The following is a 57,671-nucleotide window of genomic DNA, read 5'->3' as shown; positions in this document are numbered from 1 at the left end:
TCTCACCTGCGGTCGGCCCCAAAGGCCTTGCATCGTTACTATCTCAACGACGCTTAGACTAAGACAAACACTGCCTAGAGCAGAAACATTGTGCTCAAAATGGGGAAGGCGATTAACAGCGCTAGTCGTATTAAGTCAGACACTACAAAAGGCGTCACGCCCTTGAAAATCTCCCCCAGCCCCACATGCGGCGCCATCGCTTTAATCACGAACACATTCATCCCCACCGGCGGGGTCATCAGCCCCAGCTCTACCGTCAGCACAGTCAAAATACCGAACCATACCGGGTCGATGCCCATGGCCTGAATAATGGGGTAAACCACCGGTACGGTGATCACCAGCATGGCGATGGAGTCCATAAACATGCCCAGCACAAAGTAGAGCGCCAGGATGCACAGCACCACCACAATAGGTGTGAGATCCATGCCGTAGAGCAGGTCAGCGATAGAGAACGAAATGCGCGACACCGAGATGAAATACCCCAGCGTTTCAGCCCCTACCAGCATAAAGAACACCACCGCAGAGAGCGCCAATGTCTCTTGTACGCTGTGCCATAGCTGGGCACCGCGCATGCCTTTTACCAGGGCGTAAAGCAGCGTGGCGAACGCGCCGACACTGGCCCCCTCGGTGGGTGTAAAGGCACCAAAATAGATACCTAAAATCATCACCAGGAAAACGCCAAAGAAGGGTATTAAGCCGGTCAGCGAGGATAGCTTCTCTTTCCAGGCAGTGGGTTGGCCCGCTACCGCCAGCGAGGGTCGCAGGTACATCACTACTGAAATGGTCAGTGAATACATCACTAGCCCTAGCAGGCCGGGAATCAGCCCCGCCATAAACATATCGCCAACGGACTGCTCGGTAAGAATGGCGTAAATCAGCAGCGCGATGCTGGGCGGAATCATAATGCCCAGCGTGCCGCCAGCAGCCAGCGCGCCGGTGGCTAAACCACGGTTATAGCCATAGCGCTCCATTTCCGGCAGCGCCACCCGGGTCATGGTGCTCGCCGTCGCCAGCGATGAACCGGAAATTGCGGAGAAAATACCGCAAGAGCCCACCGCAGCAATCGCCAAACCACCCTTCCAGCCGCCGCAAATAATGCGCGTTGAGTCAAATAGCTTCCCCGCCATCCCCGAATGGGCAGCAAGTACGCCCATTAAAATAAACATGGGCACGGCGCTGAAGCTGTAGTTAGAGAGCACCTCAACCGGGACGGTTTTTAGCTGCGCAACGGCTGCATCCCAGCTTATGACTTGGGCAAACCCCACGACCCCGACAATCAGCATGGTCAAGGCAACCGGCACACGCAGAATCATCAGTACCAATAAAAGCCCTAGCCCAATGGCACCAATCGCTTCACTCCCCATGAGTCACCTCCTCACCCGCCGCATAAATGACGCCTAGCAAGGCATGAATAAAGCTACGTATTCCCAATAGCAAACTGAGCACCGCTGCCAATTGGTAAATCGGCCCCATGGGCAGTCGCAGGTCTTGGGTTATTTCCCCATGTCGCGTAGCGGCAGCAGCAGAATCCAGTAAGCCCACAAACAGGATCAGCCCCAGCGCCATAAAACCGAGCAAAAAGAAGCCCTGCACGCGATTTTTGATTGCTTGTGGTAAGCGATGTGAGAACGCTTCCACCACCACTTGGCTTTTTTCGACATTTGCCGCCATCGCCGCCAGTAGCGCGAACAGCATCAAATAGCTAACCAGTTCCACACTCCCCGATACGCGCAGCGCAATCGCGCCTTCCGTCAACCGGGAAAGGTAGCGTGTGCTGACATCAGCAATGGTAACCGCCAGCAGGCCAATCAAAGCGACCCCGGCCACCAAGCGACAAATAAGGGCCAGCCAATGGCTGGCCCGGTAAAGAGTAGATTGCATGACACATTACCCCTATTGGGTGCTGCAAGACTCACTGGCTGCCAACGCCGCCTGATAGACATCGCGCGCTTGATCCAAACCGCGCTCTTCCAGCTGCGTCAGGTAGTTTTCGATGCCTGTTTCAAGCGGCTCCTGCCAGTCAGGATGCTCCAGCGGATTTTCGATTTCACGAATAGTATGGCCAGCGTCAACAGCCTCTTGCTTGCCTTCCACATCGAGTCGATCAAACACCGCACCGGCGTTTTCAGCCCATTTCATACCGGAGTTATTGTCGATCACCGCCTGCTGCTCTGGGGTCAGGCTGTCATAGCTACGCTGATTCATGGTGGCCACAAAGATCAGCGTGTAGAACGGTACTTCGGTGTGATAGTTGACGAGTTCGTTGATACGGAAGCCTTTCAGACCTTCCCAGGGGAAACTCAGTCCCTCAATAACGCCGCGCTGCATAGAGGTATAGATATCCGGAGCAGGCATACCCACTGGGCTGGCGCCCATATTTTCCAGCATTTCGCCCGCCACCGCCGTCGGGCGACGAATGCGCATGCCTTCTAGATCAGCAGGTGTTTGCACATCGGTATCGATGGTGTGGATACCGCCAGGCCCTGTGGTGAACATGAATAACGGACGCGTATCTTCGTATTCGCTGTCCAAGTGACCGTCGTCATAGAGCGTCTGTAGCACGCACGCCCCTTGTGTCGCGGTGCTGGCTACACCCGGTAGCTCAACAATTTGCGACAGCGGGAAACGGCCAGCCGTATAGCCCTGGGCGGTGGCGCCAATATCAGCAATACCGTTGGCTGCGGCTTCATAGATGGAGTCCGGTTTGGCTAAGGTACCGGCGGGAAACATTTGAATGGTTAGATCGCCATTGGACTCTTCGGCAATGGTATCGGCCCACGCTTGCAGAACATCTTGATTGACACCGGAAGGGCCAGGCCAAAAGTGAGCCATACGTAGCGTGGTTTCTGCCTGGGCCGAGCTAACGGCCAGGCCAGCAATTGCCGCTGCCAAAATGCATCGGGATAAGGACATTTTCATGGGAGCCTCCGGGACTTTCTTGGATTATTTCAAGTTCGCATAGCGAATACTAGTTCGCTTTAAGCCATCACATTAGTCCACTACGAGGCGTAGAGCTAATCGACATTCGTCTATGCTCAGGTATAGCAACGCGTCGTTCTAGCCGAGTGCTTAGAGTCTCCAGTGATGCTGGCTAGAGGGCTTGCTATAAAAGGTACAATGGCATTATATAATTGGACTTTTCCAACATTCACTCGCCACTATGGTCGAAGTAGCGACCAGTAGCGCACTTAACGATCGCCTGAAGTACCAAAAAAAAAGCCACCTTCAAACACACCAAGGTGGCTTCAGTGTGAAAAATACGATTACCTTGTCAGCTCGGTATACTTCCCTACCGAGCAAGTCGCCCCACCATAAGGATTTCTTATTGACGTCGCTTTCTTACCAGCCATCCTGCTTACACTAGCTAAATGGGGTAATGGCGCGGCCCCAGCTGCATGGTCATCCAGCGCAGGTCGGTGAACTCCTCGATCCCTGCCTTACCGCCAAAGCGTCCATAGCCGCTCGATTTAACACCGCCAAAGGGCATTTGTGGCTCGTCGTGCACGGTGGGGGCGTTGATATGGCATATACCCGACTCAATGCGCTGGGCAAACTGCATTGCGCGGGCGGTGTCGCGGCTGAAAACGGCGGCCGAAAGGCCATATTCGCTATCGTTTGCCACGCGCAGGGCTTCCTCTTCATCCTTGACGCGCATCATCGCGACTACCGGGCCGAACGACTCTTCGCCATACAGACGCATCGCCTGGGTAACCCCATCGACCACGGTGGGCTGCATAATGACGCCTTCGGCCTTGCCGCCACAGGCTAGGCGAGCACCATGCTGCTGGGCGTCGTCAAGCAGGGTGTTAAGCTTCTCGCCCGATTCGCGATTGATCAGCGTGCCCAGCGCATTGCCTTCGCCTCTAGGATCACCCGCGCGTAGCGTTTGTGCCTTGCGGGCCAGTTTTTCGACGAAGGCGTCGGCGACCGCATCCACTACGATCAGTCGCTCGGTGGACATACAGATCTGGCCCTGGTTGAAGAAGGCACCAAAGGCGGCGGCCTCAACGGCGGCGTCCAGGTCGGCATCGTCAAGCACCACGAATGGCGCCTTGCCGCCCAGCTCCAGCAAGACCGGCTTAAGATGACGCGCCGCTTTTTCGGCAATGATGCGCCCCACTTGGGTAGAGCCGGTGAAGTTGATACGCCGTACGGCTTGATGCTCGATCAGCGCCTCGACGACCTCGGCGGCCTGGGGCGGCGCATTGGTCACCACGTTCACGATGCCATCGCCAAGGCCAGCCTCAATCAGCACCTCCCCGATCAGGTGGTGCGTCGCGGGGCACTGTTCCGAGGCCTTAAGAATCACCGTGTTGCCGCACGCCAGCGGTGTCGCAATGGCACGGGTGCCCAGAATAATCGGCGCGTTCCAGGGGGCGATCCCCACCACCACGCCGCAGGGTACCCGCACCCCCATCGCCAAACTGCCGGGCACGTTAGAGGGTATTACCTCGCCGCCTACCTGGGTGGTCAGCGACGCCGCTTCGCGCAGAATGCTGGCGGCGACCATGACATTGAAGCCTGCCCAGCTTGGCGTAGCGCCGGTCTCATCGACCATGCGTTCGATAAAGTCAGCTTGCCGCGCCTCCATGACCTCTGCCGCTTTGAGCAGCTTGGCGCGTTTTTCGCCGGGGCCAGTTGCAGACCAAGCCGGAAAGGCACGGGCTGCAGCCTCGGCGGCGGCCCGAGCATCGCTAGCAGTTGCGGCCGCTGTACAGGTGATAGTTTCTCCGCTCAGCGGGTTGGTGTGCTCGAAGGTGGCGGACTCAAGAGCTGAGCGTGGATGGCCGCCTATAAGCAGATCGAGAGTGTTCATGGCGTATTCCTATAATGTAAATGGTAAGGCTGACTACCGTTGCGCCAATACTTATTTTTCACACTGATCGCGTAACGTCAGAGCTTTCTCGTAGACAGAACGAGCGCTATCCAAGCCCCTTTGCTCAAGACGCTCAAGGTAGTTCTCAGTGCCTTGCTTAAGAGGGGGAGCCCAGGCGGGGTCATTGAGTGGATCTTCCACTGCATAGATGGTATCACCTTGAGCCATAGCCTCTTCACGCCCAGTTTTATCAATACCATCAAATACTTGACCGGCCTTACTAGCCCATGCCATACCACTATTATTATCAATCACTGCTTTTAGTTCGGGAGAGAGGCGATCATAAGAGGCTTTATTCATAGTGGCTACGAACGTGCCTGTATAATATGGCAACTCCAAGTGATGATTCACTAACTCATTGATACGAAACACCGTCATGGCTTCCCAGGGGAAACTTAATCCATCTATCACGCCACGCTGCAGTGACGTATAAATATCTGGTGCAGGAATACCCACTGGGTGCGCGCCCATACTTGTGAGCATTTCTCCTGCTACCTCGCTGGGGTGCCGCATCCTAAGACCTTCTAAATCAGCAGGCGTTTTAATTTCGGAATCTTGTGTATGTAAATAGGCTGGCCCGGTGGTGAATAAAAATAGCGTATGGGCATCTTCATACTCCTCCGCTATGTCACCTTCATCATAGAGCGTTTGTAAAATACAGGCCCCTTGCGATGCGCTAGTGGATACGCCAGGAAGTTGCACGATCTCGGAGAGAGGGAAGCGACCGGAGGTATAGCCTTGTACAGCGATGGCAATGTCAGCCACGCCATTAACCGCCGATTCGTAAGCTTGGTCAGCCTTGCTCAAAGTCTGGGAAGGATAGATTTCTACTTTTAACTGGCCGTCAGACTCCTGCTCTACTTTTTGTGCCCAGGCTTGATAAACTTCCTTGTTAACCGTCGAGCCAGCAGGCCACAGGTGAGACATGCGTAGTGTTGTATCAGCATTAACCGAAGCACAAAGACCTACAGTTGATAGGCTGAGTAACAGTGGCGATATTGTTTTTTTCATGAGGGTTCTCTCTGTCATTGTTATTGCCTTCATTATTTGGCGTGATCACCACGCCCTCTGGGTGTAGCTTCGTATCAAGGTTCTATCGTTGTTGTCGGCACCTCCAGTAATATCGGGCGGGAAGCATCCAGCGCCCGGCGTAGCGCGTCCTCGAAGGACTCAAGCGTCTCAGTACGAACCGCCTCAACACCGTACCCCTGAGCCAATTCACAAAAATCCAGCCCTGGCACGTCGAGCCCTGGAGCGTCTTCTGCATCCAGCAGCCGCGAGAACCAGCGTAGCGCTCCATAGGTGTCGTTCTTGAGAATGATAAATACCACCGGAACGTTGTACTGAGCGGCGCTCCACAAAGCGCTGATAGCATAGTTCGCTGAACCGTCACCAATGACTGCAATCACCTGCCGATCGGGTTGAGCTAGTTGCACGCCCACTGCAGCAGGCAAGCCAAACCCGAGCCCCCCTGCCGCCGGGAAGAAGTAGCTTCCAGGGTGGCGCATTTCAACGCGTTGCCAGAAAGCAGTCACTGTCGACGTCGACTCTTTAACGTAGATCGCATCCTCTGGCGCTAGGGCATTAAGGGAGTCAAAGACACTCTCCGGGGCTAGACGTCCAGAGGAAACCGCCTGAGGTGGTGGCAAAGGAAGGGGGTTGGGCAGAACACGGTCACTTTGTGCCAATAGTGGCAGCAGAGCCTCAAGAGTGGCATGAATGTCGCCAACCAGAGCATCGCCCACCGGGGCGCGTGCGGCCTCCTGCACGTCGCCGGTCAAGTGCAACAGTTTCGCGCCTTGGGGTAAGTAACGGCCCGGCGAATATTGGTGATAGCGAAACACCGGGGCACCGATCACCAGTATCAAATCATGACCATCCAGCTTATCCGAAATTCCCGAAATGGCCGCTGGTAACACTCCGCGGAAACAGGCATGGCGTGTCGGAAACGGGCAGCGCGAAGCAGACGGTGCCACCCACACCGGCATACAGAGTCGTTCGCTCAGTTCCACGGCCAGTGAATTGGCACGCACAGCATCAACCTCAGGCCCTAATACCAACACAGGGCTGTGAGCTTGATTGAGATTTTCAGCCAAAGCTTCCAGTTGGGCGGCTGAAGGTAAACCGGCATGGCTAACGTCGCGCTCAACGACTTGGGCTGCGTCACCTTCCAGTTCATGATCCCAGTCGTCATAAGGAATCGAGACATAGACCGGTCCACGGGCTGGTAGATTAGCCATATGAATCGCCTGGCTCAACGTACGCGGCACATCCTCTGCACAGGCCGGCTCGTAACTCCACTTAACCAATGGGCGTGGTAGTGACGATGCATCAACATTAGCCAGCATCGCCTCAACACCGATTAACGAACGCGCCTGTTGGCCTGCCGTAATGACCAGCGGTGAATGAGAGTACCAAGCATTGGTCAGTGCTCCCATCGCATTGCCGGTACCCGCGGCTGCATGTAAGTTGACCAGCACCGGCTGGCCGGTGGCCAGGGAGTAACCGTCAGCCATGCCAACGACTACACCTTCATGAAGGCCAAGGACATAACGGAAATCTTCAGGAAAGCGCTTGAGGAACGGCAGTTCATTGGAGCCGGGGTTACCGAAAACAGTGTTGAGTCCCTGTCGGCGGAGAAGCTGGTAAGTAATAGAGTGTACGGTTGGCATGCTTGGCTCTAGTGTGAAGACGTTTGTTTCACACTAATTGGCCTTTAAACATCTATCAAATAAATATATGCTCTATAAAATATAAATGGTATCTATAATATGTCCGCTATTGATCTTAATCTAGTCCGGGTATTTGTCACTCTCTTTGATGCCCGTAGCGTAACGGTGGCAGCGGATCGTTTGAACGTCACTCAGCCGTCAGTGAGCTACGCGCTATCGAGATTGCGCGACCTGTTTGACGACCGCCTTTTCGTACGTTCTCGCGACGGCATGGAGCCGACCTTCACAGCGATTCAGCTCTACCCAACGCTGCGCGACTCGCTAGCCCAGATCGACAGTACGCTGGAGGAAAATCGCGATTTTGTCCCGCGCTCTTCACACAGACGATTTCGACTAGCCCTTACTGACCTCGGCGAGCTGGCACTATTGCCACGCATTCTCTCTCATATGCATACCGAAGCGCCAAATGTTGAGCTTGAAGTCATTGCTCTGGAAATCGATAAGGTCGAAGAGTGGTTGGCAGCAGGGAAGGTTAATGCGGTCATCTGTAGCAGGCCTATTACTGCCTCTGGCGTGGAGCGCCAAATCATTCTCAAGGAGCGATACGTTTGCCTGTTGAATCGTCATCATCCAAGTATTGATGACCACCTCAGCTTGGAGCAATTTATGGATGCTAAGCATGCTGTGGTTGCTGCTTCGTCAGGGCATGGCCTGGCTGAAGATGTGCTGGCAAGGCTAGGGTTGAAGCGCAAGGTTAGCCTCGTGGTGCCCCATTTCTCTATTTTACCGAGAGTCCTGCAAAAGAGCGATTTGGTGGTAATTTTGCCTCAGCAAATTGCTTCTGCCTTTGTGAATGAAGCACCACTAAAAGCACTTGAATTACCATTCGAAGTGCCTCCATTCGATGTAACACTTTACTGGCAGGCACACACTTCGCGTTCGCCCGCTCAACGTTGGTTTTGTAAAAGCATCATTAACGCTATTACCGCAGGAAATTGATTTTTTAGCAGGCTAGTTTGATATAAATCGTGTGGAAATAAAGCCAACTCTCGAACATTCAGCTGTAAGTGGCACCGCTGCCCGACCATCTCGCATAGAGAAATTTCTCTCTTATAATCAACAACTTCAACACATCATCATTGATATATTAATTTTTGCGCATTTTATAGCTTAGCTTTGTGGCATGGCCCATAGATGATGATGAGCAATTAATATAGATATTATTTATGAACAATCTATAATTTATTTATTTGATTTATGGGAAAGCAATCCAGTATAAGTAATGAATCAGAAACGTGCATTTGGGGAAATATTAGCACGGTTTTCACCACCTAATATGTTCGATCACCTTTTAAAAAACTCAGCCAAATTAAACGGTATCGATTTTCAAGAGCAGAATTTTTAAGAGGATAAAATAGTGAATAATCAAACCAGGCAAAAACCTAGTATCGCTATCCTTGGTGCAGGAGCAATGGGTGGACTAATAGGAGGGAGCCTTTCCGAAGGCGGCGCGGACGTTACTCTGATTGACGTTAATGCGGAGCATGTTGATGCTTTGCGCCAGAATGGTCTCAAGCTCAAGACAGATAAAGGTGAGCGGTACATCCCTATCCCGGTGCTTTTTCCTTGGGAAGTGAGTAAAACTTATGACCTTATTATAGTTTTCACTAAAACAATGCACACCACGTCGGCAATAGCAGCAATACGTTCAGCAATAGACGCTAATACTGTCCTCTTAAGCCTACAAAATGGACTCGATAACAAACTTTCTCTTATGGAGTTCGTAGATCACAAGAATATTATGGTGGGTATTACCACTTATCCTGCTGACATGAAGGGGCCGGGGTGTGTGGAATCTCATGGCGAAGGAATTGTCAGGCTAGCCTCCGCCTCGACTGCACCACCCCTACTTGATTATATGCCTGAACTCTTCGCACGTGGTGATATAAAAGCGATTATTGATCCACAGGTAGAGGTGGCAATCTGGGAAAAAGTGATATTTAACGCGGCTTTAAATGGCCTTTGCGCAGTCACCAGATCAACCGTAGGCCAAATAGGCGCTCATGCGGATACTAGAGAGCTAGCATTTCAAATTATCGGAGAGCTTTGTGCTACCGCGCATGCCTGCGGGTTTGCTGTTCAGGGCGAGCGTATAGAGAAAACCGTGAGCGAAGCATTGGAACAACACACTTCTCATAAACCCTCGATGCTCCAGGACGTGCTTGCAGAAAGGCCTACCGAAATTGAAGCCATTTGTGGTGCTGCGGTACGTCGTGCGGAAGAACACAACATCCCAGTGCCTGTTACCCGCACTATTCTAGGGCTTGTCAGGCATATTGACTGGCACTTATAAATCACGACACCAGTTGATTTGTATAATTAAGGCTTTTCTGTACTGATAAAAGATAAAATTCTTGGTGAGTGCGGCTTAAGTATAGAAGTAAAGCCGCCTTCTAGCGGTAAGCCGGAAGGCGGTTTTTTGCTATTGGTAAGCATAGTATGACCTTGTCGACCTATACTCCCCCCAAGTTACCTTACTATTGCATTAACTAAATCAGATAGTTATCCGCTGTGAGGCTGAGCCCCCGCTATGCTTTGGCAAATTGGATAGTGCAGGCCGGGATAAGATCTACTTTGTCTGCTCGGTATACTTCTCTACCAATCGAGTCGCCTCATCATAAAGCAGCTGGCCATCAAAGCCCCGGCTCTCCATGTCGGCTATCCACTGAGCCGTAGCCGTCTCGGCAGCTGCCTGCCAGGGTTGCAGTGAATCCTGGGCGATATAGAACATTTCTCCTTCGCCACTCGCTTCAATGGCTTCAATCGCCTTCTCTTCCGCTTGATCCATGACCTGACCGATACGCTGCGCTTCTTGAAGCCCGGCATTGTCGTCAATCACCTGTTTCAGTTCCGGCGAGAGTGCGTCATAGCTGGCTTGGTTTAAGCCCAGCACCATCATCGCCGTATATAAACCCTGCTCACCCTCGAAAAAGGTGTGGTTCTGGGCGATATCCAGCACACCCAATGCCGCCGCACTCTCGAAGGGCAGCGTCAGGCCATTGATCACCCCACGGGAAATCGCTTCTGGAATTTGCGGCATCGGCATACCCACCGCTTGAGCACCAAGCAGGCCAAGGTAGCGATTCATGGTTTTTGAGGGCGCACGCATGGCTAATCCTTTCAGATCGTCAGCACTCTCAACAGACGTATCTCTGGTATGGATTTTACCCGGCGTATGCGCGAATACGGCGATGGGGTAAACGCCCTCAAAGGCGTCCTGCATATGCGTTGTCGCAAACTCATGGGCAGCCATGCTGGTGGCTTCCCCCGTTGTGGGCAGGAAGGGTTGATCGAATGCCTCGGACTCCGGGAAGCGATTAGGCGTATAGCTGAGCAGTGTCCAACTGATATCCACCACCCCATCTTTGGCTTGATCATAGAGCGATGGCGCTGAGCCCCCCAGCTGCATGGCAGGGAATATTTCCACCTTGATGGCTCCCTCGGACTGCTCTTCGAGTCGCTTAGCCCAAGGCTCCAGATACTCGGTCTGCACTGGCGTGGCCGGGGCAGCAAAGTGGTGCAAACGCAGGGTCACCGTATCTTGGGCATAGCCATTAGCACTGAGCAACAAGCCGCTTAACAATACGAGGCTGGCGAGTGTCGGTTTTATTGTCATTGTAATGAACTCCTTTATAGCCTTATTAAAAGAAATGATGTCGCGCGCTTATCTAAATGGGGTAATGGCGCGGGCCAAGCTGCATGGTCATCCAGCGCAGATCGGTGAACTCCTCTATCCCGGCCTTACCGCCAAAGCGTCCATAGCCGCTCGATTTAACGCCGCCAAACGGCATCTGTGGCTCGTCGTGCACGGTGGGGGCGTTGATATGGCATATACCCGACTCAATGCGCTGGGCAAACTGCATCGCTCGGGCGGTGTCACGGCTGAATACGGCGGCCGAAAGGCCATATTCGCTATCATTCGCCACGCGCAGGGCTTCTTCTTCATCCTTAACGCGCATCATTGCGACTACCGGGCCGAACGACTCTTCGCTATACAGACGCACCGCCTTGGTAACCCCATCCACCACGGTGGGCTGCATAATGACGCCTTCGGCCTTGCCGCCACAGGCTAGGCGAGCGCCATGCTGCTGGGCGTCGTCAAGCAGGGCGTTAAGCTTCTCGCCCGATTCGCGATTGATCAGCGTGCCCAGCGCATTGCCTTCGCCGCGGGGATCACCCGCGCGCAGCGTTTGCGCCTTGCGGGCCAGCTTTTCGACGAAGGCGTCGGCGACCGCATCCACTACGATCAGTCGCTCGGTGGACATACAGATCTGGCCCTGGTTGAAGAAGGCGCCAAAGGCGGCGGCCTCTACGGCGGCGTCCAGGTCCGCATCTTCAAGCACCACGAATGGCGCCTTGCCGCCCAGCTCCAGCAAGACCGGCTTAAGATGACGCGCCGCTTTCTCGGCAATAATGCGCCCCACCTGGGTAGAGCCGGTGAAATTGATGCGCCGTACGGCTTGATGCTCAATCAGTGCCTCAACCACCTCTGCAGCCTGCACCGGCGCATTGGTCACCACGTTCACGATGCCATCGCCCAGGCCAGCTTCAATCAGCACTTCACCAATCAAATGGTGCGTCGCAGGGCACTGTTCAGAGGCCTTGAGAATCACCGTATTGCCACACGCCAGCGGTGTCGCGATGGCACGGGTACCCAGAATAATCGGCGCGTTCCAGGGAGCAATCCCCACCACTACGCCACAGGGAACCCGCACACCCATCGCCAAGCTGCCGGGCACATTAGAGGGAATTACCTCGCCACCTACCTGGGTGGTCAGCGACGCCGCTTCGCGCAGGATGCTGGCGGCGACCATGACGTTAAAGCCTGCCCAGCCTGGCGTAGCGCCGGTTTCATCTACCATGCGTTCGATAAAGTCGGCTTGCCGCGCTTCCATGACCTCTGCTGCCTTGAGCAGCTTGGCGCGTTTTTCGCCGGGGCCGGTTGCAGACCAAACGGGAAACGCCTTTGCCGCTGCCTCGACTGCCCGAGCCGCATCGGCAGCAGATGCCGCCGCTGCCTGGGTAACGACATCACCGGTAAGCGGGTTGTATCGCGTAAAGGTCGCGTCTTGATGAGCGGCACAGCGCTCACTGCCAATTAACAGATTGATATCCATGACTGCCTCTCGTTCAAAGGGTGGCGATTATTGTTATGCGGCACCTATCGCTGGTAGCTCTCCAGCCCCGGTTTGATGCTCTTGTCGTCGAGGAACTGTTTGAGCCCCTGGGCACGGCCCTGCTCGGGGTCAAGCTGCTGCGCCTGATCGAGCTTGGCGTAGAGGTACTCTTCGTTCTGCTCCCAGGTCAGTTCGCGGCACATTTTGAAGCCGATCTTGGCAGCACGCAGCACAACAGGGTTCTTGTCGCGCAGCGTAGCGGCCAGCTCGAGAGTGGCTTCGCGTAGCTCGGTCAGCGGTACACTTTTGTTAACCAGCCCCATCTTGGCTGCCTGGGGGCCAGTAAATGTTTCCCCGGTCATGATGTAGTAGAGCGCTTCCCGGTGGCCCACGGTATCGGCCATGGCTTTGCTGACCAGGTTGCCGGGGGGAATACCCCAGTTGATTTCGGAGAGGCCGAAAACCGACTCGTCGGCGGCAATCGCCAAATCGCAGGCCACCAGCGGCGAGAAAGCCCCGCCAAAGCACCAGCCATTGACCATGGCGATGGTAGGCTTGGCGTAGTGGCGCAGTAGCTTCCACTGCCAAGTAGAGGCGTCGCGGCGCACCTTGACCTGAACGATCTCGGGGCTGGCGTCGATCTCGCGGAAGTACTCTTTAAGATCCATACCGGCGGAAAAGGATTCGCCCTCGCCGGTCAAGACCAGTACGTGGGCCTCTTGATCCAGCTCGATGGTTTCCAGCACATCGATCATTTCACGGTTGAGCGTCGGGCTCATGGCGTTGCGCTTTTCAGGGCGGTTCAACGTCACCCAGGCGATGCCCTCTTCGACGTTAACCTTGACGGTTTGCCAGCGATCTTGGTATTTGCTCATCTCTTACTCCTTGGGTTTTATCAAACGACTTATAAAGCTATTTATTCAAAAGCTATTTATTAAGAAACTACTGATTGGAAAGCGGCTGTTTAGCAACTTACTCAGCGGTGAACTTTTCGATTAACTGCCTGGCATCGTTATATAGCGCTTCGCCATCGAGTCCCTTCTCTTCGGCATCGGCGATCCACTCGTCAGCCACTTCCTGGCCCACGGCTTGCCACCGGGCAGTCTCCTCACTATCAAGCTGGGTAATGGTGCCGGGCTGCTCGCCATTTTGAATGGCCTGGATCTGTACCTGGTCGGCATCATCCATGATCTGACCTATTTTGCGGGCCTCTTGGATGCCGGAGTGAGCATCGATAATCGCTTGCAGATCGGCGGGCAGCGCATCGTATTTATGCTGGTTCATCGCCACGATCATCATCGTGGTATAGAGCGCATTGTCACCGCTGAAGACGGTATGTTCGGTAGTAATATCGGCTAACCCCATGGCGGTAATCGCTTCAAAGGGGATCACCGTTCCATCGAGAACACCCCGTGATAATGCTTCCAGCGCCTGAGCGACCGGCATACCAATGGGCTCAGCGCCCAGCTTGGCAAGGTAACGGTTCACCAGCCGGCTGGGGCCACGCATTTTTAGCCCCTCTATATCGTCGAGTGATTCAATCCGCGTCTCTTTGGTGTGCAGTGCGCCAGGGCTGTGAGTATGGACAGCAATCGGGTATACGCCCGCTAACTCATCCTGCATGTACGTCATTGCATACTCATGAGCTGCCTGGCTGGTCGCAGCGCCTGTGGTCGGTATAAACGGTAAGTCGAAGACCTCTGCCCTAGGGAAGCGACCGGCGTTATAGCCCAATACAGTCCAGATAATATCAACCTGGCCGTCTTTCGCCTGATCATAGAGCGAGGGAGGCGTGCCGCCCAGCTGCATTGAAGGGTAGAGTTCAACCTCCAAACGCCCGTCAGACTCTTCCTCGATGGCCTCTTTCCAGGGAATAAAGTACTCCTGGTGAACGGGCGCCGAAGACGGGAAGAAATGATGCAGCCTAAGCGTGTACTCGGCCTCCTGGGCGCTGGCCTGCCCAACGCTCAAGACAAGAGGTATGGAGATGGCAAGTGCGAGTAAACGCCGGTGTAGCCTTGGGGTTGCCTGCTGTGTCATAAAAAGTACCTCGTTGTGTTTGTTATGTTGGCTGTGGTCAATGGTTAAGCGACTGAGCACGGCGCTTTAATTCACCGCGAATAAATCAATCAAAACGTTCTCCCGGGTACGCTCGGCAGCGCCGATAAAGATCGTGCGAGTTAGCCAGGCATATCCCGGGCTGGAGGTGTAAAAGCGCGGCGTGGTCAGAAAGTAATACTCCTCTGGGGCAACGGGCTCCCCGCGCTGAAGGCGCTGCATGACTTCAGTCGAGCCGTGCCGAAACCCGATGTTTTCGACTTCGATGCGCTCGCCACTATCGGTTTCTAGAAAGTAGCGGGCATGCAGTTCGGCTACCCCATCGGTACGCAGGGTCTGCCAGTCCCCACCACCAGGCAGAACCACGCCGTTCAACCGCTCACCACGCACCTGACCGCCGGTGATCGCAATGAAGCGACGCTTGCCCTGAGGGTTTTCACCGAGCTCCAGCGGGGTAGCGACGTCGACCGTTAAGCGCGCGATAAAAGTTGCTGTCGGCATTCGTTGGGATGCATCACGAGACATGTCGAACTCCCTTGGTCAATTGATTAAGTAGACGAAGCCAAGCGAGATGGCGGGGAAGAGCACCAGCAAAATAATGCGAATAAGGTCGGCCGCTAAAAAAGGCAGGATGCCTTTAAAGGTATCGGTTAAGGGAATACGCGGGGCCATGGAGTGGATAATGAAGATGTTCAGCCCCACCGGCGGCGTGATCATGCCGACCTCGACCACCACCAGCGCTAAAATGCCGAACCATATCGCCACATCGGTTGCGGGCATACCGAAGTCCATTCCGGTGACGATGGGCAGAAAGATAGGCACGGTGAGCAGGATCATCGAGAGGCTGTCCATAAAGCAGCCAAGTACCAAATAGCAGAACAGAATGCCCGCCAGAACCACCCAGGGACTGATCTCAAGCCCCACAATCCAGCCAGCGGTGATTTGCGGCAGTTGAGTCAGGGCAAGGAAGCTATTGAAAACACTGGCACCGAGCACGATAAAGAAGATCATCGCCGAGGTCACCGCGGTTTCAAGAACGCAGTCCCGCAGGCCGCTCCAACGCAGGCCGCCTCGTGTTATTGCCAAGGCACCGGTGGCGACCGCACCCACGGCGGCAGCCTCGGTCGGCGTAAAGACGCCGGTATAGATGCCCCCAATCACCACGATAAAGATCGCCGCGCCGGGCCACACCTCCAGCAGTGAGCGCCAACGCTCGCCGCGAGAAGCTTTTGCCTTACTCGGCGCACTGTCAGGAAAAAATCGCACGTACAGCGAGATGGCGAGCATATAACTGAACACCGCTAACAACCCCGGCACCAGCGCGGCGGCAAACATTTCGTTAATGTTCTGCTCGGCCAGGATCGCGTAGATAACCAGCACCACCGAGGGGGGAATCAAAATACCCAGGGTGCCGCCAGCTGCCAATGCACCGGTCGCCAGGCTGCCGCGATAGCCCTGGCGTTCCATCTCGGGAAGCGCCACCTGGGTCATGGTGGCGGCGGTCGCCAGCGAAGAGCCGCAAATGGCCCCAAACGCACCACAAGCGCCAATCGTGGACATCGCCAGTCCACCACGACGGTGGCCCAGCCAGTCGTTGGCCGCCTGGAACATGGCTCGGGAAAGGCCGGCTCTCGCCGCAAACTGCCCCATAAGCAGGAACAGCGGAATGATGGATAGCGTATGGCTGGAAAAGTGTTCGTAGGGAAGTGACTTTAAGCCATTTAAAATGCCCATTGGGCCGGTGATCAGCATCATGCCTACGGCACCGACCACCAGCATGGCCAGGCCGATGGGGATACGTGCCGCCATCATGAATAGCAGAACTACAAAGCCGCTAGCGCCCAACGTGAGAGGTGTCATCACAGGTCTCCTTGGGCGGAATTTTCTTTAACTTGAGCTTGAGTCGAATCGGGCTGTTGCGGGCTGTAAGTAAACGCATCGCAGGTGCGATACAGGCAGACCAGCGTCAACAGCGCGAAACCCACCAGCCCACCGACATACCCCCACCAGAGCGGTATATCCAGCAGCATGCTGGTTTCCATATAGCGACGTTTATCGAGCAAGCCGTGATAGAGGCGCCAGGTTATTAACCCAGCGACCACCAGAAAGAGCGTTTCGGCGACAACGGCGAGCAGGCGCTGAACCATGGGCGGCGCATGCATGACCAAGAGATCCACCGTGACATGCCCGCCGCTAAGGTGGCAGTAAGGTAAAAACAGAAAAACGGCAATGGCAGTGCCCATTTCCACCAGCTCGTAATCCCCAGTGATGGGCCCCACCCACGCCAGCATGGTTATATCGCTTAACACTGGCGCACTGGCCACCCATCGGCCAAGAATGCTAACGACAGTGATGACAGCGAGTGCTGCGATCAATAAGCCGCCGCTTATCGCGGTAACCCTACAGGGTAACTCAAGGCTACGGCGCATCAATGCAGTCCCGATTGTCGGTACCGTCGCTAAGCTGCTCATCGTTTCGTCTCTTGTTTTTGGAGTTCGCTGTATGGCTGAAACCCACCTTGCGCTATACACCGCGAGAGCGTCACAACCAAACTAGTTACTTAATATAAGTAATTGTCTTTGAGAGAGCATGCAAGCGTTGCCGACAAAAATACGCCTAAAGTTTTATTCCTCGCTGGTTTCCGGTGCGTATATTTTCACTAGAAGAGACAGCAGCTGACGTCGCTCAATCTCACTAAGTGATTGAGTTGCATCGATATCGCTCTGTTCAGCCAGCTCTTTTAGCTGTTCGGTCAAGGCTTCGCCTTTTTTGCTAAGAAAAATCCCGTGGGAGCGCTTATCTCGCTTACAGCGCACCCGTAAAGCCAGCCCTCTCTCTTCCAAATTATTAATAAGGCTAACTATTCTGGGCGGATCAATGTCTAGCACCTTGGCTAAATTGGTTTGGGTGATACCAGGATACCCTTCAATCACCACAAGCGAAGAGAACTGGGCAGGGCGTATTTCATGCTCCTGCATGGCCTCATTAAAATGTTTAAAAACAGCAAGCTGCGCCCTTCTCAAGGCGTAACCAAGGCGATTTTCAAGCACCAGACCGGCGACAGAAGTAGGCTCTTTTTCGTCGGGCTCAACCTGCTGAATAGAAGCGCTCTTTTTAGATATGGCCATGCGTTAATTCCTATCTCATTTAAATAATTACAACTATGGTCTTAAATCAGCATCCTAGCCAATCATCTAGTTAACAACTATAACTATATTCGCCAAGATGACAGCAAACAACAAATCCAAGATTTTTTACCATGGAGCTATTCATGTCACTCCCCCCTCCGCTGACTAACACCTTACAAGCGTTCCGACTACACGGAGGCGATGTTCCCTCGTACCCACACAGCATGACCCAGCGGCTTGCCCATTGGGCAAACACAACACCCCTGAATACCTTTTTAGCCGAGCGCGAAGAAGGTCGGCACAGATGGCGAACGCTAACCTTCGATGAAGCAATGCCACAAGTAATCCGCCTGGCACAAGCACTGATTGATCATGGCCTGTCGACGGAGCGTCCGCTAATGGTGCTATCGGGAAATGGCATCGAGCATGCTCTGCTTGCCTGTGCTGCCATGCATGTGGGCATTCCCTACGTGCCGGTGTCGCCCTCCTACGCGCTTCTATCCGAAGATTTCGTCAAGCTGCGACATGTGGTGGAACTGGTGACCCCGGGGATGCTATTTGTCGATGAGGAGGCGCGCTTTAGCCGGGCACTGGCGGCCGTTTGCGATAGTGGCGTCACCTGTGTGGCCAAGGTGCCCGCTCAGCGAGCCATGGCCTTTGATTCCCTCGCCGCGACGCCAGTGACTATCGCTGTGGAGAATGCCCATGCCCGTGTAACGCCTGACAGTATCGCCAAATTACTGTTTACCTCCGGGTCGACAGGCATGCCTAAGGCGGTGATCAATACCCATCGCATGCTATGTAGTAATCAAGCCATGCTAGCGAAACGGCTGAGCTTTCTAGAGCGGCACACCCCGGTGTTAGTAGACTGGCTACCCTGGCACCACACCTTCGGCGGCAATACGATTTTGGGGATGGCGATCCACAACGGGGGCTCTTTATATATTGATGATGGCAACCCCACCGCTCAGGGGGTTCAGCGCACCATCGAGAACCTGCGCGAGGTGTCGCCGACATTTTACTGCAATGTCCCCAAGGGGTTCGAAGCGCTGGTCGAGCATTTGCGCAACGATGACTCCCTGCGTGAGGCCTTTTTCCGCGACCTGGAAATGCTGCACTTCGGGGGCGCCGTGCTACCCGCCCATGTGCGCACCGCTCTGGAAACATTAGGCAAACAGACTCGCGGAGCCCCCGTTCCCATGTTGACGGGCCTCGGCTCCACCGAAGCATGCCTGGCCTTTTGCACTGAAGAGCCCAGCGATATACCGGGATTGATCGGAAAGCCTGTACCGGGCATGACGCTGAAACTGGTGGCGACGGACGATAAGTGGGAGGCGCGCCTTAAGGGCCTCAACATCACCCCAGGTTACTGGCGCGATGCACAGCGAACCAGCGAGGCGTTTGACCACGAAGGCTACTACCGCACCGGGGATGCCATGCGCCCAATTGACCCCGACTACCCCGAGCGCGGGCTCATCTTTGATGGACGGCTAAGCGAGAACTTTAAACTGGTGACCGGCACCTGGGTCAATGTGGGCACCCTGCGCCTGCACCTTGTGGAACACTTCGCCCCGCTGGTACAGGACATCGTGGTGGTCGGCGAAGGGCGCGACTACCTGACAGGCATCGTCGTATTGAACCTGCCTGCCTGTGAGCACCAGCTTGGCAAAGTGGGCACCCCTCTTGACGCTCTGGCCACAGACGCCAACCTGCATCAGTGGTTCGCCCAGCGCCTGGCAACCCACAGCCGCGGCCAGTCAAGCTCTATGCGGCTGGAGCGCCTGCTACTGCTCAACCAACCGCTCTCCGTTGACCGTGGCGAACTGACCGATAAAGGCTCGGTGAACCAACGGTTAGTGCGCGAGCGCTACTCGGATCTCGTGACATGCCTCTACGCTGAGCCACCCCAGGATCCACGCATTATCCTGCCAGCACCTTCATAAGCCTGAATCAATGCCAGGATGGCTAAGTGACACCTCTAAGAACCTGCTTTACAGACAGGCATCCTAGAAGCGCCTTTATTATACGATTCCGCTATACCCGCATCAAAAAGGCTGGCGAAATGCCAGCCTAAAGCTTGGTCGAAACAGTCGTCAGTCACCTACATCACCAATACCTCTATCTCGCTAGAATTGGAAGGTAGCACTTGCCTGAAGGCGACTCGCATCATTGGAGACCCCATTCCCCTGCTCGATATCAGCATGCTGGTACTCAAGACCTACTGACATGCGGTCGGTAACATCCCAAATCACATTGGCAAACCCGTAGTCGAGCGTTTCGAAATGACTGCCATAGGCTGCGGGTAAGTCTTGCTCAAGCCGCGAAACACCCACAGAGCTGAACCAGCTATCCGTCCAGTAGTGGTTAAGCGAGAGACCAAACGCCCGGGTTTCAATAGTTTCTAGGTTGTTACCCTGCACATAGACGTCAGGTGCGTTGCGGTGCCCTACATTGCCAGGGTTGCCCATATAGTTACCAATTCCCTCACCGTAGGTGGCACTGCCGCGCAAGCTGGTTGACGCATTAAAGGGCAAATTGAACTGCGCCTGCACCCCGTAGCCAGTGACTTCATCATCAATGGTATTGGTGATGTTATTGGTCGAAAGTTGACGCGCTATCCCGGAGAGCGCAAATAAACGCTTATATTCATAGCGCAGCGTCAAATCGGGAAGCTGGCTCTCCCCATCGGCCACTGAAGCATCATTGCGGGCAATGACCGTGGTGGGATTCTCCAAGGCAACAGAGAAACTGCCTTCCCCGACAGGCTGGGTATAGCGCAGCTGTGCCTGCCGCTCAAAGGCGTAGCCCTTAGGATCCCCGAGAGCCAAGGTGCGTGTCCCGCCCACGAAACTCATGAAATTTGACCATGTTTGCCCGGCGAGAAAACCGTTCAGCTCACCATACGCATGGCGCAACCCAAATTTACCATCGGGCACAAAATGCCCTTCGAAGTAAGTGGTTAAACGCCCATAGTCAGTCGCGGTGTGGGTACGGAAATTCAGGCGGGATTCATAGGCCGTAAAGCTGGTTCGACCATCGGTTCGATTGCCAGGGTTCATAACGGCGTAAGGATCCGTTGATGTGCCCAGGTCGTAGTCGAAGTCGTAAAACGCATCGAGCTTAACGTACCCCCCAAAGGCGATATCGGTTTTGGTGCCTGGAATATTAATCGTTGATCGATGATTCCAGGGTGGGCCTACACGGCTTGGCTCACCGGTCACGATAGGCTGTCCGGCTTCTACCACATCAAACGCATGGGCCTGAACAGCAAGCGCACAGGGAGCGAGAAGGGCGCATGCAACAAAGTGGTTAATTTTCATTGTCTGTCTCTGCTTTTGGTCGTGATGGTTAGTTGTAATTGTTCTCAATGCGAACTCTGATCCGCATTACGTACCAAAGCTGCGAAAAAAACCTCCATCTGTCAATTAAAATAGAGGCTATGCATCTTTAAATTTACATAAGATATTGAATATTAATAATTTTGTATTATTAATACTTTTGTTTAATTATACATTGTAACTAAATAAGTCGCCTTTTTATTCAGAATCGGCCAGTAGCTCAGGGTAACGCAGCCCGATCAGCGCATGCTCGCGCATTAGCATTTCTGCCCTAGCCCCCTCTCCCCGCTTAAGTGACTGAAATATAAGCTCATGATGAAACTGTGCTAACTGCAACTTTTTAAACTCTCGCTCCAGGTCATCGCTATCAATGATGATCGAGTCGGCCGCAGCGAAAGGTAAGTGATTATTTCGTGCAATGGCATCTGCCACGACACCGCTACCGATAGAGTGAATGATAATGCCGTGGAAATGAGCATTAAGCTCACTCCATTGATTGATATCGGATTCTACAAGGTATCCTTTGGCGATTAGCTTTTTTCCTTTTTGGATCCAAAAACTCAACTCTTTATCGACGTCAGGCGGCAGCCCCTGCTCAGCCAAATGCCGAGCGGCCAGGCCCTCCAGCACCCCGCGAACTTCAACGGCACAGTGCACATCTGCTTGGGTAAACTCGCGCACCATAAACCCGCGTTTGCCCGCCTGCTGCAGCAACCCCTCTTGCTCCAATGTGCGAAAAGCCAGCCTTACCGGCGTTCTCGAAACACCAAGTTGCTCCGCAACCGCCACTTCACCAAGGCGCTCGCCAGGAGCATACGCCCCCTCACTGATCAATTTACGCAGTCGGCTGACGACACTTTTATCGTTGTTACTCATTTAATTTTTCTCTCATATCAACACTGTTTAGCCATTCACTCGCGGACTCTACGAAAGTATAGGTTGACTGCAAAAACCTTCCTAGCCTTTACTTTGGATCCAATAACCATAATTACAACACTAAATCAAAAGGAGTTAACCGTGACTCAACAAGCCCCCTTTCCTTTAAATACCTGGTACGTTGCCTGCACTCCAGAAGAGCTCACAGAGAAACCGCTTGGTCGTACTATTTGCAATAGACAACTAGTTTTCTTCCGCGGTGACGAGAATCGCGTGGCCGCCGTAGAGGACTTTTGCCCCCACCGTGGCGCGCCGCTCTCCTTGGGCTTCGTGCGTGATGGCAAGCTGGTGTGCGGCTACCACGGCCTTGAAATGAACTGCAGCGGCAAATGCGACAGCATGCCCCGCCAGCGGGTTCGAGGCTTTCCAAGCAATCGCGCCTACCCCGTTGAAGAGCGCCACGGCTTCATCTGGATCTGGCCGGGGGATCCGGATAAGGCCGACGCCGCACTGATCCCCGAGCTGCACTGGGCCAACAACCCCGACTGGGCGTATGGCGGCGGCCTCTACCATATTCAGTGTGAATATCGCCTGATGATCGACAATCTTATGGATCTTACCCATGAGACCTATGTGCACGCTTCCAGCATCGGCCAGCCGGAGATAGAGGAAGCCGCCCCAGAAACGACGGTTAACGGCAGCGAAGTGATCACCAGCCGCGAGATGGAGAATATCCCCGCGCCGCCTTTCTGGCAGGCCGCTCTGCGTGGCAACGGACTTGCTGATGACGTCCCCGTAGACCGCTGGCAAATTTGCCGCTTTACGCCTCCCAGCCACGTATTAATCGAAGTCGGCGTGGCCCACGCGGGCAATGGCGGCGCTAAAGCACCGGCGGATGTGAGAGCGTCCAGTATCGTGGTCGACTTTATCACTCCTGAGAGCGATACCTCTATCTGGTACTTCTGGGGCATGGCCCGCAACTTCAAGCCGGAAGACCAAGAACTCACCGACAAGATTCGCGAGGGCCAGGGCAAGATCTTCGAAGAAGATCTTGAGATGCTCGAAGCCCAACAACGCAACCTGCTGCGCTACCCCGAGCGCCAACTGCTGAAACTCAATATTGACGGCGGGGGCGTACAGGCGCGCCGCATTATTGATCGAATCTTAAAAGAGGAGCAGGCTGAGCAACCCCAGGAGGCAACGGCATGAGCCACCCCTCTCTATCGCTTATTGTTGAGGTAAAGGCTCGCCATGAGGAGGCGCTAGGCATTGCCACCTTCGAGCTTGCCGACCCGCACGGCCGACCGCTCCCCCCCTTCAGCGCAGGCGCCCATATTGACGTGCAGGTGAAAGAGGGGGTGATCCGGCAATACTCGCTGTGCAATCACTCTGAGGAGCGGGATCGCTACTTGATCGGCGTATTGCGAGATGAAGCCTCCAGAGGAGGCTCCATCGCCATGCACGATGAGATTAAAGTGGGCAGCCTGCTACTCATCAGCGCCCCTAAAAATCACTTCCCGCTTAAGCCAGCTAAACGAACTTATCTGCTGGCGGGCGGGATCGGCATCACGCCATTGCTGTGTATGGCAGAGCGTTTAGCGCGCACCGATGCAGATTTTGAACTGCACTACTGCGCCCGCTCCGCTGAACGCATGGCCTTCCGTGAGCGTATCAAAACGTCAAGCTTCGCCGATAGAACATACTTCTACCTGGACGATGACACCGCGTCTTCAACCCTAGACCTGGAAAAGCTGCTGAGTGAGCCGGAGGCTGATGCCCAGGTCTACGTCTGCGGCCCTAGCGGGTTTATTAACGCCGTCCTATCAACAGGTAAACAGTGCGGCTGGCCAGCCGACCAACTGCACACGGAGTACTTTGCAGGCGCTGATACAGTCACCGAAGACGATGGCAGTTTCGAAGTACGCATCGCCAGCAGCGGCGCGGCCTTTACCGTGCCCGCCGACAAAACCGTCTACCAAGTGCTGGCTGAAAATGGCATCGACATCATGGTCTCCTGCGAGCAGGGAGTATGCGGCACCTGCCTCACCCGAGTGCTCGAAGGCGAACCCGACCACCGGGATTTATACCTGGATGACGACGAGCACGCGGCCAACGATCAATTCACGCCCTGCTGCTCCAGAGCCAAGAGCAAAACCCTGGTATTGGATCTTTAAACCGTCTCAAACACCGTTTCAAAAACAGCTTCAAAAACAGTTTCAAAAACAATCATAAAAACGTGCCCCATCGACTAGCAATCAGGATAACGACAATGAAAAAACTACCCACCCACCTAGCCAAGGCAACCCTGTTTGGCGTGTTCGCCGTTTCATTCGTGGCCCCCGCCGTGGAAGCCAGTACCACACTTCGCGTGGCGCACGTCTGGCCCGGTGGTTCCATGATAGACCGTGAACTGTTTCAAGCCTGGGCTGAAAGCGTCGAAGAAGCATCAAATGGGGAGCTGACAGTAGAAGTATTCCCCAGCCAAACACTGGCGAAATCGGCTCAAACCTACGAAAGCGCGGTGATGGGCATCGCCGACATAGGCGCTTCTGCCCAGGGCTATACCGCTGGCCGCTTTCCGCTCACACAAGTCGTCGAGCTGCCGGGGATATCAGCAAGCGCCCGTCAAGGGGCCTGCATTCTCCAGTCGCTTTACGATCAGGGACATTTTGAACAGGAGTACGCCGACACACACCCGCTGTTCTTGTTTACCACCGGCCCAGGTTACATCCACACCAAAGATCAGCTTATTGAAACACCGACTGATCTCGAGGGGCTTCGCCTGCGCCGTCCTACGCCAGTGGTGGGTGATATGTTCGAGCGACTCGGCGCCCAAGCCGTGGGCATGCCGGCGCCGGATGTGTTTACCTCCATGCAGCGTGGCGTCGTCGACGGCCTCAGTTTCAACTGGGAAGGCATGAAGACTTTCCGGCTGAACGAACTGGCGCAGTACCACACCGAAGTGCCCCTGTATGACCTTTCCCTGTTCGCCACCATGAGTCAGCGCAGTTACGACAGCCTGCCAGCCGATTTACAGCAAGTAATTGATGACCACAGCGGCTTAGAGTGGTCGCTGCGCGCGGCGGAGGTTTACGACGATATGATACGCCAAGGCCGTGAAGAGGCCGTTGAAGCGGGGCATGAGTTTGTCGTCATCGAAGACGCCCTCGAAGACCCTGAATGGGGCCCAGTGTTACAGCAGACCATTGATGATTACTTGGATGATATTGGCGGCTCCGCCGATGAAATCTACGAAGCTGCGATGGATTTACAGCAAAGCTGTCAGGCCTAGATTAGGGTTAATCATCATTCTAGCCATCGCGTAAGGGCAGCCAATTGGCTGCCCTTATCTTTTAGTAATGCCCGCATGCATAAATTCAAAAATCAAAAAAAACCGTCTCGCCCTCGCCCTGCAAACGGATATTCAAACGATAACGCACCTTGCCATCCATCTCTTCGCGCTTGGCTATCAGGGTTTGGCGGCGCGCCGGTGATTCGATGCGCGATAAGACCGGGCACTGGGCGTTCGCTTCTGCTTCATCGTCAAAATAGAGCCGCGTTTGCAGGTGGATGTTCACACCCCGGGCAAACAGCGTCAGATTAATGTGCGGGGCCATTAGTTGGCCGCTGGGGTGCTTCACCGCGCCGGGTTTGATGGTAGTTAATGACCACTCGCTGCCGTGATCGAAGGTGGTAGCGGTGCGGCCAAAGCTATTAAACGGCTTTTTTAGATCGTAATCGGCTTGGTAGTCGCCATTAGCATCGGCTTGCCACGCTTCAACGAAAGCATCGCGCACCAGGTCGCCGTTGCCATCGATAACGGTACCCACCACTTCGATATGCTCGCCCTCGGCGTCGGGCTTGGCCATCTGGTTCCAGATCTCTTCGTCCCGCACCGGATTGCCCGCTGCCGCAAGGGCAAGGCCAATATGTACGTAGGGGCCAGCGGTTTGCGAGGCGGTTTCACGCAGCATCAATTCGCTGGTCGGCTGGCTGTTAGGCTGATTCATGAGTTATCCCCCGCCCTTATTGGTTTTCGGCTATTGATTTTCAAAATAGGTTTGCAACTCGCCGCGCACAACAACATCGAACCGATAGGCCAAGCAGTCCATCGGCTTGCTATGGGCCATATCGAGCCGCCCAATCATCGTCTCAACGGCGAGAGGGTCTTTCAGCGTATGCACGATAGGACAGAGGGGAATCAGCGGGTCGCCTTCAAAGTACATCTGGGTGATCAGCCGGGTAGAGATCGAAGGGCCGGTGACTGAGACGTGAATATGCGCCGGGCGCCAGCTGTTCATATCGTTGGGCCACGGGTAAGGGCCGGGCTTGATGGTGCGAAAACGGTACATACCCTGTTCATCGGTCAAACAACGGCCCACACCGCCGAAGTTAGGATCCAGCGGCGCCAGGTACTTATCGTTTTTATGCCGGTAGCGGCCACCTGCATTGGCCTGCCACATTTCTACCAGCGTATGCGGTATCGGCTTGCCGAACTGATCGACCACCCGGCCAAACATGATAATCCGCTCGCCTTGGGGTAGCCCGTCCTGGCTCGCATCCTGGCGAAAGTTCATCAGCAGGTCGTTATCGTGGGGGCCCATACGCAGGTGGCTAAAATCCGGGCCGGTCAGTTCAGACACGGTCGGTTGCTGCATACTCACCAGCGCCTGCTGGGGCGAGCGCGCTACCGAGGTTTTATAGCCCGGCGCGTAGGCGGGCGGATGCCAGTTACGGTCACGGGCCACAAAGCGTTTGTTATCGTGGGTCATCACCCTTACCTCTCATCGATTATTTTGACTCGCTACTCGCCCCAGCCCAGCTCTTTAGCGAGGGCGAAGGCGTGATTGGCTGCCGGAACGCCGCCGTAAATCGCTACATGCATCAGCACCTGACGCAGTTCGGCCTCAGACAGCCCAATCCGTTTAGCGGTTTTTAAATGCAGCGTTAGCTCTTCGCGGCCAAGCGCGGCGAGAATCCCGGTGGTGATCATGCTGCGTTCGCGACGAGTTAGATCGTCGTTGCTCCACAGCTCGCCCCAGGCCAGGCGGGTAATCATCTGTTGGAAGGGGGTGTCCAAGCTGTTGGCGTTGGCGGTGGAGCGCGCCACGTGCTCTTCGCCCAATACCTGCTTACGGGTCTCAAGGCCGGTGGCGTAGGCCACGCCTTGGTTGGCCACGTCACCTAAATCAGTCGCCAAAACCGCGAGCAATTTCTCGGCAAATAGCGACGGGGCTTCAACTGAAGGCACATGGCCAACGCCGTTAAATACCTCTAGCGGTGCGCCATCGAGTTCCGCTGCCAGGGCTTCCAGCGTGGCGGACGGTGTGGCCATATCTTCGCTGCCGCCAAACAGCTGCACTCTCGTGTTCTTACCTGATAGCTTGCCAGTAAAAGTATCGCGACCAAGCATTTCACACAGTTGTGCGTAGGACTCATCGTCACCACGGCCCATCTGTGTGCACCAGCCCGCTTTCAGGGCGGGGCTTGCCTCAAATGTCGCCGGGGCAAACCAGCGCGGCACGATCTCTTGGGACATCGCCACCAGGCCTTCCTGGCGTACTCGACCCGCGCGGGTATTCCAGAGATCCGGGTTGCCGATGACCGCGCCGGTGTTGGTCAGCGTAACGGAGAGCAGGCGTTCGCTATGCGCGGCAATCAGCTGTTGGCCGACAACGCCACCAATGGAAGTCCCGGCAAAGTGAAAGCGCTTAGCGCCCGCCAGCTCCACCAGCGCGAGGGCCTCTGCAGCTAAGTCGGCGGGGGTGATTTGCTCACCGCTGGCTGCCTGACTGGCACCGTGGCCGGGGAGATCCCAGGTCAGCACCCGGTAGCGGGGCAGCAGCGCAGGAATCACGTCATCCCATACCGCTTGGCTCATGCCCAAAGGGTGCGCCAGCACGACCAGTGGGTTTACTTGTGCACCGAGCAGCCGATACGCCACGCTGCGACCGTTGATGGTATGAAATGCCATGATTACCTCCGTTAAACCCGTTCAATCAGCGTGGCGATGCCTTGCCCAACGCCCACACACATGGTGCACAGCGCATAACGTTTGCCGCTGTTTTGCAACTCATGGGCAGCGGTCATTAACAGGCGCGCACCGGACATGCCTAACGGGTGACCCAGGGCAATCGCGCCGCCGTTGGGGTTCACCCGTGGGTCGTCGTCTTTAAGGCCAAGATCGCGCATGCAGGCCAGCGCCTGGGCGGCGAACGCCTCGTTAAACTCAAACACATCGATATCGTCCATCGAGATACCGGTGCGCTTGAGCAGTTTCTGTACGGCCGGTACCGGGCCATAGCCCATAATGCGCGGCTCAACGCCCGCCGTGGCCATGCCGATAATCTTCGCCATAGGCGTCAGGCCATGCTGCTTAACCGCCGCTTCGCTGGCCACCAGCATCGCCGCCGCGCCGTCGTTAACGCCAGAGGCGTTGCCGGCGGTCACGCTGCCGCCTTCACGGAAGGGAGTAGGTAAACCTGCCAGCTTATCGAGAGTGGTCTCCCGCAGGTGCTCATCCTGATCAAAGATCAGCGGTTCCTGCTTACGGCGTGGGATCTCAATCGCGGTAATCTCTTGGGCAAAACGCCCGGCCTTTTGAGCAGCAGCGGCTTTCTGCTGGGAGCGTAGCGCAAAGGCGTCCTGATCTTCACGGGAGATGTTGAACTGCTCGGCGACGTTTTCTGCCGTTTCCGGCATGGAGTCTATGCCATAAGCTTTCTTCATCAGCGGGTTGACCAAGCGCCAACCGATAGTGGTGTCTTCAATTTTTTGAGTACGAGCGAAGGCGCTATCGGCCTTGCCCATCACGTAGGGCGCCCGGGACATGGACTCCACGCCACCCGCCAGCGCCAGCTCCATCTCACCGGCTTTAATGGCGCGAAACGCCGTGCCCACTGCGTCCATACCCGAGCCACACAGGCGGTTCATGGTCGTGCCGGGTACCGAAGTAGGAATGCCCGCCAGCAGCGACGACATCCGTGCCACATTGCGGTTATCTTCACCGGCCTGGTTGGCGCAACCCATAAACACTTCTTCGATGGCGGCAGGATCGAGTTCCGGCGCTTCTGCTAATACGGCTTTGAAGATGGTCGCCGCGAAGTCATCCGGGCGCACGCTGGCAAGCGTACCGCCAAATCGGCCCACCGCCGTGCGGCGGGGATGACATAAATAAACGTTACTCATAGCAAACTCCTTTATGCGTCCGCGTGGGCCCGCTCGGTGCGGGCTTTCAGCTCACGCAAAATCATCAGCTCGTTTTCGCTGGGCTCTGGGGTGCTCTCAAGCTGTTCGGCAAAGCGGATTTCCCAACCGGTGGCTTCAATCACGTCCTCGCGGCTTACACCAGGATGTAGCGAAACCACCACCAGCTCTTTGGTCTCCGGGTCAGGCTTCATCACGCACAGGTCGGTAATCACCCGGGTGGGGCCTTTGCCAATATTGGGCACGTTGTTGCGCCCTTTACCGTCGCGGCCAAAGCCAAGGGTGGTGACAAAGTCGACATCTTTTACAAAGGCACGCTTGGAGTGCTTCAGGGTGATAAACACCTCACCGGCGTTGGTGGCAATTTCCGGCGCCCCGCCGCCGCCCGGCAGGCGCACTTTGGGTGCCTTGTAATCGCCGATTAAGGTGGTATTCAAGTTAGCAAAGCGGTCGATTTGCGCGGTGCCTAAAAAGCCTACGTCGACTTTGCCGCCCTGCAGCCAGTAGCGGAACATTTCGGGTACCGCCACGGTGGTCAGCGCCGACTCGCACAGTTCGCCATCGCCGATGGAGAGCGGCAGAATATCGGGCTTGGTTTGCAGGGTGCCGGACTCGTAAATCAGCACTACGTCTGGCGCGTGGGTAAGGCGCGCCAGGTTGGCAGCCTCTGAAGGCAAACCAATGCCCACAAAGCAGGTCATGCCGTTTTCCAGCGCCCGCGCAGCGGTGACCGACATCATTTCAGAAGAGGTATATTCCAGACTCATCAGGCTTGGCCTCCTGCATTAAAGACGTTGTCATCAAGCCACTGCGTGAAGGTGTCGCGATCACGGGCGATGGCATCCCACTCTTTATAGAAGTGGTTGCTGCGGCCATAGTAGCCGTGGGTGTAGGAAGGCAACGCGCCTTTCTCGGCCACCGCAATGGCGCTGACGGCCCAGCTGGGGATCACGCAGGCGTTGGGGTGTGCGTTGAGGTCATCGACGATCTCTTCCACCGTGACGATGCTGTGTTTGGCGGCCAGCACCGCTTCCTTCTGTACGCCGACAATGCCTTCCACCAGCACGTTGCCCTGGCGATCCGCCCGCTGGGCGTGAATGATCGAGACATCCGGGCGCACCGACGGAACAGCGGCCAGGCGCTCCCCGGTAAACGGGCACTCGATGAATTTGATTTGATCGTTGACGCTGGGCAGTTCGCTACCGATGTAGCCGCGAAAAACCGCCATCGGCAGACCGGCAGCACCCGCTTCAAACGCGCAGGCCATGGCCGCGTGGCTATGCTCCAGAATCTCGATCTTGCACGGCCAGCCTTTCTCCACCGCATCACGCAGGCGGTGCAGCGAGCCCACGCCGGGGTTACCGCCCCAGGAGAAGATCACCTTTTTAGCGCAGCCCGCGCCAATCATCTGGTCATAGATGATATCGGGAGTCATACGGATCAGCGTCAGATCACGCTTTTTCTGGCGGATCACTTCGTGACCGGCGGCAAATGGAATCAGGTGGGTGAAGCCTTCCATGGCCACGGTAGCGCCGTCTTGGACGTAGCGCGCTACCGCGTCATGCAAGCTGAGAAACTCGGCCATGATGGGTGCCTCTTAGCGGGTCGTTGGCGTATTTGTTAGTGAGCTGCTGCAATTTGTTCGTTTAGCGAACATAGATCCTCTATACGAACAATCTACTGCTGAACGCTAATGGGGTCAAACCCAATGGCGACCATCTAATGACCCTGCCGATCCCACCACTCTCACCACAAACAAACTTAACGCTTTGTTTTTAAATGCGCTTATTGCGCTTCTAGCCATTTTTTAGCGCGTATGACCTGGGCGGCGCTGCTACCAAGGTATAAAGCAGGGTCGCAGGCATTGCGCAACGCCTCGTCATCAACGTCCCCTTTCACATCAGGGTGGTCGGCAAGCACGGCTGAGTAAGCGCGTGATTCACGACGCGCAACTTCTGCCGCTTCCGCGCTAACCGCTTTGGCTTTCTCCACACCTAGCGTAGGCGCCAGCAAACGTGCGACGGGCTCGGCCATAATGCCGCCGCCGGTAGCTGCCAGATTTCGCCACATGTTGTCGGGGTAGACCTCTAGCCCTTCCAAAAGCACGGCCACTTGCTCCAGCGCCCCCTCTACCAGCAGAGCGCTCTCCATTAACGGCGCCCACTCCGCGTGCCATTCACCCAACCCGCGTTCAAGAGGCTGGGCAGCAGCGTTGATCAACACACTGGTATGACCATGCACTTGCCGCGCCGCGCCACGAATCAGCGCGCTGCGTACCGGGTTACGCTTATGCGGCATGGAGGAGGACTCGCCCATGCCCGGTGCCGAAGGTTCCGCCACTTCGCCGACTTCGGTTTGCGTCAGCAGCGACACATCCAGGGCGATTTTTTCAGTGGCCCCGGCTACCGCATCTAATGCCGTGCCAAGGGCATGGATCGGGTAGCGGTCGGTATGCCAGGGCAGTACCGGCACGGCCAAGCCGAGTCGCTCGGCCAAGGCGTCCATCCACTCAAGCCCCAGCGTGTCCCAGCCCGAGTGCACGCCCACCGCGCCACCAAACTGAACGGGCAGTTCCACCTCACCCAAGCGGCGGCGGCTCTGCTCCAAGCCGATTGCCCAGTGGGCCACCTTAACGCCAAAAGTCATCGGTAGCGCCTGCTGCATTAACGTTCGACCTACCATGGGCGTATCGATATGAGTATCCATAAGCGCTAACGCCGCCGTTCGGCAGCGCATCAGCAATTCATCTAACGCCGCTAAGCGTGGTTTCAGCAGCAGCATCAGCGCGGAGTCGACCACGTCCTGGCTCGTCGCCCCCTGATGCCAGTAGCGCTTGACCTCATCGGCGAGCAGCGCGCGGCTCTGCTTTACAAACGGAATCGCCACATTGCCACCGCTGGCAATACCCGCCGCGACCTCTTCGCTATTGAATTCCGCATTCTCCAACTGTTCGCGCATTTGCTGGCTAACGCCATCAGGCACCGCGCCGCTGGCTTCCTGAACTTCAGCCAAGGCCAACTCAAAGGCCAGCATGGCACGCACCATGGCGTCATCGTCACACTCGGCGATGGCGCGCTGGCTCATAAAGGGGTGTTTTAAAAATGCGGCGGGCATGGGCGTTACGCCTCCTATATAACGTTGTTCAGAACCAGCAAAACAGTCCACAAAGGTACGACTCAGAACAGAAGTGTACAGTTGTTCGCCATTCGAACCATACGCTAAATAGGTCGGTACTTACGACTGCGAGAGCGTGGCATCAGTGACCACGTAGCGCAGTACCATCTCGGTAACATGATCTTCCAGTTTGCGCTGGTTCTCAGGTGAGGCTTGTTGCCAATCAAAAATCCGCGAAAAGGTGTGCTGGTTTGAGACATTGAAAAATGACAGCGCGCTAATCAGCCAGTGCAGCTCCCGTGGATCCAAGCCTTCGCGAAAACAGCCGGCCTCTAGACCGCGAGCATAGACACTGGTGAGCGCATCAATCACCCCGGCATTGAGTGACTGGATCAACTCTGACTGCGCCAAAAAGCGGCCATGATGAATATTTTCGATCATTACCAGGCGAATAAAGTCGGGGTTTTTGGCGTGATGGCAGAAGGTAAACCGCACGAGTCGGCTAAGTGCTTCAAGCGGAGCCAGATGGTCAAGATCCAGCTCGGCCTCCTGGAGTCGCACTTTCTGGTAGGCGGCTTCCAGAGTGTGCAGGTAGAGCGTCTCTTTATCATTAAAGTAGTAGTAAATCATACGCTTGGAGGCGCGGGTTTTCTCGGCGATCTCATCGATCCGGGCCCCAGAGAGGCCTTTTTCGGAGAATTCGCGGGTGGCCACCGCAAGAATATCGGCGCGCACGGATTCGGGGTCATTTTTACGCCGTCGCGGCGCGGCAGGGGGGCTGGCCTTGGTCGAAGAGAGTGTCATAGAGCATGCCTTTTATTGTCGTGGTCGTCTTTGGTCTAGTATGCCACAGCTTGACTGAACGTACCATTTCGTACATTGTTGATTATGACAGGATGGAACGGCTAAACACGCCACTGATTTAGGCTTTTCCAAACCTTATAACAACGACCCAACAAGAGGACAACAACAATGTCTTTGACCCCTGTGTTTACAAAATCTGTGTCTATAAAACCTATGTCTATAAAGAAACGCGCCCTAACGGCGGCCCTTGCTACGGTTACGCTGGTTGCCGCTGCTAGCGCCTCCGCCCAAACGCTGCGCTTTGCCCACGTTGATCCTGATGACTGGACCACCTCGAAAAAAGGTGCGGCCGGTCAAGTGTTCAAAAACCTGGTGGAAGCCGAAACGGATCTCACCGTGGAGCTCTACCCTGCTGGCGCGCTAGGCGGTGAAACCGAACTGATTGAAGGCGCGCAGGATGGCACCATCAGCATTGCGATGGTCTCCGGTGCCTATGCCAACTTCTGCCCGGCGGTCGCCGTGACGGATATCCCTTACACCTTCCCGTCAGCTCCCGTTGCTTGGCAAGTAATGGACGGCGAATTCGGCACTGCATTGGCTGAACACTGCTTGCAGGAAACCGGCCTACGCACACTGGCCTACGGCGAAACCGGCTTTCGCCACTTCACCAACTCCGTGCGCCCGATTCACTCGCCGGAGGATATGCAAGGGCTGAAGTTCCGCGTACAGACCATTCCGCTCTACCTGGAAATGGTCAGCGCTTTGGGTGGCGAACCCCAGGGAATCGCCTGGGGTGAAGTGCCCACGGCGCTTGCTACCGGTGTTGTCGATGGTCAAGAGAACCCTATCTCGGTGATCTATGGCAATAATTTCTATGAGTTTCAGGATTATTTGACCCTGGATCGACACGTTTACGGTGTGGACCATATCTTGATCAACGATGAGATTTTCCAGTCGCTAAGCGAGGAAGAACAGGCCGCTGTGAAGCGCGCCGCGGTGGTCGCTGGCACCACTGGCCGTGCCATCCAGCAGTTCAACTCGGCCGAGGGGATCACCAAACTGGCTGCCGAGGGCATGGAGATCACCCAGCCTACCGCTGAACAGATGGAAGCCTTCCGCGAAGCGGCCCAGCCGCCGGTTCAGGCGTACCTAACCGAAGAGCTTGGCGATGACGCGGAGTGGATCGAGCGTCTCTCTTCCGCCGTGGAAGAAGCATCCGCACGCTTCTAAACCCCGCCTGATCAAAGCGCTTTGCGAGTGGGCCTTGGGTGGCTCACTCGCGACCCTGCGTGCCTGACTATCGATTGAAGGTGCTCTTATGTCTCATCTTCTCGCCCGCCTACACCGCGGCCTGATCCTGTTCAATGGCAGCTTGGCAGGGCTTGCCATGGTGCTGATTTTCCTGCTGGTCGCGGGCAATGCCTTTGCCCGCTACACCTACGGCGGCTCCATTACCTGGGGAGAAGACACCGCCATCTATTTAATGATTTACGGCCTGATGTTCGGCATGTCTTGGGCGTACCTGCAGGACAAGCACATCGGCTTTGACCTTATTCGACGCCTGCTGCCGCCGCGCTGGGTGCGCTGGCAGGCCGTTGCTGTCGATTTGATGGTACTGGTGATCGGCATCGGCTTAATACTGTCGGCGGTTGAGTTTATCGCCGCGCGTGGTGGGCGCACCTCATCAAGCACGGGAATGCCGATGTGGCTGTTTCAAGCCTCCATGCTGATTGGCGGCGGGTTGCTCAGCCTCTCTGCACTGGTGATGGCGGGCCTGCGCCTGAGCACCCAGCAGGGTGAGGAGACGTCAGCATGATTTTTATACTGCTTATCGCCCTTATTCTGCTTGGGGTGCCGTTTGCCTTTGCCATTCTCGGTTCGCTGACAGTGCTGATGAGCACTGGCGATTTGCCCTACCACATCCGTATAGTCTCGCAGCAGTTTTTTGGCGGCATGGAATCCTTCCCGTTGCTGGCCATACCGCTGTTTATTCTGGCGGGCGAGCTGATGAACGAAGCGGGTATTACTCACCGGATTATTAACCTGGCCACCGCCATTGTTGGCCGCCTAAAAGCCGGGCTGGCGCACGTCAATATTTGGGCGTCGGTGATTTTTGCCGGCCTCTCGGGTTCGGCGATTGCCGACACTTCCGCGCTTGGACGGGTGTTTATACCGTCAATGGAAAAAGAGGGCTACCCACGCGACTTCGCCGCTGCACTCACCGCGGCCTCATCGGTCATTGGCCCAATTATTCCCCCGAGTATTCCGGTGATTATCTACGCGCTCACCGTGTCTGGCGTATCGGTACCGGGGCTATTTTTGGCCGGTATCGTGCCGGGTTTTTTGCTGGCGCTGGGGCTTTCCATCTACGTCTACTTTTTCGCCGGAGACCTGGGCGCTACCCAGTCAAGGCAGCAGTCGCGCCGCCATGCGCTCCTCCACGGCCTGCTGCCCGCGCTGATGCCGGTGTTTGTGGTCGGCGCGATTCTCGCCGGTATCGTCACGCCCACCGAAGCGGCGGCTTTTGCTGTGGTCTACGCGCTGATTCTGGGCGTGGTGCTCTACCGCAATATCAAACTGGTGAACCTGCCAGGCATCTTCGCCCGCGCCATGCGCGACAGCGCAGTGATTATGGTCATCATGGGCGCCGTCTCCGCCGCCAACTGGGTGCTGACATTCGAGCGCGTGCCCAACATGCTCACCGAGTGGGCGCTGATGAGTATCGATACCCAGTGGACCTTCCTGATCGCCGTGATTCTGCTACTGCTGGTGGTGGGGCTGTTCCTGGAAGGCATCGCGGCCATTTTGGTGCTGGTGCCGATTCTTCACCCCATTGCCATGGCGCTGGGTATCGACCCGCTGCACTTCGGTATCGTGGTGATTTTCAACCTAATGATGGGGCTAATCACACCGCCCATGGGGCTCTGCCTGTTTGTCGCCGACTCCGTCTCCGGGGTGGGCATGGGGCCGCTTATCCGCCGCATTTTACCGATGCTGGGCGTGCAGTTTTTGATCCTGCTGCTGATTACCTTCGTACCGGCGCTGGTCACCTTCCTGCCGCGTCTGGCGGGTTACTGATATTACACAAAGTAAGGAGCGTGATGCCATGTACTCATCCATTGCCACGGTTTGCCTAAGCGGCTCGCTGGAAGAGAAGGTAGACGCCATCGCCCAAGCGGGTTTTGAAGGGCTTGAGCTGTTTGAAAACGACTTAACCGCGTTCACCGGCACGCCGCGGGAAGCGGGCGAGCTGATTCGCGCCCGCGGACTTAAGCTGGTCACGCTCCAGCCGTTTCGCGATTTCGAAGGCCTGCAGGGGCGCGCCCGGGAACGGGCGTTCGACCGCGCCGAGCACAAGTTTGACCTAATGGAGGAGCTCGGCACGGATCTGCTCATGGCCTGCAGCACCGTTCACCCCGACTCTCTGCCGGGTTTAAGCCGCGCCGCCGATGACTTCTATGAGCTAGGTGAGCGTGCCGCACGGCGCAATCTGCGCGTGGCCTATGAGGCGCTCGCCTGGGGCCGCCATATTCACGACTATCGCGACAGCTGGGAAGTGGTGCGCCGCGCTGCCCACCCCAATGTCGGCCTGGTGCTGGATACCTTCCATATCTTCTCCCGCCAGACGGAGCTGGGCACCATTGGCCGCATTCCGGGGGATCGCATCTTTCTGGTACAAACCGCCGATGCACCGCGCCTCTCCATGGATCATCTGTCGTGGAGCCGTCACTACCGCTGCTTCCCCGGCCAGGGCGAACTGCAGATGGATAAATTCATGGCCATGTTGGACGAGACCCGTTACGACGGCCCGCTCTCCCACGAGATCTTTAACGATGTGTTCCGCATGGGCCACAGCGACCAGACTGCTCGCGACGGGCTGCGTTCCTACCACTTGCTGCGCAGCATGCAGGGCGACAGCGGCATTCCCGCGCCCCAGCCGATCGAGTCGGTCGCCTTTCTGGAGATTGCCGTTGAGCCCGACGATTTAGCACCGCTGCGCGAGCTGCTTAGCGCCCTGGGCATGGCCTGCGTGGGGCGCCACCATACGCTCAACGCCGAACGTTGGGCGGCGGGCGACGTTAACCTGGTGCTCAACACCGAGGCGCACTTCACTGGCCGAGTACCGGGTCGCGATGCTACTGCCATCACCGCCATTGGCCTGCGCGTGGGCAACGCCTATGAAGCGTTCAAGCGCGCGGATAAGCTGGGCTACGATATTGTCGAGCCCGAAGAGGTGGGCGCCAGCCACCGCATGAGCGCACTGCGCAATGTAGACGGCAGTCTCTCCTATATCATTGACGACTCGCAACTTAGCCGTACCTGGGATCGTGAGTTCACTGTGGATGTGCAGCCCGTTCCCCAGAGCGCGCTGGTGGATATCGACCATATCAGCGTGGCGCTCTCCTACCACGACTACCTCTCGCTGATGCTGCAGTACCGCGCTATTTTCCAGTTGGAGCCAACGCCTTCCTTCGATGTCACCGACCCCCGCGGGCTGATCCAGAGCCAGGTGCTGCAAAACTACAACGGTCGCTTCCGCCTGGCGCTTAACGCCAGCGCCTCGCCGGATACCGCCAGCAACCGCTTTGTGCGGCAATACGGCGGCTCGGGCGTTCACCATGTCGCCCTGCGCACCAACGCCATGCGCGACACCAGCGCCGCGCTGCAGCAGGCGGGCACGCCGGTACTGCCGATTCCCGGCAACTACTACCGCGACCTGGCCGCACGCGTTGACCTACCTGCACAAACCCAAGCGTGGATGCAGGCGCACCACATCCTCTTTGACCAAGACAGCCATGGCGACTTCTACCAGCTGTATACCCAGCCCGGCCGTCAGGCGTTCTTCTTTGAGCTGGTGCAGCGTGATGGCTACCAAGGGCTAGGCGCGCCGAATGCCTTTGTGCGCGTCACCGCGCAGCAGCGCCTGGAGGCAGAAATTGATGGCATGGATCAAAAAACGCCAAAGCACCCCACAGGAGGAAGCCAAGCATGATTAAACTCGGTCTGGTAGGAGAAGGCATTGCCAAGTCGCAATCCCCGGATTTACACGAACGCCTGGGCGCTTCGTTGGGCGAGCCGGTACGCTACGATTTAGTCGACAGCCTGGGCGTGTCAGATTTTGACTTTCCCAACGCTATAAAAAAGCTGCGTAGCGAGGGCTACCGGGGAACCAACGTTACGTTCCCTTTCAAAGAAAAAGCCGCCCAGCTGGCTGATATTCGTGGCGAAGGCGTGCGACGGGTAGGCACCGCCAATACGCTGCTGTTTGACGCTGACGGCCTGCGTGCGGAAAACACCGATTACACCGGTTTTATCAGCGCCTACCGCCACTCCTTCGGTAGCCAGCCTGCGGGGGAGGTGCTATTGATTGGCGCCGGTGGCGTGGGCCGCGCAGTGGCATGTGCACTGGGTGAACTCAATGTCAGTTGTCTGCATATTCTTGAACGTGACGCCACGCGGGCAGAAAACCTTAGCCGGGATCTTAACGCCATGGGTATTAGCGCGGCGTGCGTCACCCCGGAACAGGCGCAAAGAGAGCTTCCCAAGTGGCAGGGCGTGGTGAACTGCTCACCCATCGGCCACATCAATCACCCGGGTTGCCCAATTGATACCACCGGGCTTAGCGATCAGCACTGGGTCTTTGATGCGGTCTATATCCCCGCCCACACCGAGCTGTTAAACGCCGCTCAACGGGCGGGCGCCAAAACGCTTTCGGGTGTTGACCTGTTTGTGTTTCAGGGCGTGGATGCGTTTCGCTTTTTCAGCGCGGATTGTATCGCCCCTGAGCAGATCGACCCGCATGTGATACCGCTGCGTACCCACTACATAGAACAGCTCGTCGCGCCGTCAGCTCACTCCGAACCATAAAGTTCGGGCCATAAAGCTGGTCATGAAGTTCTGGTCAAGAGGTTCTGGCCAAGAAGCTCGATCGATGCAGCGCTGGTAGTGAAGCGCTGAAAAAATAACGTACAATTATTCGCTATTCGAACACTACTATTTCCTTTGGGCGCTAAAGAGGCCGCTATGCTTGCCATTCTTGCCATTACCACGCCTATATTTCTGCTGATTGGGGCGGGTTATCTCGCAAGATGGAGCGGCATTATCCAGCGCGAGCAGGTGCAGGGGGTGGGGGTATTCGTGCTCTACTGCGCACTGCCCGCGCTAGTGATTCGTGCGTTAACCCAGCAGCCTCTGGAAGAAATTTTCAAGCTCAACTACCTGGTAGCTTACGGCCTGGGCTCTATCGTCGTGTTCAGTGGGGGGTTACTGCTGTGCTTAAAACGACAGCGCCAGCCCCTTAACGCCAGTGCCATGCAGGCACTCGGTATGGCTGCGGCCAACAGCGGCTTTGTCGGCTACCCAGTGGCAGCCATGGTCATTGGCTCCCCTGCGGCGGTGCTCTTGGCGCTGAATATGGTGATTGAAAACCTGCTCATTATTCCCGCCGCCCTGATTTTAGCTGAGCTGGGCAGCCATCAAGGTTCCAGCGTATGGAAGACGGTCAAACACACAGCGCTTAGCCTAATCAAAAATCCCGTGCTGATTGGCTTACTGGTCGGCATTAGCCTGGCGGTATTCCATATACAAATACCTGGCCCGCTGTTTAAAGCCATTGATATGCTGGCCGATGCAGCAGGGCCAGCGGCACTGTTCGTGATTGGCGGGACGCTGTTTGGCCTGCAGGTAAAAGGCATGGCCAGGGACGTTGGTCAAATAGTGGTCGGCAAACTCCTCATTCACCCGTTGGCTATTTTCATCGCCTTTTATTTTGTCCCCGGTATCGATCCCCTTTATATGGCCGGTGCGCTGCTGTTTGCTGCCGCACCGTTGATCAGCATTTACCCTCTGCTCGGCCAACGCTATGGCTTAGCCGGGGTGAGCGCGGCCGCCCTGCTGGTGGCGACAATCGCTTCGTTCTTTACGCTCAGCCTGATAATTTGGTTGATGACGCTATCGGGGCTCATTACGTTTTAACGTTTGAGTTTATACAAAAACAACGATTGATTACCGCCAAGGATAACAAAAATGTCTCAACACGCTGGTCAAAGCAAAACGTCTCAGCACCATTGCGCCGTCGTTACCGGCGGGGCTAAAAATATCGGTCAAGCCATTGCCCTGCGTCTCCAGCACGAGGGTTACCACGTTATCGTGGTGGATATCGTTGAGCCGGAGGCAGAGTCTTTGCGAGCAGACGCCGTTCTAGTCGACCTTGCCGATGCTGACGCCTCCCACCGGGTGATGGCGGAAATCGCTGCGCGCAATAGGGTGTCCCGGCTGATCAATAACGTGGGCATTGTCGCCCCGGCCCTGCTTGAAGAAACGCAGATTGAAGACTTCGATAGATTAATGCACCTGAACGTACGTTCGGCGCTGATATGCACACAGGCACTGCTGCCTTCAATGAAAGCAGCCGGTATGGGGCGCATCGTCATCAATGCCAGCCGCGTGGTACTCGGCAAGGAAGCGCGCACCATTTACAGCGCCACAAAAGGCGCGCTGCAATCCATGGCTCGCACCTGGGCATTAGAGCTGGCGGAACATGGCATTACGGTGAACTGCGTTGCCCCAGGGCCCATCGCTACCAGTGCCTTCTGGGAGAATAATCCCCCCGATTCTGAGCGCGCCCGTCGCATCATCGATAATATCCCGTTAAAGCGCATGGGCCAGCCCGAAGACGTGGCCCAGGCTGTCAGTTTTTTCTGCGACGAACGTAGCAGTTTCATTACTGGCCAGACGTTGTTTGTCTGCGGCGGAGTGACGGTCGGTTAAGCCGGGCAACTCACGTTTGGTGTGATTCGTCAGTACTATTACGTGTGCCACGTCGGGATGCGGCAAAGCGATAGATTGCCAGACCGATGGAGCCCACCGTCAGCACGATGAAGACCCAGGTGATAGGCCCACGCACAAAAATCGACAAGTCGTTGGAGCCGATGAGCAGAGAACGACGCAGGTTGTCTTCGAACATCGGCCCCAGAATGAAACCGATCAGAAACGGCGCTGCGGGTATGGCGGTACGATTGAAGATGTATCCCAAAACCCCAAAAGCCAACATCAGCCCCACGTCGAAAGTGGCGTTATTGACTGCATAAGCGCCGTAGACACAGAACATCAAGACGATGGGAAAGAGGATTGACTTGGGGATATCAGCAATTAACGAGAAGTACTTGATGGCAACGTTACCCACCACCAACAGGATGACCGAACTGCACATAATACCCAGGAACAGTGCATAGATCAGCGACAGATTTTCCTGGAACATAAGCGGGCCTGGGGTTAAGCCATGCACCATAAAAGCACCCAGGATAATGGCGGTGATGACATCCCCAGGAATCCCTAGCGATAACAGCGGAATTAATGTCGCCCCGGCAACGCCATTGTTACCGGCCTCAGCCGCGGCCACCCCTTCTACCTCGCCCTTGCCGAAATTGGCTCTGTTGGGAGAGCGCCTGCGTGCATCGCTGTAGGAAATGAACGCTGCCGCCGTCGCCCCAGTGCCGGGAATAGCGCCAATAATGACGCCAATTAAGCTGCCCCGCACAATGCTTTTCATGCAACGTTTTAGCTCAGAGAAGGCCAAACCAGCACCATTCGCCTTAGCCTTAATATGAGGAATGGCTTTCTTACGATAAAACTCGATAATCTCTGGAATAGCAAAAAGCCCAATCAACAGGGGAATAAAGGAGATGCTGTCCATTAAGTTGTAGTTGCCGAAGGTCAGCCGCTGTGAACCGAAGACCTCATCCAGCCCTACCATGGATAACAAAATACCTAGCAGCGCTGCCATCAAGCCCTTGATCATAGAACCGCTGGCCAGAGAGATGATAATGGTGAGAGAAAAACAGATCAGCCAGAAAAATTCTGGCGCACCGAAGTTCAGCGCAATTTTGGCCAAGTAGGCGGCAAAAAAGATCAACGCAATGTTGGAGATAAAATCGGCAATGACCGACGAGTAAAGCGCTGCCTTTAGTGCTTTTTTGGCATGCCCCTGCTGGGCCATTGGATAGCCGTCTAGCAAAGTACAGGCCGAAGCGGGTGAGCCCGGGGTTCTGATTAGAATCGCGGTAATCGAGCCGCCGTACATCCCCCCTTTATAGATACCTACTAGCAGCAGGATAGCCGCCACCGGCTGCATAGAGAAGGTAAAGGGGAGTGCCAATGCCACCGCCATGGTGGCGGTTAAACCGGGGATGGAACCAACCACCACGCCGATAACCACGCCTACGGCTATGGCCAGAAAGTTGTCCAGACTAAAGAATATGCCAACGACTTCCGAAAAGTTTTCCATAGGGCACCCAGAAAAATAAGTAGCGAATCAGAAACCGAGCGGCATTATCGGTAGTGGCACGTTCATTACTTCTACGAATAAGAGCGCCACGATAATAGGAAACAGAAATGCCAGGCTATATACCCACCAAGTGCGTACCGGGTGTGCCACGAAAAGAACTAATGTTGCCAAAATGCCACAGAACACGGCGCCCATCGCCTCAAACAAGGCAACATATATCACCAGCGACAGCACCATTAGCACGAAACGCCGCGTGGAGCCTTTCTCAATCGCTCTCTCATCCTCCTCGGTTTTCCCTTCCAAAATGAAGGCCTGAAGAATGAGTAGAATCGAAAACAGCAGGATCAGCCAGCCGATGATCGCTGGCAGCCAGCGCGGCGACATCATTGGGTTTTGTAGGATCGGCGGTTCGTTTATATAGTTAGGCACCAGATAAAAGACCAACACAATGGCAAACCCCAGCAAGACGATGCCGGTGATGAGGTCGCTAGTATCTTTTACTTTTACTCTGCGCTTGGAACCCGAAGGTGTCATCGCGGCCTTCTCCTGGGAAACAAGAGAGGCGAGGGTAGCAGCCCTCGCCTCAGTGTTAGGACGGAAGACTACTTAGTTACTGGCTAATGCCAGCCTGCTGTGCAACGCCTTCCCAACGCTCGACTTCATCGGCAATGAACTGCTTGAACTGTTCGCCAGACACCTGACCCGGTTCGGCGCCCAGCTGATCAGCAAAGTCCAAAAACTCCTCACGTTCCATCACCTTGGCAAGGGCGTCCTGCATAACGCTTTGCGCTTCTTCAGGGAAAGAGCTGTGTGCCACCAGGCCAAACCATGCCGTCGTGACGAACTGGTCAAGGTTATACTCACCCACTTCCGACAGTGTGGGCACATCCGGCAGGTACTCTGACCGCTCAGCGGAGGTAACCGCCAGAGCGCGCAAATCACCCGAGCGAATATGCGAAAGGACGGTCGGCATGTTCTCGAAAGAGACATCGACATCGCCGCCTAATAGCGCAGGAAGAGCCGCACCGCTGCCGGCAAAAGGCACTGCCGTCATGTTGGTTTCAGTCAGCGTCTTGAATAACTCACCGGACATATGGATGGAGCTGCCCACGCCACTGTGGCTGAACGTCATGTTCTCTTCTTTTGCCGCTTCAACAAACTCAATCACACTTTCATAAGGGCTATCGGCGGGAACCACCATGACATTGGGGATATCGATCATGTTTTGCAGGAAGACAAAATCCTCAACCGGATCATAGCCCAGGTCAGGATAGATGGCAGCGCCAATGGTGTGCCCTGGAGACGCCATCAAAATAGTGTGATCGACACCGCGGCCACCTCGAGCGAGACGACCGGTGCCCACAGTAGAGCCCGCCCCTGGGCGGTTCTCCACAACCACGTTAGCATCAAGCTCTTGCTGAAGAAGATCCGCGACGCGGCGGGACAAAACATCCGTGGTGCCACCTGGGGCATAGGGGACGACAAGACGAATATCGTCAGTAGGCCACTCATTGGCACTGGCAGAGGAGACGGTAAGACCAAGCGCTAGGGCACTTCCGCAGGCAGCCAGACATGTTGCGCTAAGGAGTTTATTCATTATTATCTTCCTGTGTATTGCATTATTTTTATGTTCGCATTTCGTACATCTATTCGTACTACATACAGCGAGGTTACTCTTTTACTTTAGTCACAAAAAACACGACTTTAGTATAAATAATTGAAACTAAAGTGTATTTAACTTAGTAAGATAATTAGCAAACTCTGCTTCATAAATCAGAATTAGCAAATATTCATAGAGGGCGCAGCAAAATTCTCACCGCTAACCAGCTTCCAGCTACGCCATAACAACTTTCCCCGCTATTGAAATCTCACCTTATGCAGTACTCGCCGAAAGCATGGATAACATAATTGCGTCCAAAGCCGCCTGATAGCCTTGAGTTCCCAGTCCGGCAATAACGCCATCGGCACGCAGCGACACATAGGAGTGATGGCGGAAGCTTTCCCGCTTGTGCACATTGGAAATGTGCACTTCGATGACCTTACCTTCAAAGGCATTCAGCGCATCCAGAATGGCCACCGAGGTGTGGGTATAGGCAGCGGGATTGATAATAATCGCCTGGGTGCCATCCAGCCGCGCCGCATGAATGGCGTCAATCAGCGCGCCTTCGTGGTTGCTCTGCAGGCAGTTTAGCTCCCAGTCAGCCATCACGGCTTTTTCCCGCAGCGCGTTATTGACGTCTTCCAGGGTCTCGTAGCCATAAATCTCCGGCTGCCGAGTGCCGAGCAAATTCAAATTAGGGCCATGCAGCACTAACACTTTACCTTGGCTCATATAGCATTTTCCTTGAGCAGTTCACGATGGTCGAGGGAAAAATAGCGTGGCTGGCTGCTGTTCAGCCGCCTCGCGCTTGGCTTTATCTTTACAGAACAGCTTACGGGCGTCGACGCCTTGAGACACAAATAGGCTAACACCGCGTATCAGCGCTGCGCAGCCTGAGCGGCCAAGCGAATGCCTGCGTTAGCAGCACCAAACTGCTGATAAGCGCCACGCCGCTCAACGATTTCGAAGAAGAATCGGCCCGAGAACGTTTCGGTATAAGCGTGGAAGAAGTCGCCCTCATCATTGCGGTCAAACAGAATATTGCGCTTACGCATGGTCTCTAACAGCTCATCTTCCAGCCCGTAGCGCGCCTCAAGATCGTCGTAGTAATTCTGCGGAATTTTCAGCAGCGGCAAGCCGCGCGCCTGGAGTTCATCCACCGTGGCGAAGATATCGTGGCTCTCAAAAGCGATCTGCTGCACACCACCGCGAAACTCGCTCAGAAAACGCCCTGGCTGGGTATCCTGGGCCTGCGAAACCGTCAGTGGGATGCGAATAGTCTGCTCGGGGCTAATCACCGCTTGGCTGATCATCATGCCTCTTGGGTCGATAATCTCGTTCTCCGCAGCCGCATTGAAACCAAATACGGTGCGGTGAAACAGCTGCCAACTGAGTAGCTGCGTAGCGGGCAGTACGTAAGAGAGATGATCTACCCGAGTAAGACCGGCCTCATTGCGGCTCTCTTGATCAAACAGCTCGAAATCGGTTCGCCATTGCAAGTCCTCAGCTGCTTGATCATCCACCAGATATACCAGGCTACCTTCTATGCCCCGCAGCGCTGAGATTTCCATCTCGCCCTCGCCCACCTGACCACGGAATGTCTGTGCTTTAAAGGCCTTTGCACGCGCCAACCCGCGTTCAACGTCATCAACACGGAAACCTACCGCACACACCGAGGTGCCGTGAAGCAACCGGAAAGTATGGGCAAAACTGTCCGTTTCAAAATTGAGCACCAGATGAATCTCGCCCTGCTTCCAGAGTTCGACATTTTTGGAGCGGTGGCGGCCCACATGGCGAAAGCCCAGTGCATCGATAAATTCGCCCAGAGGCGCGGCGCTCTCTTCATCGAGAGTAAACTCCATAAAGTGGATGCCGTTATAGCTGGGCGCTGGGGGAATAGGGCTTGCCCAGGGACCATTCTCAATGAGGTTTTCGAGCAGAATGAGCGAGCGAAGACCATCCAGTGCGGTGATTTCAGTTGGCGCGGCGCGGCAGGCATCGCTAAAAATTTCCAGCGACAGCGGACCGTCGTAGCCGGTTTTGGCGAGTTCAGCCATAAAGGCTTTCAGCGCTAGGCGCCCCTGGCCGGGGAAGCAGCGGAAGTGGCGACTCCACTGCAGTACATCCATATCCAGTAGCGGCGCATCGGCCACCTGGACGAAGAAGATTTTTTGTTTAGGGATTTTGCCGATGGCTAAGAGGTCATGACCGCGGGAGAGAATATGAAAGCTATCGAGCACTATGCCCAAATTAGCGTGATCGACTCGGCGCACGGCTTCCCAGGCATCGCGGTAGTCAGAGATATGCCGCCCCCAGGCCAGCGCTTCAAACCCTACCCGAATATTCCACTTCGCTGCCAGTTCGGCAAGCTCGCGCAAATCGGCCACTACGCGATCCATATTGTCCACGGCCTGGGGGGATACATTGCTACACACCAGCAAAAAATCCGTGCCTAGCTGCTCCATCAGTTCGAACTTACGCTCGGCGCGCTTTAGATTGCGGCTGCGCTGAGGTTCCGGCATTGCTTCAAAATCGCGAAACGGTTGAAAGGCAACAATCTTTAGCCCCAATCGCTCACACAGAGCACGCACTTCCTGGGGTGAGCCATCGAAGGAAAGTAGGTCATTTTCAAAGATTTCTACGCCATCAAATCCGGCACGGGCGATGGCTTCCAGCTTAGTCCGCAGGTCTCCGCTTAGACAAACAGTGGCAATGGCGCGCATAGCCTCCTCCCAGGTAGTGCATTCAAGCGAATGTGCTTTAGCACTACGACGCTATTATGTGTCGCTATGGTTGAGCCAATGGCTTCCCGTACAAACGACCATTGTTCGCATAACGTTCTTTAGTTCGCATTATGCACGATAGGGTGGGGTGTCTGGCAACCAGCACTCCCATCTGCCCACATTGGATCAGTTATAAACTTTTACTATACGAAATAGAGATTTATTGTTAATAGAAATATTGTGAGTAGAAATGACGCTTAATACATTCACAATTCTATTGCTACCGGCTAAACAAGCATGTTTTACATTGAGCTTAATTGGCCATCGCAATATTAAACCTTGGTCTTATACAAAGGTTTGTTGATTGACAGCCACCATGTCGGCCTCTAGTGTTCGCCTTAAGTACTTAAGTTCGCAAGGCGAACTAAAATCGCCATTAAGCAGCACTAATATAATAATTTGTTGGAGGATAAGCATAATGACTAAGTCACTTTTCACCCAGTTGGCTATCGCCATCGGCTCCTTGGCCGTCGCGGGTGGCGCCCTCGCCGATTACCCTGAGCGTAATATCCAAGGCACCATCCAGTGGGGAGCCGGGGGCGCTACCGATAACGTGGTGCGCAGCCTAACCCCCCACGTGGAAGAGGTTCTGGATACCACGATTGTTCTCACCAACCGCCCTGGCGGTACCGGCGTTATTGGCATGAACCATGTCATGCGCCAGCGCCCTGACGGCTATAACCTGCTGTTTGGTGCTGAGAACCCCCAGCTATACCCACTGATGGGCTTAGCCGATTTCACCTACGATGATATGTACCCTATCAATATTATCGGCCAGGGCCAGGTTGTCATCGCGACCCATCCTAATAGCCCCTTCGATACTTTTGCGGAGCTGCTTGAGTACGCCCACGAAAACCCCGACGAGCTCAAAATGGGCGGAACGGGTGCCGGTGGTTTGCCCAGTACGATTCACGCAATGATCAACTCTGTCGACGATCTTAATGTGCGTACAGTGACCTTCGGCGGCGATGGCCCAGGCGTTACAGCCCTGCTGGGTGAACATATCGACTTTATGCCGCTAAGTCTTTCTGCGGTGGCCGAACAGATCCGCGCTGGCCGCCTGAAGGGCCTGGCCGTGCTGGGTAGCGAAGAGCTGGAAGATCTACCGGACGTTCCACCGATTACCGATGCGCTTCCTGGACTCGATTCATTCTTGCCCTGGGGGCCGTTCTGGGGTGTCTTTGTGCATAAAGATACACCCGATGACGTTAAAGCCACCCTGGAAGATGCTTACGAGCAGGCCGTTGCCAGCGATGGTTTCCAAGAATTCCTGACTAACTTTGGTGGCGAATCGCTCAACCTCAACGGTGAAGAAGCGCAGCAATACCTGGATAACTGGCAATCTGTCACAGCGTGGTCAATGTTCGAAGCGGATGCGGTCGAGAAATCCCCTGAAGAGCTGGGTATTCCACGCCCCTAACGCTATCTTCCTATGACTTAGGGGGCAGGCTAATCACCTGTCCCCTTGGAGTCTCTGTATGACTAAAAAAATCGAGCGCGTTCGGGCGGGTGAGAAAGTATTCGACTGGCTGCTGTTGCTGTTTAGTGTCGGCGTTCTCTACGAGGCTTATCGTATCGATAATGGGGTGCAGCTAAATTCCGCTGGCTCCTTTCCTGTCGGTCTGGCCTTGATAATGCTGGCCTCCTCAATAGCGATTCTTTTCAGCCATCGACGCAAGCAGCGAGATCCCCAAATTCGCAGCGCGGCCCAAGAGTTTAAAGTATTTTTAAATGAGCATTTTAAACCACATATTGTGGTGTTCTCGATAGTATCGATACTTTATTTAGTCGCCATCGTCTGGACAAGCTTCTATATAAGCACCTTTATCTTTTTAGCCGCTATGTTCATTTATTATCGCCAAGGAAAAGTCATTAGCTCTTTAGTGATTGCCTCTCTCGCCATTGCGGTAATTTATGTGCTTTTCACGATAGTGTTTCGAGTCTATCTCCCTTGATTATGAAACCCGAGGCATCCAATGAGTGATACCTTCTCCTATCTGCTCATGGCTTGGCTTGATCCAGGTCTCTTGGGCTTGACTGCCCTTGGCGTTATTGCCGGTATCTATATCGGCGCTATTCCCGGCCTTTCGGTTACGATGGCCGTCTCCATTCTGATTTCCTTTACGTTTTCCTGGGAGATTAATAACGCGCTAGCACTGATGGTGGGCATTTATGTTGGTGGCGTTTACGGCGGTTCGCGCACGGCTATCCTACTCAATATTCCTGGTGCCCCATCAGCGGTCACTACCGCCTTTGACGGCTACCCGTTAGCCCAAAAAGGGGAAGCGGGTAAAGCAATTGGTCTGAGTACCGTAATGTCAGTAATTGGTGGCTTGATCGGTGTTGTTGTACTCGCTGCTACGGCCCCACACCTTGCCAACCTTGCGCTTAAGTTTGCCCCCCGCGACTACTTTTTAATCGCCGCCATGGGCTTGCTATTGGTCAGCTCACTGTCGGGCAAATCACTGGCACGCGGTATTTTCTCTGTCGCCCTGGGCGCCACCATTGGCTTGGTCGGCATGGACATGGTCACCGCCCAGCCACGCCTCACCATGGGCAGTATGGAGCTGCTGGGCGGGATTCATTACGTCGTCGTCATGATCGGCCTGTTTGGGGTCGCGGAAGCATTTTACCAGCTGCACAATATAGCCAAAGTGCCCGTTAAACAGAACGTTGATAAGATCGTTCCGCCTCTTAATATGGTGCTCAAGTTCTTACCGCTCTCATTACGCACCTCTATTATCGGCGTCGTGGTTGGCGCACTGCCGGGCACCGGCGGCGATATTGCGTCACTGTTTGCCTATGACCACGCCAAGCGCACCGTTAAAAACCCTGAAGTGCCTTTTGGCGAAGGTGCGTATGAAGGGCTTGTGGCGCCTGAAACCGCCAATAACGCCGCGGTGGGTGGCGCTTACGTGCCTATGCTTACCCTCGGCATGCCGGGTGACGCGGTCACCGCCGTTATTATCGGTGCCCTGGTTATTCATGGTCTGAACCCAGGCCCGATGCTGATGATCGAGACGCCGTATATCTTTTGGTTTACGGTCGGCAACTTGGCATTGGCCAATATTTTTCTGCTCATCTTTGGACTAACCGGTATTAAGCTTTTTTCAAAGATTGTTGAAGTGCCAAAAGCGATTATGATCCCCCTGATATTGGTGCTGTGTGTGGTGGGTACCTACTCGCTTAACAGCAGCATGACAGAAGTTTATTGGATGCTAGGCTTTGGCATTTTGGGCTACTGGTTGAAGATGTTCGGTTTTCAGATGGGCCCGATTATTCTGGGTGTTATCCTTGGCCCGCTGCTGGATCAGTCTTACCGCCAGGCCATGTCATCGGTCGGCGACAGCAGTGTCGACTTCCTGCTCGCGCTGGTAAACAACCCGCTGTCGTTAGTGCTTACCTCGGTAATCGTGTTGGTTTTACTGGGCAACACTCCCCTCAAAGGTTGGTTATATTCACGCTTCAAACGTAGCTAACGTTCGTATAACGGCACTTACCGTCCAGGTATAGTGCCGTTTTTGCTTGGAATCTGGCCAGCGGAGCAGCTCCGTGAGTGATGACGATACGATCCCTTCATACACATTGGTATTTGACTTCGATGGCGTTGTTCTCGATTCCGCAACGCTAAAGCGCCAGGCGTTTGCCGACGTATATCGTCAGGCGCCTGAAGGCCAGTACCGCGCCGTTGTGGCTTACCTTAGCCGCCGCGGTGGCCAGCCTAGAGAGGTCAAGTTTCGCCATATTGAGGAGCATATACTGGGCAAACCAGCCAGTAACGCCCGTATCCAGGCGCTTTGTCAGCAATTTAAAGCCAGTGTCGAAGAGCGCTTACTGGCCGCACCGCCGATTCCTGGAGCGCTAGAATTTTTAAATGATTGGCACAACCGACGTCCGCAGTATTTGCTCTCTGCCACACCCGAACAGGAACTCAAGGCTATTGTGGCGCAGCGCCAATTGGCACCTTACTTTAAAGAAGTGGTGGGAGCGCCCCCGGATAAAGCCACGGGCTTGCGCAACTTACTCACCCGACACCAGCTGGCAGCGAAAGCCACCGTTATGATTGGCGATTCGTATAATGACTATCGCGCCGCACGCTCAAACGGAACGCATTTTGTTGGTGTCACCGCAAATCCCGCTCAATCCCCTTTTCCAAACGATGTCGTCACAGTTAAAGATCTATGCACATTGGTTCAAGCGCTCAACCTTCTATAGCGAGCAGCGCATATATGTTCGCTATTCGAACAATATGCTATATTGGCCTTTTAAATTTACGCCTATTCCGATGAGTGGACACCGATGGAAGAGCAGCTTCTGGATGAAATGTTGACCCCCGATGACCGCGACTTCGTGACAGCGCTGGCAAGCGGCCTGGAAGTGATTTTAGCCTTTGATGAAAGCCACCCACGCATGACGCTTAGCGAAGTGGCCGCGCGCACGGGCATGAACAGGGCCAAGGCCCGACGCTTTCTGCTCACCCTGCACGCGTTAGGCTATGTACGCAAACAGCAGCGTTACTTTGAGCTAGCGCCGCGGGTGCTTCAACTGGGTTACTCGTTTTTGTCCGCCAATAACTACCGCAGCGCTATTCAGCAGTATTTGGAGGAGATCACCAACGAATGTGGTGAGTCATCCTCTTTAGGCGTGCTGGATGGCGATGAGGTTATCTATGTAGCCCGTTCAGCGGCGCGCCATAGACTGATGGCCATTACGCTATCCGTAGGGACTCGCTTGCCAGCAGCGCATACCTCAATGGGGCGCGTTCTGCTCGCTCAATTGTCAGAAGCGGAACTGGAAGCCTACTTGGAGCGGCTGACGTTAGAGCGCTATACCGATAAAACGTTTACCACCAAAAGTGAGCTTAAAAAGTGTATTCACAAGGCGCGCCAGCAAGGTTACGCCATCGCCGATCAAGAGCTGGATTCAGGCTTACGCTCGCTGGCAGTTCCGGCCTTTGATGCCAATGGCAAACTATTGGGCGCTATCAACATTAGCACTAATGCTGCACGTATCGATTTAGATACGCTACTGAAAGAGTACTTGCCGCTCCTACAGTCAAAAGCCCGCCTAATTCGCACCACTATTAGCTGCTAACCCGCCAGGTTCACCAGCGCCTGTTCAAGCGATGTTTGCTGGCGCTGGGTATATAGCTCGATTTCATCGATGACGGCTCTCCCCAGGGCCTGCTCAAACGCCTGCTGGCTTGCGCTGCTGGCGTAGTTATCATGACTGCTTCCACCCAGGTTGGATTGAAAAATACCGGCCGCACTTACGGGCAAGAAATCTTCATAAATCATGGGGGTAACTCTGAGGGCGCCTTGTTCGATCAGGCTCTCCACCCGCTCAACTGAAACCGGCCCTTGCACAGAGGCTCCCGGCACTGCTTGGTAGTGGAAAAACACCAACCCCTCACCGCGCAGCGTTGCGTAATCATCGGGAAATGCTTTAAACACGTCCGATAAATGCGCTTGATGGGCGTCATTGTCTGCAGCCATGGGTGCATTTTCCTTGGCGGAGGCTAGCAGACGGTCATAAAGCTCACGCCCTTTAGCGGTTAACGCAATGCCGCGCTGTTCAATTTCGCCAAAGCGGGCGGTGTGTTTACCCTCAACAGCGTCCGCGAATGCGATGGTCTCTTCCAGTGCTTTAAAACTGGTTTGGCGCAACAGTATCGGACAATCGCGACGCGGCGGGCCTTCAATAGTCGCTTTAGGGTCAATACCCACACTGGGCATACGCCGCTGCACGTCATCAATATCCAGCGTTCTCGGCGTTAGGTGGTTAATGTGCGGGCCACGGAAGCAGACCACATCAGCGATTAAGCGGTGTTCGGCGTGCAAACGCTCATAGGTCGCCAAATCGACCGTGGCGTTGTCGTGCCAGCGAAACGTTTCCAACGCTTCCTGCACAAACTGCTCGGCATCCTCGGCACTTAGGCCGCCCTGCTGCTCAAAACGCTCAACCAGTGTTTTGACGTTGGCAGTGAAGATATCGCGGGCCTTTAAAATTTCACTCGCCTGCTCTCTGAGCTCCGCTTTTTCAATCAACTCAAGGCGTAGTAACGAGGTAAACACACGAAATGGATTACGCTTAAGCGCCTCATCCGCCACCGGCCGAAACGCCGTGGAGTGAACCGGTACGCCCGCCGCGGCTAGATCATAGTAGCCTACCGGTTCCATACCCATTACGGCGAACATGCGCCGCAGCATGGCTAATTCGTTTGGGCTACCCACTCGAATAGCGCCGTGGCGTTCAATGTTGATACGCGCCAGCTCATCGCTGGTTTGCAGTTCACTATTTAGCCTGGGGTTTGCGGCTAATACCGTTTGGTTAACCGCCTCAACCAGCGACAGCAAGGTGCCGTATTGGGGTACCTCTTGCTGATACATTGCCGACATCGCGCGGGAAAACTGGTCGCGAATTTCATCACTGCTAACGTAAGTTGAACTCATCGGGCTATCCTGTTTGTAAACGGCTATAGCGGCCCATATAAGGGTGGTACCTACATAGTAGCGCTATCGAGGCATTAACAATTTCACTTTTTCCGCGCCTTGCTACAAATAAAAGCCATTTAAAAGCCGCTCTCAGCGCTTAACAGCCAAGCTTCTTAGCCTGTTATATTAGCGCTTGATCTTGTTGACGTAGGCTGGCACTCATGACGCTTCCTCTTTATCTAGGCTTGCCCATGTGGGCCAATCAAGACTGGTTGGGCAACCTTTATCCACGCCACGCTAAAACTGAGCTGTTAACCGATTACGCCGCGGTGTTTTCCAGCGTTGAGGGCAATACTACCTTTTATAGCGGCACCCCAAAGCCAGAAACTATTGCTGCCTGGGCGCGCCAAGCACCACCCCACTTTCGCTTCTGTTTTAAATTACCTGCCAGCATCACCCACGATCAGCGGTTAACGCGCTTGGAAGACGCTTGGGCATTTTTAGCGGCGCTAGAACCGCTTCATGATCGCCTAGGGCCAACCATGGTGCAGTTGCCGCGTGATTTTGGCCCTCAAGAGCTTCCCCAACTTGAAGCGCTGCTTAAAGCTTGGCCTGCCCATTTGCCTTGCGCGGTCGAGGTTCGCCACCCTGAGTTTTTCCACAAAGGGGCTGCCGAAACGGCCCTCAACCGCCTGTTGATAACTTATTCAGCCAATCGCGTGATGCTTGACGTGCGCCCGCTCTTCTCGACTCCGGCAAATGACCATTTGGGCTTGGCCCACGCTCAGCAAGAAAAGCCGAAACTCCCACTACACGTGCTTTCCACGGCAAATTATCCGGTGATTCGATTCATTGGCCATATTGACAAAACGATTAATAGCAGCTACTTCACTGCTTGGAAAGCCCGCCTAAAGCTGTGGATAAGTCAGGGGAAAACCCCTTTCTTATTTGTGCATACTGCGGATAACCGCGAGTCCCCCCACATGGCCCGTATACTCTATAACGCGCTAGGAGAAGTAACGCCATTACCCCCACTTGTTCCCTTCGCTGGTGAAAAGCAAAGCCAGCTGTTTTAGTCCGCCTTTTTAGGCCAGCTAACTGGCATGCTGGCTTTTGATCGGATAAATTGCGCTTACTTTCGGAAAAGTACGCTGGCATTAACTCTACTCTCCGAAAACTTGCGTGCACCGCACGCAATAACTTACACAACAATCGACTTAATGGGTGATGTATGGCGAAACTTGCGCATGCGCAATGGTCATCGCGGATGACCTTTGTGCTGGCCGCCGCTGGTTCAGCGGTGGGCCTTGGGAATATCTGGAAGTTTCCCTATATGGTGGGTGAAAGCGGCGGCGCTGCTTTCGTATTTGTGTATTTACTCTGTATCGCGCTGATTGGTTTACCCATTCTCGTCTCTGAGTGGCTATTGGGGCGGCGCGGCCAGGAGAACCCTGCCAGCACCATGTCGGAGCTGGCACGCACGGCGAAAAAGCCTAGAGCATGGGCCATTGTAGGCATCAGCGGCATTATTGGGGCGTTTCTGATCCTGTCGTTTTACAGTGTGATTGGCGGCTGGTCGCTCTACTACACCGTTAACTCGGTGAGTGGCGCTTTTAGCGGCCAGGATGCCGACGGCATTGGCGCGCTATTTAATGGCATGCTAAGCGACCCTGGCTTACTGCTGCTCGGCCACTCAGTGTTTATGCTGATCGTCATTGGCATCGTCGCCCGTGGGGTGACCAAAGGCCTTGAAGGCGCTGTACGCATTCTGATGCCCGTCCTCGCGCTGCTGCTGGTGGTGCTGATCGGTTACGGCATGACAACCGGCCACTTTGGCGAAGCGTTGACGTATATGTTCCACCCGGACTGGAGCAAGCTCACCGCAGAAACCGTGCTCGCCGCCCTGGGCCACGCCTTTTTTACCCTTTCGCTAGGCATGGGCATTATGATGGCTTACGGCTCTTACCTGGGCAAAGACATCAACCTGCTGCAAACCGCCCGCACGGTTATCATCATGGATACCGTGATCGCTTTAGGCGCTGGTTTAGCCATCTTCCCGATCGTCTTTGCGAATAGTTTGGATGTCGCTTCGGGCCCGGGGCTGATTTTTGTCACCCTGCCGCTGGCCTTTGGCAACATGGGAGGCGGAACGATTTTGGGGCTGATGTTCTTCTTACTGCTGACGTTTGCGGCATTAACGTCGGCAATATCACTGCTTGAGCCAGTGGTGGAGTTCATTGAAGAGCGCACGCCGCTAAGCCGTGTCGCGGCAACCATTGTGGCCGGAGTGGGAGCTTGGTTATTGGGTATTGCGGCGCTGCTATCGTTTAACGTGTGGAGCGAGCCGGTGCTATTTGGATTAGGCGTGTTTGATTTACTCGATACGCTGACCAGCAAAATTATGCTGCCGCTGACAGGACTGGGGGCGATTCTATTCACCGCTTGGTGCTTGGAGCGCAACAGTGTGGAAGCCGAGCTTGGCCTTTCGGCGACGGGCAAGAGCGTATGGAATATCATTGCGCGCTATGTAGCGCCCGCTGGCGTTATTGCCGTGTTCGTAACAGGGCTGATTTAAGCGCTTGTCTAAGCGCTTATTCCAGTTCAGCTAATGGTAAAGACTAAACCGCCACGGCCCTGCTAACCGGCAGGGCAGCATGGTTCTGCGAAGATAATATTTGCGCGTTTAAGCTCTTGGCGTCCTTAAACTTTTCGGCGCCCTTAAAATCAGTGCAACTCGCTCTCTTGCCGATCTTCATCGGGCAAGGGGGCGATATCCCGCGATAACTTCTGAAATTCCCGATGAAGCTCAATACCCCGCCGTGCTCTTAAGCTGCGCTGGGCAGCGCTGCGCTGACGTTGAGCGTGCTCATCGACTTCCATACTCATGAAGATGTCGAGCAATTCGCTTTTAACCGAGGTGATTCGTTCGACGTTTCTCATAATCGACGTTCCTCCAGATGAATATGCCTTCGTCCACCTGCATCCGTGACGACTGTTATGATGCAGTGCGGCACTTCAATTATTACTATACCCTACTTGACAAAATGATGACCAATCTTAAAAAAACTGACTAACGACCTTTAAACGCTGTTGGAATGCTGCCCAATAGTTCGTGGCCCTATGGACTCATTGAGGCATACTGTAAATACCACATTGAAGCACTACGAAGTATTACAGTGAGCAGATAGGCAGAAACGGTCGTTTAAAACGATTGTATATTGGCGTACTGTTGACTACCTGCTGGCTGAGCACCCAAGGAGCTGAACGTGAGTCGCGCCCTGTTCGATGAAATGAGACGCCGCATGGAGCACTTTCGACGCTCCGAGCAAAAAGTGGCGCGGTTTGTACTGCGCAACCCCGAAGAGGTCATCCACATGCGCATTGTGGATCTGGCCACCGAAGCCACCGTTAGCGAACCTACCGTGGTGCGCTTTTGCCGTGCGCTGGGTTGCAATGGCTTTCAGGACTTCAAGCTACAGCTGGCGCAAATGCTGGCCAGCGGCAGTCAGTTTGCGCAGTTCTCCATGAACGATAGCGACTCGGTCGCTGAGTTTTCCCACAGCATCTTTGACTCGACGGTGGGTACACTGCTCTCGGTTCGTGACCGGCTGGATAACGACGCCCTGGGTCGTGCAGTTAACGCCCTGGCGATGGCCAACCGGGTTGAGTTCTATGGCTTTGGGGCTTCCGGCGCCGTGGCCTTTGATGCCCAGCACAAGTTTTTCCGCCTGCAGATTTCCACATCGGCCTACGCCGACCCGCATATGCAGAATATGTCGGCGGTGACGTTGAACGATGGCGATGTCGTCGTGGCCATTTCCCAAACCGGCCGCACCAAAGCGCTGGTTGCCAGCGTGCGCCTGGCCCGTGAAGCGGGCGCGACGGTGATTGGCCTGTGCCCCAGCGGCTCGCCGCTGGCCGAAGAAGTCAGCCTGCCGCTGTATATCGATGTTCACGAAGACACCGAGATTTACACGCCGCTTAGCTCACGCATTGCCCACTTGGTGCTAATTGACGTGCTTGCCGTCGGCGTGGCCAAAACCCGCGGGCCGAAACTCGCCGAACAGCTTAAAGCGGTTAAAAAGAGCCTTAACACGCTGCGCTTTCCTGAAGAATAATTAGCGTCTTAGCGCTGCCATAGCTATAAGCCTCGGTGCCGAGGGCAGGCTTACGCGAGGGCGCTGTAAACCCGTATATGGTCTCCTCCCTGCTTGCAAGGCTTCGGTCATCGATGCAGGAACAGGTTGCTGCCATATATCCGGCCTGTGCATGAGGCGTCGTCTCCTGGCGCCTCTGGCCCCGATGAGTATCCGCGCATA

General features: G+C 55.1%; 52 protein-coding genes. 21 read left to right on the top strand and 31 right to left on the bottom strand.

Going from position 1 to position 57,671, the window contains the following annotated elements:
- Positions 1-74 precede the first annotated feature (74 nt).
- The 6 genes from QT231_RS18210 to mdlC all read right to left on the bottom strand — a co-directional run bounded on the left by QT231_RS18210 (position 75) and on the right by mdlC (position 7,548).
- Positions 75-1,364, bottom strand: a complete 1,290-nt coding sequence (locus QT231_RS18210) for a TRAP transporter large permease (RefSeq protein WP_308338244.1) — start codon at positions 1,362-1,364, stop codon at positions 75-77.
- The gene (locus QT231_RS18205; protein ID WP_064235751.1) at positions 1,354-1,881 is read right to left on the bottom strand and encodes a TRAP transporter small permease; all 528 of its coding nucleotides are present in this window, start codon (positions 1,879-1,881) and stop codon (positions 1,354-1,356) included. The genes QT231_RS18210 and QT231_RS18205 overlap by 11 nt, the downstream gene beginning before the upstream one ends.
- A 12-nt stretch (positions 1,882-1,893) precedes the next feature.
- The gene (locus QT231_RS18200) at positions 1,894-2,919 is read right to left on the bottom strand and encodes a TRAP transporter substrate-binding protein (RefSeq protein ID WP_308338243.1); all 1,026 of its coding nucleotides are present in this window, start codon (positions 2,917-2,919) and stop codon (positions 1,894-1,896) included.
- A gap of 445 nt (positions 2,920-3,364) precedes the next feature.
- Entirely contained in the window at positions 3,365-4,816 is a 1,452-nt protein-coding gene (locus QT231_RS18195) for an aldehyde dehydrogenase (RefSeq protein WP_308338242.1), read from the bottom strand.
- 51 nt (positions 4,817-4,867) lie between these two features.
- Entirely contained in the window at positions 4,868-5,887 is a 1,020-nt protein-coding gene (locus QT231_RS18190) for a TRAP transporter substrate-binding protein (protein ID WP_308338241.1), read from the bottom strand.
- Between the two features lie 74 nt (positions 5,888-5,961).
- Positions 5,962-7,548 (bottom strand): benzoylformate decarboxylase, encoded by a 1,587-nt coding sequence (mdlC, locus tag QT231_RS18185; RefSeq protein WP_308338240.1) that lies wholly within the window; start codon positions 7,546-7,548, stop codon positions 5,962-5,964.
- A gap of 99 nt (positions 7,549-7,647) precedes the next feature.
- Between mdlC and QT231_RS18180 the strand changes: the two genes are divergently transcribed.
- Positions 7,648-8,547 (top strand): LysR family transcriptional regulator, encoded by a 900-nt coding sequence (locus tag QT231_RS18180; protein WP_308338239.1) that lies wholly within the window; start codon positions 7,648-7,650, stop codon positions 8,545-8,547.
- A gap of 418 nt (positions 8,548-8,965) precedes the next feature.
- Positions 8,966-9,901: a 2-dehydropantoate 2-reductase gene (locus tag QT231_RS18175; protein WP_308338238.1), complete on the top strand. Its 936-nt coding sequence runs from the start codon at positions 8,966-8,968 to the stop codon at positions 9,899-9,901.
- A 276-nt stretch (positions 9,902-10,177) separates the two neighbouring features.
- Here QT231_RS18175 and QT231_RS18170 read toward each other — a convergent pair whose 3' ends face one another.
- From QT231_RS18170 to QT231_RS18135, 8 genes are all read right to left on the bottom strand, one after another.
- Positions 10,178-11,224: a TRAP transporter substrate-binding protein gene (locus tag QT231_RS18170; protein ID WP_308338237.1), complete on the bottom strand. Its 1,047-nt coding sequence runs from the start codon at positions 11,222-11,224 to the stop codon at positions 10,178-10,180.
- Between the two features lie 52 nt (positions 11,225-11,276).
- Positions 11,277-12,725, bottom strand: coding sequence for an aldehyde dehydrogenase (locus tag QT231_RS18165; RefSeq protein WP_308338236.1), 1,449 nt, complete (start codon positions 12,723-12,725; stop codon positions 11,277-11,279).
- A gap of 44 nt (positions 12,726-12,769) precedes the next feature.
- Positions 12,770-13,600 (bottom strand): p-hydroxycinnamoyl CoA hydratase/lyase, encoded by an 831-nt coding sequence (locus QT231_RS18160; RefSeq protein WP_064233966.1) that lies wholly within the window; start codon positions 13,598-13,600, stop codon positions 12,770-12,772.
- Positions 13,601-13,697: 97 nt separating this feature from the next.
- The gene (locus tag QT231_RS18155) at positions 13,698-14,765 is read right to left on the bottom strand and encodes a TRAP transporter substrate-binding protein (RefSeq protein WP_308338235.1); all 1,068 of its coding nucleotides are present in this window, start codon (positions 14,763-14,765) and stop codon (positions 13,698-13,700) included.
- A gap of 66 nt (positions 14,766-14,831) precedes the next feature.
- On the bottom strand, positions 14,832-15,308 hold the full coding sequence (locus QT231_RS18150) for a DUF3237 domain-containing protein (RefSeq protein ID WP_308338234.1): 477 nt from the start codon (positions 15,306-15,308) through the stop codon (positions 14,832-14,834).
- A 15-nt stretch (positions 15,309-15,323) separates the two neighbouring features.
- Positions 15,324-16,643 (bottom strand): TRAP transporter large permease, encoded by a 1,320-nt coding sequence (locus QT231_RS18145; RefSeq protein ID WP_308338233.1) that lies wholly within the window; start codon positions 16,641-16,643, stop codon positions 15,324-15,326.
- Positions 16,643-17,254, bottom strand: coding sequence for a TRAP transporter small permease (locus tag QT231_RS18140; RefSeq protein ID WP_308338232.1), 612 nt, complete (start codon positions 17,252-17,254; stop codon positions 16,643-16,645). Before QT231_RS18140 ends, QT231_RS18145 begins: the two co-directional genes overlap by 1 nt.
- A gap of 153 nt (positions 17,255-17,407) precedes the next feature.
- Positions 17,408-17,911, bottom strand: coding sequence for a MarR family winged helix-turn-helix transcriptional regulator (locus QT231_RS18135; protein ID WP_308338231.1), 504 nt, complete (start codon positions 17,909-17,911; stop codon positions 17,408-17,410).
- A 143-nt stretch (positions 17,912-18,054) separates the two neighbouring features.
- Here QT231_RS18135 and QT231_RS18130 point away from each other — a divergent pair, with 143 nt between their 5' ends.
- Positions 18,055-19,854, top strand: a complete 1,800-nt coding sequence (locus QT231_RS18130) for a feruloyl-CoA synthase (RefSeq protein WP_308338230.1) — start codon at positions 18,055-18,057, stop codon at positions 19,852-19,854.
- Between the two features lie 183 nt (positions 19,855-20,037).
- Here QT231_RS18130 and QT231_RS18125 read toward each other — a convergent pair whose 3' ends face one another.
- Together QT231_RS18125 and QT231_RS18120 are read right to left on the bottom strand one after the other, a co-directional pair.
- The gene (locus tag QT231_RS18125; protein ID WP_308338229.1) at positions 20,038-21,231 is read right to left on the bottom strand and encodes a DcaP family trimeric outer membrane transporter; all 1,194 of its coding nucleotides are present in this window, start codon (positions 21,229-21,231) and stop codon (positions 20,038-20,040) included.
- 216 nt (positions 21,232-21,447) lie between these two features.
- Positions 21,448-22,125, bottom strand: coding sequence for a GntR family transcriptional regulator (locus QT231_RS18120; protein ID WP_215090821.1), 678 nt, complete (start codon positions 22,123-22,125; stop codon positions 21,448-21,450).
- Positions 22,126-22,266: 141 nt separating this feature from the next.
- On the opposite strand from QT231_RS18120, the gene QT231_RS18115 reads away from it, so the two are divergent.
- The 3 genes from QT231_RS18115 (at position 22,267) to QT231_RS18105 (ending at position 25,417) form a co-directional block, all read left to right on the top strand.
- The gene (locus tag QT231_RS18115) at positions 22,267-23,334 is read left to right on the top strand and encodes an aromatic ring-hydroxylating dioxygenase subunit alpha (RefSeq protein ID WP_308338228.1); all 1,068 of its coding nucleotides are present in this window, start codon (positions 22,267-22,269) and stop codon (positions 23,332-23,334) included.
- Positions 23,331-24,299, top strand: a complete 969-nt coding sequence (locus QT231_RS18110; protein WP_308338227.1) for a PDR/VanB family oxidoreductase — start codon at positions 23,331-23,333, stop codon at positions 24,297-24,299. The genes QT231_RS18115 and QT231_RS18110 overlap by 4 nt, the downstream gene beginning before the upstream one ends.
- 95 nt (positions 24,300-24,394) lie before the next feature.
- Entirely contained in the window at positions 24,395-25,417 is a 1,023-nt protein-coding gene (locus tag QT231_RS18105; RefSeq protein WP_308338226.1) for a TRAP transporter substrate-binding protein, read from the top strand.
- 85 nt (positions 25,418-25,502) lie between these two features.
- On the opposite strand, the gene pcaG is transcribed toward QT231_RS18105, so the two are convergent.
- The 8 genes from pcaG to QT231_RS18065 form a co-directional block, all read right to left on the bottom strand.
- A complete protein-coding gene (pcaG, locus tag QT231_RS18100) occupies positions 25,503-26,135 on the bottom strand; it encodes a protocatechuate 3,4-dioxygenase subunit alpha (RefSeq protein WP_308338225.1) in 633 nt (210 codons plus the stop codon).
- 30 nt (positions 26,136-26,165) lie between these two features.
- The gene (gene pcaH / locus QT231_RS18095; protein ID WP_374694411.1) at positions 26,166-26,897 is read right to left on the bottom strand and encodes a protocatechuate 3,4-dioxygenase subunit beta; all 732 of its coding nucleotides are present in this window, start codon (positions 26,895-26,897) and stop codon (positions 26,166-26,168) included.
- A gap of 32 nt (positions 26,898-26,929) precedes the next feature.
- On the bottom strand, positions 26,930-28,099 hold the full coding sequence (locus tag QT231_RS18090) for an alpha/beta fold hydrolase (protein WP_308338223.1): 1,170 nt from the start codon (positions 28,097-28,099) through the stop codon (positions 26,930-26,932).
- A gap of 11 nt (positions 28,100-28,110) precedes the next feature.
- The gene (gene pcaF / locus QT231_RS18085; RefSeq protein WP_308338222.1) at positions 28,111-29,313 is read right to left on the bottom strand and encodes a 3-oxoadipyl-CoA thiolase; all 1,203 of its coding nucleotides are present in this window, start codon (positions 29,311-29,313) and stop codon (positions 28,111-28,113) included.
- An 11-nt stretch (positions 29,314-29,324) separates the two neighbouring features.
- A complete protein-coding gene (locus tag QT231_RS18080) occupies positions 29,325-30,092 on the bottom strand; it encodes a CoA-transferase subunit beta (RefSeq protein ID WP_308338251.1) in 768 nt (255 codons plus the stop codon).
- 5 nt (positions 30,093-30,097) lie between these two features.
- Positions 30,098-30,916, bottom strand: coding sequence for a CoA-transferase (locus QT231_RS18075; protein WP_308338221.1), 819 nt, complete (start codon positions 30,914-30,916; stop codon positions 30,098-30,100).
- Positions 30,917-31,116: 200 nt separating this feature from the next.
- Positions 31,117-32,445 (bottom strand): adenylosuccinate lyase family protein, encoded by a 1,329-nt coding sequence (locus QT231_RS18070; RefSeq protein ID WP_308338220.1) that lies wholly within the window; start codon positions 32,443-32,445, stop codon positions 31,117-31,119.
- Between the two features lie 120 nt (positions 32,446-32,565).
- On the bottom strand, positions 32,566-33,249 hold the full coding sequence (locus tag QT231_RS18065; protein ID WP_308338219.1) for a TetR/AcrR family transcriptional regulator: 684 nt from the start codon (positions 33,247-33,249) through the stop codon (positions 32,566-32,568).
- 213 nt (positions 33,250-33,462) lie between these two features.
- Here QT231_RS18065 and QT231_RS18060 point away from each other — a divergent pair, with 213 nt between their 5' ends.
- The 7 genes from QT231_RS18060 to QT231_RS18030 all read left to right on the top strand — a co-directional run bounded on the left by QT231_RS18060 (position 33,463) and on the right by QT231_RS18030 (position 41,019).
- Positions 33,463-34,479: a DctP family TRAP transporter solute-binding subunit gene (locus tag QT231_RS18060; protein ID WP_308338218.1), complete on the top strand. Its 1,017-nt coding sequence runs from the start codon at positions 33,463-33,465 to the stop codon at positions 34,477-34,479.
- 88 nt (positions 34,480-34,567) lie between these two features.
- Positions 34,568-35,065 (top strand): TRAP transporter small permease, encoded by a 498-nt coding sequence (locus QT231_RS18055; protein WP_064233991.1) that lies wholly within the window; start codon positions 34,568-34,570, stop codon positions 35,063-35,065.
- Positions 35,062-36,327, top strand: coding sequence for a TRAP transporter large permease (locus tag QT231_RS18050; protein WP_308338217.1), 1,266 nt, complete (start codon positions 35,062-35,064; stop codon positions 36,325-36,327). The genes QT231_RS18055 and QT231_RS18050 overlap by 4 nt, the downstream gene beginning before the upstream one ends.
- 28 nt (positions 36,328-36,355) lie before the next feature.
- On the top strand, positions 36,356-38,242 hold the full coding sequence (locus QT231_RS18045; RefSeq protein ID WP_308338216.1) for a TIM barrel protein: 1,887 nt from the start codon (positions 36,356-36,358) through the stop codon (positions 38,240-38,242).
- Positions 38,239-39,117, top strand: coding sequence for a shikimate dehydrogenase (locus QT231_RS18040; protein WP_308338214.1), 879 nt, complete (start codon positions 38,239-38,241; stop codon positions 39,115-39,117). The genes QT231_RS18045 and QT231_RS18040 overlap by 4 nt, the downstream gene beginning before the upstream one ends.
- A 156-nt stretch (positions 39,118-39,273) precedes the next feature.
- A complete protein-coding gene (locus QT231_RS18035) occupies positions 39,274-40,224 on the top strand; it encodes an AEC family transporter (RefSeq protein ID WP_308338213.1) in 951 nt (316 codons plus the stop codon).
- A 51-nt stretch (positions 40,225-40,275) separates the two neighbouring features.
- Positions 40,276-41,019: an SDR family oxidoreductase gene (locus tag QT231_RS18030; protein WP_308338212.1), complete on the top strand. Its 744-nt coding sequence runs from the start codon at positions 40,276-40,278 to the stop codon at positions 41,017-41,019.
- 10 nt (positions 41,020-41,029) lie between these two features.
- Here the strand turns inward: QT231_RS18030 and QT231_RS18025 are convergent, their stop codons facing one another.
- The 5 genes from QT231_RS18025 to QT231_RS18005 form a co-directional block, all read right to left on the bottom strand.
- On the bottom strand, positions 41,030-42,535 hold the full coding sequence (locus QT231_RS18025; protein ID WP_308338211.1) for a tripartite tricarboxylate transporter permease: 1,506 nt from the start codon (positions 42,533-42,535) through the stop codon (positions 41,030-41,032).
- 27 nt (positions 42,536-42,562) lie between these two features.
- On the bottom strand, positions 42,563-43,069 hold the full coding sequence (locus tag QT231_RS18020; protein WP_064233997.1) for a tripartite tricarboxylate transporter TctB family protein: 507 nt from the start codon (positions 43,067-43,069) through the stop codon (positions 42,563-42,565).
- A gap of 76 nt (positions 43,070-43,145) precedes the next feature.
- Positions 43,146-44,132: a tripartite tricarboxylate transporter substrate binding protein gene (locus QT231_RS18015; protein WP_308338210.1), complete on the bottom strand. Its 987-nt coding sequence runs from the start codon at positions 44,130-44,132 to the stop codon at positions 43,146-43,148.
- Between the two features lie 276 nt (positions 44,133-44,408).
- Complete coding sequence (gene aroQ / locus QT231_RS18010; RefSeq protein WP_064233999.1) at positions 44,409-44,867, bottom strand: type II 3-dehydroquinate dehydratase; 459 nt, start codon at positions 44,865-44,867, stop codon at positions 44,409-44,411.
- Positions 44,868-45,013: 146 nt separating this feature from the next.
- Entirely contained in the window at positions 45,014-46,858 is a 1,845-nt protein-coding gene (locus QT231_RS18005; RefSeq protein ID WP_308338209.1) for a TIM barrel protein, read from the bottom strand.
- A gap of 478 nt (positions 46,859-47,336) precedes the next feature.
- Here QT231_RS18005 and QT231_RS18000 point away from each other — a divergent pair, with 478 nt between their 5' ends.
- From QT231_RS18000 to QT231_RS17980, 5 genes are all read left to right on the top strand, one after another.
- Positions 47,337-48,338 carry a tripartite tricarboxylate transporter substrate binding protein gene (locus QT231_RS18000; protein WP_308338208.1) on the top strand — a complete coding sequence of 334 codons (1,002 nt, stop codon included), beginning with the start codon at positions 47,337-47,339 and terminating at the stop codon, positions 48,336-48,338.
- A 58-nt stretch (positions 48,339-48,396) separates the two neighbouring features.
- Positions 48,397-48,873, top strand: a complete 477-nt coding sequence (locus QT231_RS17995; protein WP_308338207.1) for a tripartite tricarboxylate transporter TctB family protein — start codon at positions 48,397-48,399, stop codon at positions 48,871-48,873.
- 21 nt (positions 48,874-48,894) lie between these two features.
- Entirely contained in the window at positions 48,895-50,397 is a 1,503-nt protein-coding gene (locus QT231_RS17990) for a tripartite tricarboxylate transporter permease (RefSeq protein ID WP_308338206.1), read from the top strand.
- Between the two features lie 73 nt (positions 50,398-50,470).
- The gene (locus QT231_RS17985) at positions 50,471-51,133 is read left to right on the top strand and encodes an HAD family hydrolase (protein ID WP_308338205.1); all 663 of its coding nucleotides are present in this window, start codon (positions 50,471-50,473) and stop codon (positions 51,131-51,133) included.
- Between the two features lie 84 nt (positions 51,134-51,217).
- A complete protein-coding gene (locus QT231_RS17980) occupies positions 51,218-52,012 on the top strand; it encodes an IclR family transcriptional regulator C-terminal domain-containing protein (RefSeq protein WP_064234005.1) in 795 nt (264 codons plus the stop codon).
- On the opposite strand, the gene QT231_RS17975 is transcribed toward QT231_RS17980, so the two are convergent.
- Positions 52,009-53,370 carry a VOC family protein gene (locus QT231_RS17975; protein WP_308338204.1) on the bottom strand — a complete coding sequence of 454 codons (1,362 nt, stop codon included), beginning with the start codon at positions 53,368-53,370 and terminating at the stop codon, positions 52,009-52,011. The two genes, QT231_RS17980 and QT231_RS17975, sit on opposite strands and share 4 nt — an antisense overlap.
- 203 nt (positions 53,371-53,573) lie before the next feature.
- Here QT231_RS17975 and QT231_RS17970 point away from each other — a divergent pair, with 203 nt between their 5' ends.
- Positions 53,574-54,428 (top strand): DUF72 domain-containing protein, encoded by an 855-nt coding sequence (locus QT231_RS17970; RefSeq protein WP_308338203.1) that lies wholly within the window; start codon positions 53,574-53,576, stop codon positions 54,426-54,428.
- A gap of 155 nt (positions 54,429-54,583) precedes the next feature.
- Complete coding sequence (locus QT231_RS17965) at positions 54,584-55,927, top strand: sodium-dependent transporter (protein ID WP_308338202.1); 1,344 nt, start codon at positions 54,584-54,586, stop codon at positions 55,925-55,927.
- A 149-nt stretch (positions 55,928-56,076) separates the two neighbouring features.
- Here the strand turns inward: QT231_RS17965 and QT231_RS17960 are convergent, their stop codons facing one another.
- Positions 56,077-56,292 (bottom strand): PA3496 family putative envelope integrity protein, encoded by a 216-nt coding sequence (locus tag QT231_RS17960; protein ID WP_022521120.1) that lies wholly within the window; start codon positions 56,290-56,292, stop codon positions 56,077-56,079.
- A gap of 326 nt (positions 56,293-56,618) precedes the next feature.
- On the opposite strand from QT231_RS17960, the gene hexR reads away from it, so the two are divergent.
- On the top strand, positions 56,619-57,470 hold the full coding sequence (gene hexR / locus QT231_RS17955; protein WP_009286287.1) for a transcriptional regulator HexR: 852 nt from the start codon (positions 56,619-56,621) through the stop codon (positions 57,468-57,470).
- The last annotated feature ends 201 nt before the right edge of the window (positions 57,471-57,671 follow it).

Origin of the sequence: Halomonas sp. SpR1, from assembly GCF_031010175.1 — a bacterium.
In the GTDB taxonomy this organism is placed as follows: Bacteria; Pseudomonadota; Gammaproteobacteria; order Pseudomonadales; family Halomonadaceae; genus Vreelandella.
Note: the sequence above shows the minus strand (reverse complement) of the source record. Positions and strands in the feature narration are given on the sequence as shown.

Excerpts from the sequence above, each read along its gene's own strand:
- QT231_RS18045 (WP_308338216.1), top strand. The coding sequence starts at position 36,356 with ATGTACTCATCCATTGCCACGGTTTGCCTAAGCGGCTCGCTGGAAGAG.
- QT231_RS18190 (WP_308338241.1), bottom strand. The coding sequence starts at position 5,887 with ATGAAAAAAACAATATCGCCACTGTTACTCAGCCTATCAACTGTAGGT.
- QT231_RS17960 (WP_022521120.1), bottom strand. The coding sequence starts at position 56,292 with ATGAGAAACGTCGAACGAATCACCTCGGTTAAAAGCGAATTGCTCGAC.
- QT231_RS18065 (WP_308338219.1), bottom strand. The coding sequence starts at position 33,249 with ATGACACTCTCTTCGACCAAGGCCAGCCCCCCTGCCGCGCCGCGACGG.
- mdlC (WP_308338240.1), bottom strand. The coding sequence starts at position 7,548 with ATGCCAACCGTACACTCTATTACTTACCAGCTTCTCCGCCGACAGGGA.
- QT231_RS18105 (WP_308338226.1), top strand. The coding sequence starts at position 24,395 with ATGAAAAAACTACCCACCCACCTAGCCAAGGCAACCCTGTTTGGCGTG.
- QT231_RS18165 (WP_308338236.1), bottom strand. The coding sequence starts at position 12,725 with ATGGATATCAATCTGTTAATTGGCAGTGAGCGCTGTGCCGCTCATCAA.
- pcaH (WP_374694411.1), bottom strand. The coding sequence starts at position 26,897 with ATGACCCACGATAACAAACGCTTTGTGGCCCGTGACCGTAACTGGCAT.
- QT231_RS18110 (WP_308338227.1), top strand. The coding sequence starts at position 23,331 with ATGAGCCACCCCTCTCTATCGCTTATTGTTGAGGTAAAGGCTCGCCAT.
- QT231_RS18145 (WP_308338233.1), bottom strand. The coding sequence starts at position 16,643 with ATGACACCTCTCACGTTGGGCGCTAGCGGCTTTGTAGTTCTGCTATTC.
- QT231_RS18205 (WP_064235751.1), bottom strand. The coding sequence starts at position 1,881 with ATGCAATCTACTCTTTACCGGGCCAGCCATTGGCTGGCCCTTATTTGT.
- QT231_RS18210 (WP_308338244.1), bottom strand. The coding sequence starts at position 1,364 with ATGGGGAGTGAAGCGATTGGTGCCATTGGGCTAGGGCTTTTATTGGTA.
- QT231_RS18195 (WP_308338242.1), bottom strand. The coding sequence starts at position 4,816 with ATGAACACTCTCGATCTGCTTATAGGCGGCCATCCACGCTCAGCTCTT.
- pcaG (WP_308338225.1), bottom strand. The coding sequence starts at position 26,135 with ATGAATCAGCCTAACAGCCAGCCGACCAGCGAATTGATGCTGCGTGAA.
- QT231_RS18025 (WP_308338211.1), bottom strand. The coding sequence starts at position 42,535 with ATGGAAAACTTTTCGGAAGTCGTTGGCATATTCTTTAGTCTGGACAAC.
- QT231_RS18050 (WP_308338217.1), top strand. The coding sequence starts at position 35,062 with ATGATTTTTATACTGCTTATCGCCCTTATTCTGCTTGGGGTGCCGTTT.
- QT231_RS18125 (WP_308338229.1), bottom strand. The coding sequence starts at position 21,231 with ATGAAAATTAACCACTTTGTTGCATGCGCCCTTCTCGCTCCCTGTGCG.
- QT231_RS18090 (WP_308338223.1), bottom strand. The coding sequence starts at position 28,099 with ATGGCATTTCATACCATCAACGGTCGCAGCGTGGCGTATCGGCTGCTC.
- aroQ (WP_064233999.1), bottom strand. The coding sequence starts at position 44,867 with ATGAGCCAAGGTAAAGTGTTAGTGCTGCATGGCCCTAATTTGAATTTG.
- QT231_RS18070 (WP_308338220.1), bottom strand. The coding sequence starts at position 32,445 with ATGCCCGCCGCATTTTTAAAACACCCCTTTATGAGCCAGCGCGCCATC.
- QT231_RS17990 (WP_308338206.1), top strand. The coding sequence starts at position 48,895 with ATGAGTGATACCTTCTCCTATCTGCTCATGGCTTGGCTTGATCCAGGT.
- QT231_RS18075 (WP_308338221.1), bottom strand. The coding sequence starts at position 30,916 with ATGGCCGAGTTTCTCAGCTTGCATGACGCGGTAGCGCGCTACGTCCAA.
- QT231_RS18015 (WP_308338210.1), bottom strand. The coding sequence starts at position 44,132 with ATGAATAAACTCCTTAGCGCAACATGTCTGGCTGCCTGCGGAAGTGCC.
- QT231_RS18030 (WP_308338212.1), top strand. The coding sequence starts at position 40,276 with ATGTCTCAACACGCTGGTCAAAGCAAAACGTCTCAGCACCATTGCGCC.
- pcaF (WP_308338222.1), bottom strand. The coding sequence starts at position 29,313 with ATGAGTAACGTTTATTTATGTCATCCCCGCCGCACGGCGGTGGGCCGA.
- QT231_RS18170 (WP_308338237.1), bottom strand. The coding sequence starts at position 11,224 with ATGACAATAAAACCGACACTCGCCAGCCTCGTATTGTTAAGCGGCTTG.
- QT231_RS17965 (WP_308338202.1), top strand. The coding sequence starts at position 54,584 with ATGGCGAAACTTGCGCATGCGCAATGGTCATCGCGGATGACCTTTGTG.
- QT231_RS18140 (WP_308338232.1), bottom strand. The coding sequence starts at position 17,254 with ATGAGCAGCTTAGCGACGGTACCGACAATCGGGACTGCATTGATGCGC.
- QT231_RS18040 (WP_308338214.1), top strand. The coding sequence starts at position 38,239 with ATGATTAAACTCGGTCTGGTAGGAGAAGGCATTGCCAAGTCGCAATCC.
- QT231_RS18000 (WP_308338208.1), top strand. The coding sequence starts at position 47,337 with ATGACTAAGTCACTTTTCACCCAGTTGGCTATCGCCATCGGCTCCTTG.
- QT231_RS18150 (WP_308338234.1), bottom strand. The coding sequence starts at position 15,308 with ATGTCTCGTGATGCATCCCAACGAATGCCGACAGCAACTTTTATCGCG.
- QT231_RS18180 (WP_308338239.1), top strand. The coding sequence starts at position 7,648 with ATGTCCGCTATTGATCTTAATCTAGTCCGGGTATTTGTCACTCTCTTT.
- QT231_RS18005 (WP_308338209.1), bottom strand. The coding sequence starts at position 46,858 with ATGCGCGCCATTGCCACTGTTTGTCTAAGCGGAGACCTGCGGACTAAG.
- QT231_RS18020 (WP_064233997.1), bottom strand. The coding sequence starts at position 43,069 with ATGACACCTTCGGGTTCCAAGCGCAGAGTAAAAGTAAAAGATACTAGC.
- QT231_RS18035 (WP_308338213.1), top strand. The coding sequence starts at position 39,274 with ATGCTTGCCATTCTTGCCATTACCACGCCTATATTTCTGCTGATTGGG.
- QT231_RS17970 (WP_308338203.1), top strand. The coding sequence starts at position 53,574 with ATGACGCTTCCTCTTTATCTAGGCTTGCCCATGTGGGCCAATCAAGAC.
- QT231_RS18200 (WP_308338243.1), bottom strand. The coding sequence starts at position 2,919 with ATGAAAATGTCCTTATCCCGATGCATTTTGGCAGCGGCAATTGCTGGC.
- QT231_RS18130 (WP_308338230.1), top strand. The coding sequence starts at position 18,055 with ATGTCACTCCCCCCTCCGCTGACTAACACCTTACAAGCGTTCCGACTA.
- QT231_RS17980 (WP_064234005.1), top strand. The coding sequence starts at position 51,218 with ATGGAAGAGCAGCTTCTGGATGAAATGTTGACCCCCGATGACCGCGAC.
- QT231_RS18135 (WP_308338231.1), bottom strand. The coding sequence starts at position 17,911 with ATGGCCATATCTAAAAAGAGCGCTTCTATTCAGCAGGTTGAGCCCGAC.
- QT231_RS18120 (WP_215090821.1), bottom strand. The coding sequence starts at position 22,125 with ATGAGTAACAACGATAAAAGTGTCGTCAGCCGACTGCGTAAATTGATC.
- QT231_RS17975 (WP_308338204.1), bottom strand. The coding sequence starts at position 53,370 with ATGAGTTCAACTTACGTTAGCAGTGATGAAATTCGCGACCAGTTTTCC.
- QT231_RS18160 (WP_064233966.1), bottom strand. The coding sequence starts at position 13,600 with ATGAGCAAATACCAAGATCGCTGGCAAACCGTCAAGGTTAACGTCGAA.
- QT231_RS18055 (WP_064233991.1), top strand. The coding sequence starts at position 34,568 with ATGTCTCATCTTCTCGCCCGCCTACACCGCGGCCTGATCCTGTTCAAT.
- QT231_RS18155 (WP_308338235.1), bottom strand. The coding sequence starts at position 14,765 with ATGACACAGCAGGCAACCCCAAGGCTACACCGGCGTTTACTCGCACTT.
- QT231_RS18060 (WP_308338218.1), top strand. The coding sequence starts at position 33,463 with ATGTCTATAAAGAAACGCGCCCTAACGGCGGCCCTTGCTACGGTTACG.
- QT231_RS17995 (WP_308338207.1), top strand. The coding sequence starts at position 48,397 with ATGACTAAAAAAATCGAGCGCGTTCGGGCGGGTGAGAAAGTATTCGAC.